This window comes from Cytobacillus sp. MT66, assembly GCF_058792595.1.
Genome location: NZ_JBXAFB010000009.1, coordinates 1 through 57,671, shown reverse-complemented (window position 1 = coordinate 57,671; position 57,671 = coordinate 1). Strand labels below are relative to the sequence as shown.

The 57,671-nt window shown below is 40.1% G+C and carries 54 protein-coding genes, 1 pseudogene, 1 riboswitch and 3 other annotated features (1 of these 59 running past the window's edge); of the genes and pseudogenes, 50 read left to right on the top strand and 5 right to left on the bottom strand.

From position 1 onward, the window contains the following. The 22 genes from mdh to AC1Q59_RS16360 form a co-directional block, all read left to right on the top strand. Positions 1-284, top strand: partial view of a malate dehydrogenase gene (gene mdh, locus AC1Q59_RS16465; RefSeq protein WP_492366938.1) — the end only. It extends 655 nt beyond the left edge of the window; 284 of the gene's 939 nt are visible here — the last part of the coding sequence; the start codon falls outside the window, past its left edge; its stop codon occupies positions 282-284. Between the two features lie 143 nt (positions 285-427). Continuing rightward, on the top strand, positions 428-904 hold the full coding sequence (locus AC1Q59_RS16460; RefSeq protein WP_492366937.1) for a MaoC/PaaZ C-terminal domain-containing protein: 477 nt from the start codon (positions 428-430) through the stop codon (positions 902-904). A gap of 144 nt (positions 905-1,048) precedes the next feature. Further along, positions 1,049-1,780, top strand: a complete 732-nt coding sequence (locus AC1Q59_RS16455; protein WP_492366936.1) for a winged helix-turn-helix domain-containing protein — start codon at positions 1,049-1,051, stop codon at positions 1,778-1,780. Beyond that, positions 1,777-3,534 carry a two-component system histidine kinase PnpS gene (gene pnpS, locus AC1Q59_RS16450; protein ID WP_492366935.1) on the top strand — a complete coding sequence of 586 codons (1,758 nt, stop codon included), beginning with the start codon at positions 1,777-1,779 and terminating at the stop codon, positions 3,532-3,534. The genes AC1Q59_RS16455 and pnpS overlap by 4 nt, the downstream gene beginning before the upstream one ends. A 70-nt stretch (positions 3,535-3,604) precedes the next feature. Then, positions 3,605-4,567: an FtsH protease activity modulator HflK gene (gene hflK, locus AC1Q59_RS16445; RefSeq protein ID WP_492366934.1), complete on the top strand. Its 963-nt coding sequence runs from the start codon at positions 3,605-3,607 to the stop codon at positions 4,565-4,567. Continuing rightward, positions 4,564-5,505, top strand: a complete 942-nt coding sequence (gene hflC / locus AC1Q59_RS16440) for a protease modulator HflC (protein WP_492366933.1) — start codon at positions 4,564-4,566, stop codon at positions 5,503-5,505. The genes hflK and hflC overlap by 4 nt, the downstream gene beginning before the upstream one ends. 98 nt (positions 5,506-5,603) lie before the next feature. Continuing rightward, complete coding sequence (gene polA, locus AC1Q59_RS16435) at positions 5,604-8,234, top strand: DNA polymerase I (protein WP_492366932.1); 2,631 nt, start codon at positions 5,604-5,606, stop codon at positions 8,232-8,234. An 11-nt stretch (positions 8,235-8,245) separates the two neighbouring features. Next, positions 8,246-9,073 carry a DNA-formamidopyrimidine glycosylase gene (mutM, locus tag AC1Q59_RS16430; protein WP_492366931.1) on the top strand — a complete coding sequence of 276 codons (828 nt, stop codon included), beginning with the start codon at positions 8,246-8,248 and terminating at the stop codon, positions 9,071-9,073. A gap of 127 nt (positions 9,074-9,200) precedes the next feature. After that, the gene (gene ytaF, locus AC1Q59_RS16425) at positions 9,201-9,836 is read left to right on the top strand and encodes a sporulation membrane protein YtaF (protein WP_492366930.1); all 636 of its coding nucleotides are present in this window, start codon (positions 9,201-9,203) and stop codon (positions 9,834-9,836) included. A 194-nt stretch (positions 9,837-10,030) separates the two neighbouring features. After that, positions 10,031-10,630, top strand: coding sequence for a dephospho-CoA kinase (gene coaE, locus AC1Q59_RS16420; RefSeq protein ID WP_492366929.1), 600 nt, complete (start codon positions 10,031-10,033; stop codon positions 10,628-10,630). Between the two features lie 182 nt (positions 10,631-10,812). Next, positions 10,813-11,847, top strand: a complete 1,035-nt coding sequence (locus AC1Q59_RS16415; RefSeq protein WP_492366928.1) for a glyceraldehyde-3-phosphate dehydrogenase — start codon at positions 10,813-10,815, stop codon at positions 11,845-11,847. Positions 11,848-12,165: 318 nt separating this feature from the next. Then, positions 12,166-12,546 carry an adenosylmethionine decarboxylase gene (speD, locus tag AC1Q59_RS16410; protein ID WP_492366927.1) on the top strand — a complete coding sequence of 127 codons (381 nt, stop codon included), beginning with the start codon at positions 12,166-12,168 and terminating at the stop codon, positions 12,544-12,546. A 124-nt stretch (positions 12,547-12,670) separates the two neighbouring features. Beyond that, the gene (nrdR, locus tag AC1Q59_RS16405; RefSeq protein ID WP_492366926.1) at positions 12,671-13,129 is read left to right on the top strand and encodes a transcriptional regulator NrdR; all 459 of its coding nucleotides are present in this window, start codon (positions 12,671-12,673) and stop codon (positions 13,127-13,129) included. Positions 13,130-13,263: 134 nt separating this feature from the next. Beyond that, the gene (locus AC1Q59_RS16400; protein WP_492367080.1) at positions 13,264-14,679 is read left to right on the top strand and encodes a replication initiation and membrane attachment family protein; all 1,416 of its coding nucleotides are present in this window, start codon (positions 13,264-13,266) and stop codon (positions 14,677-14,679) included. Continuing rightward, positions 14,679-15,608: a primosomal protein DnaI gene (gene dnaI, locus AC1Q59_RS16395; RefSeq protein ID WP_492366925.1), complete on the top strand. Its 930-nt coding sequence runs from the start codon at positions 14,679-14,681 to the stop codon at positions 15,606-15,608. The genes AC1Q59_RS16400 and dnaI overlap by 1 nt, the downstream gene beginning before the upstream one ends. A 110-nt stretch (positions 15,609-15,718) precedes the next feature. Beyond that, complete coding sequence (gene ytxC, locus AC1Q59_RS16390; protein ID WP_492366924.1) at positions 15,719-16,588, top strand: putative sporulation protein YtxC; 870 nt, start codon at positions 15,719-15,721, stop codon at positions 16,586-16,588. Between the two features lie 65 nt (positions 16,589-16,653). After that, positions 16,654-16,877, top strand: a binding site (T-box leader). A gap of 199 nt (positions 16,878-17,076) precedes the next feature. Beyond that, on the top strand, positions 17,077-19,008 hold the full coding sequence (gene thrS / locus AC1Q59_RS16385; RefSeq protein ID WP_492366923.1) for a threonine--tRNA ligase: 1,932 nt from the start codon (positions 17,077-17,079) through the stop codon (positions 19,006-19,008). Positions 19,009-19,181: 173 nt separating this feature from the next. After that, positions 19,182-19,306, top strand: a sequence feature (ribosomal protein L20 leader region). An 83-nt stretch (positions 19,307-19,389) separates the two neighbouring features. Then, the gene (gene infC / locus AC1Q59_RS16380; protein ID WP_492366922.1) at positions 19,390-19,893 is read left to right on the top strand and encodes a translation initiation factor IF-3; all 504 of its coding nucleotides are present in this window, start codon (positions 19,390-19,392) and stop codon (positions 19,891-19,893) included. 15 nt (positions 19,894-19,908) lie between these two features. Next, on the top strand, positions 19,909-20,109 hold the full coding sequence (gene rpmI, locus AC1Q59_RS16375) for a 50S ribosomal protein L35 (RefSeq protein WP_492366921.1): 201 nt from the start codon (positions 19,909-19,911) through the stop codon (positions 20,107-20,109). A gap of 26 nt (positions 20,110-20,135) precedes the next feature. After that, positions 20,136-20,495, top strand: coding sequence for a 50S ribosomal protein L20 (gene rplT / locus AC1Q59_RS16370; RefSeq protein ID WP_492366920.1), 360 nt, complete (start codon positions 20,136-20,138; stop codon positions 20,493-20,495). A gap of 65 nt (positions 20,496-20,560) precedes the next feature. Continuing rightward, entirely contained in the window at positions 20,561-20,830 is a 270-nt protein-coding gene (locus AC1Q59_RS16365; protein ID WP_492366919.1) for a DUF1294 domain-containing protein, read from the top strand. 66 nt (positions 20,831-20,896) lie between these two features. Then, positions 20,897-21,469, top strand: coding sequence for a TVP38/TMEM64 family protein (locus AC1Q59_RS16360; protein ID WP_492366918.1), 573 nt, complete (start codon positions 20,897-20,899; stop codon positions 21,467-21,469). 58 nt (positions 21,470-21,527) lie between these two features. Here AC1Q59_RS16360 and AC1Q59_RS16355 read toward each other — a convergent pair whose 3' ends face one another. Continuing rightward, on the bottom strand, positions 21,528-21,935 hold the full coding sequence (locus AC1Q59_RS16355; RefSeq protein ID WP_492366917.1) for a sigma-w pathway protein ysdB: 408 nt from the start codon (positions 21,933-21,935) through the stop codon (positions 21,528-21,530). Between the two features lie 126 nt (positions 21,936-22,061). Between AC1Q59_RS16355 and AC1Q59_RS16350 the strand changes: the two genes are divergently transcribed. The 3 genes from AC1Q59_RS16350 to AC1Q59_RS16340 all read left to right on the top strand — a co-directional run bounded on the left by AC1Q59_RS16350 (position 22,062) and on the right by AC1Q59_RS16340 (position 25,439). Beyond that, positions 22,062-22,553 (top strand): dUTP diphosphatase, encoded by a 492-nt coding sequence (locus AC1Q59_RS16350; protein WP_492366916.1) that lies wholly within the window; start codon positions 22,062-22,064, stop codon positions 22,551-22,553. Between the two features lie 125 nt (positions 22,554-22,678). Then, positions 22,679-24,289 carry an FMN-binding glutamate synthase family protein gene (locus AC1Q59_RS16345; protein WP_492366915.1) on the top strand — a complete coding sequence of 537 codons (1,611 nt, stop codon included), beginning with the start codon at positions 22,679-22,681 and terminating at the stop codon, positions 24,287-24,289. A gap of 64 nt (positions 24,290-24,353) precedes the next feature. Beyond that, the gene (locus tag AC1Q59_RS16340; protein WP_492366914.1) at positions 24,354-25,439 is read left to right on the top strand and encodes a M42 family metallopeptidase; all 1,086 of its coding nucleotides are present in this window, start codon (positions 24,354-24,356) and stop codon (positions 25,437-25,439) included. Between the two features lie 72 nt (positions 25,440-25,511). On the opposite strand, the pseudogene AC1Q59_RS16335 reads toward AC1Q59_RS16340, so the two are convergent. Together AC1Q59_RS16335 and sspI are read right to left on the bottom strand one after the other, a co-directional pair. Then, positions 25,512-26,867 (bottom strand): annotated as a pseudogene (locus AC1Q59_RS16335) (S8 family peptidase). A 135-nt stretch (positions 26,868-27,002) separates the two neighbouring features. After that, complete coding sequence (gene sspI, locus AC1Q59_RS16330; RefSeq protein WP_492366913.1) at positions 27,003-27,209, bottom strand: small acid-soluble spore protein SspI; 207 nt, start codon at positions 27,207-27,209, stop codon at positions 27,003-27,005. A 118-nt stretch (positions 27,210-27,327) separates the two neighbouring features. Between sspI and AC1Q59_RS16325 the strand changes: the two genes are divergently transcribed. The 3 genes from AC1Q59_RS16325 (at position 27,328) to pheT (ending at position 32,059) form a co-directional block, all read left to right on the top strand. Beyond that, positions 27,328-28,077 (top strand): TrmH family RNA methyltransferase, encoded by a 750-nt coding sequence (locus AC1Q59_RS16325; RefSeq protein WP_492366912.1) that lies wholly within the window; start codon positions 27,328-27,330, stop codon positions 28,075-28,077. Positions 28,078-28,151: 74 nt separating this feature from the next. Then, positions 28,152-28,527, top strand: a binding site (T-box leader). 56 nt (positions 28,528-28,583) lie between these two features. Then, a complete protein-coding gene (pheS, locus tag AC1Q59_RS16320; RefSeq protein ID WP_492366911.1) occupies positions 28,584-29,621 on the top strand; it encodes a phenylalanine--tRNA ligase subunit alpha in 1,038 nt (345 codons plus the stop codon). Between the two features lie 23 nt (positions 29,622-29,644). Then, complete coding sequence (gene pheT / locus AC1Q59_RS16315; RefSeq protein WP_492366910.1) at positions 29,645-32,059, top strand: phenylalanine--tRNA ligase subunit beta; 2,415 nt, start codon at positions 29,645-29,647, stop codon at positions 32,057-32,059. Between the two features lie 43 nt (positions 32,060-32,102). Here the strand turns inward: pheT and rnhC are convergent, their stop codons facing one another. Beyond that, complete coding sequence (gene rnhC / locus AC1Q59_RS16310; RefSeq protein ID WP_492366909.1) at positions 32,103-33,041, bottom strand: ribonuclease HIII; 939 nt, start codon at positions 33,039-33,041, stop codon at positions 32,103-32,105. Positions 33,042-33,174: 133 nt separating this feature from the next. Between rnhC and zapA the strand changes: the two genes are divergently transcribed. The 13 genes from zapA (at position 33,175) to AC1Q59_RS16245 (ending at position 48,383) form a co-directional block, all read left to right on the top strand. After that, a complete protein-coding gene (gene zapA, locus AC1Q59_RS16305) occupies positions 33,175-33,435 on the top strand; it encodes a cell division protein ZapA (protein WP_492366908.1) in 261 nt (86 codons plus the stop codon). 7 nt (positions 33,436-33,442) lie between these two features. Next, the gene (locus AC1Q59_RS16300; RefSeq protein ID WP_492366907.1) at positions 33,443-33,985 is read left to right on the top strand and encodes a CvpA family protein; all 543 of its coding nucleotides are present in this window, start codon (positions 33,443-33,445) and stop codon (positions 33,983-33,985) included. Positions 33,986-34,099: 114 nt separating this feature from the next. Further along, positions 34,100-35,812 (top strand): DNA polymerase/3'-5' exonuclease PolX, encoded by a 1,713-nt coding sequence (gene polX, locus AC1Q59_RS16295; protein WP_492366906.1) that lies wholly within the window; start codon positions 34,100-34,102, stop codon positions 35,810-35,812. A gap of 144 nt (positions 35,813-35,956) precedes the next feature. Beyond that, positions 35,957-38,311 carry an endonuclease MutS2 gene (locus tag AC1Q59_RS16290; protein ID WP_492367079.1) on the top strand — a complete coding sequence of 785 codons (2,355 nt, stop codon included), beginning with the start codon at positions 35,957-35,959 and terminating at the stop codon, positions 38,309-38,311. Between the two features lie 18 nt (positions 38,312-38,329). Next, positions 38,330-38,737, top strand: a complete 408-nt coding sequence (locus AC1Q59_RS16285; protein WP_492366905.1) for a DUF350 domain-containing protein — start codon at positions 38,330-38,332, stop codon at positions 38,735-38,737. 299 nt (positions 38,738-39,036) lie between these two features. After that, the gene (locus tag AC1Q59_RS16280) at positions 39,037-40,737 is read left to right on the top strand and encodes a long-chain-fatty-acid--CoA ligase (RefSeq protein ID WP_492366904.1); all 1,701 of its coding nucleotides are present in this window, start codon (positions 39,037-39,039) and stop codon (positions 40,735-40,737) included. 249 nt (positions 40,738-40,986) lie between these two features. Further along, the gene (gene fadR, locus AC1Q59_RS16275) at positions 40,987-41,568 is read left to right on the top strand and encodes a fatty acid metabolism transcriptional regulator FadR (protein WP_492366903.1); all 582 of its coding nucleotides are present in this window, start codon (positions 40,987-40,989) and stop codon (positions 41,566-41,568) included. 60 nt (positions 41,569-41,628) lie between these two features. Beyond that, on the top strand, positions 41,629-42,402 hold the full coding sequence (locus AC1Q59_RS16270; RefSeq protein WP_492366902.1) for an enoyl-CoA hydratase: 774 nt from the start codon (positions 41,629-41,631) through the stop codon (positions 42,400-42,402). 50 nt (positions 42,403-42,452) lie between these two features. Next, the gene (locus AC1Q59_RS16265; protein WP_492366901.1) at positions 42,453-43,226 is read left to right on the top strand and encodes an electron transfer flavoprotein subunit beta/FixA family protein; all 774 of its coding nucleotides are present in this window, start codon (positions 42,453-42,455) and stop codon (positions 43,224-43,226) included. Between the two features lie 85 nt (positions 43,227-43,311). Then, entirely contained in the window at positions 43,312-44,289 is a 978-nt protein-coding gene (locus AC1Q59_RS16260) for an electron transfer flavoprotein subunit alpha/FixB family protein (RefSeq protein ID WP_492366900.1), read from the top strand. Between the two features lie 179 nt (positions 44,290-44,468). After that, positions 44,469-44,783, top strand: coding sequence for a thioredoxin (trxA, locus tag AC1Q59_RS16255; protein WP_492366899.1), 315 nt, complete (start codon positions 44,469-44,471; stop codon positions 44,781-44,783). Positions 44,784-44,933: 150 nt separating this feature from the next. Beyond that, positions 44,934-46,706: an excinuclease ABC subunit UvrC gene (gene uvrC / locus AC1Q59_RS16250; RefSeq protein ID WP_492366898.1), complete on the top strand. Its 1,773-nt coding sequence runs from the start codon at positions 44,934-44,936 to the stop codon at positions 46,704-46,706. A gap of 56 nt (positions 46,707-46,762) precedes the next feature. Then, a riboswitch (Lysine riboswitch) is annotated at positions 46,763-46,942 on the top strand. Between the two features lie 211 nt (positions 46,943-47,153). Next, on the top strand, positions 47,154-48,383 hold the full coding sequence (locus AC1Q59_RS16245; RefSeq protein WP_492366897.1) for an aspartate kinase: 1,230 nt from the start codon (positions 47,154-47,156) through the stop codon (positions 48,381-48,383). 80 nt (positions 48,384-48,463) lie between these two features. Here the strand turns inward: AC1Q59_RS16245 and AC1Q59_RS16240 are convergent, their stop codons facing one another. Further along, entirely contained in the window at positions 48,464-48,916 is a 453-nt protein-coding gene (locus AC1Q59_RS16240) for a YslB family protein (protein ID WP_492366896.1), read from the bottom strand. A gap of 375 nt (positions 48,917-49,291) precedes the next feature. Between AC1Q59_RS16240 and AC1Q59_RS16235 the strand changes: the two genes are divergently transcribed. From AC1Q59_RS16235 to AC1Q59_RS16195, 9 genes are all read left to right on the top strand, one after another. Then, positions 49,292-49,900: a succinate dehydrogenase cytochrome b558 subunit gene (locus tag AC1Q59_RS16235; protein WP_492366895.1), complete on the top strand. Its 609-nt coding sequence runs from the start codon at positions 49,292-49,294 to the stop codon at positions 49,898-49,900. A gap of 79 nt (positions 49,901-49,979) precedes the next feature. After that, entirely contained in the window at positions 49,980-51,731 is a 1,752-nt protein-coding gene (gene sdhA / locus AC1Q59_RS16230) for a succinate dehydrogenase flavoprotein subunit (protein ID WP_492366894.1), read from the top strand. A gap of 21 nt (positions 51,732-51,752) precedes the next feature. Beyond that, on the top strand, positions 51,753-52,514 hold the full coding sequence (sdhB, locus tag AC1Q59_RS16225) for a succinate dehydrogenase iron-sulfur subunit (protein ID WP_492367078.1): 762 nt from the start codon (positions 51,753-51,755) through the stop codon (positions 52,512-52,514). 120 nt (positions 52,515-52,634) lie between these two features. Beyond that, entirely contained in the window at positions 52,635-53,099 is a 465-nt protein-coding gene (locus tag AC1Q59_RS16220) for an acyl-CoA thioesterase (protein WP_492366893.1), read from the top strand. A 142-nt stretch (positions 53,100-53,241) separates the two neighbouring features. Further along, complete coding sequence (locus tag AC1Q59_RS16215) at positions 53,242-53,466, top strand: helix-turn-helix domain-containing protein (RefSeq protein ID WP_492366892.1); 225 nt, start codon at positions 53,242-53,244, stop codon at positions 53,464-53,466. Positions 53,467-53,689: 223 nt separating this feature from the next. Then, positions 53,690-54,145 carry a MarR family winged helix-turn-helix transcriptional regulator gene (locus AC1Q59_RS16210; RefSeq protein WP_492366891.1) on the top strand — a complete coding sequence of 152 codons (456 nt, stop codon included), beginning with the start codon at positions 53,690-53,692 and terminating at the stop codon, positions 54,143-54,145. A 10-nt stretch (positions 54,146-54,155) separates the two neighbouring features. Further along, entirely contained in the window at positions 54,156-54,950 is a 795-nt protein-coding gene (racE, locus tag AC1Q59_RS16205; protein ID WP_492366890.1) for a glutamate racemase, read from the top strand. A 491-nt stretch (positions 54,951-55,441) separates the two neighbouring features. Next, positions 55,442-56,581, top strand: a complete 1,140-nt coding sequence (locus tag AC1Q59_RS16200; protein ID WP_492366889.1) for an IS110 family RNA-guided transposase — start codon at positions 55,442-55,444, stop codon at positions 56,579-56,581. Positions 56,582-56,803: 222 nt separating this feature from the next. Further along, positions 56,804-57,671: transposase (locus tag AC1Q59_RS16195; RefSeq protein WP_492366888.1), on the top strand; the 868-nt coding region annotated here is incomplete at its 3' end.

Genomic DNA, 57,671 nt, shown 5'->3' with positions numbered 1-57,671 from the left:
GTGAGATTGTAAACCTTTTAGGAAACGGAAGTGCCTATTATGCTCCAGCAGCTGCCTTAGTTGAAATGTGTGAAGCGATTCTGAAAGACCAGCGAAGAGTTCTTCCGGCTATTGCTTACCTTGAAGGTGAATATGGCTATGAAGGCATTTACTTGGGAGTTCCTGTTATTCTCGGAGGCAATGGAATTGAAAAGGTAATAGAACTTGAGTTAACAGCAGATGAAAAGGCGGCATTAGATAAATCAGCTGAATCTGTACGCAGTGTAATGGCATTATTATCATAATAAGTAATTCGGGAAACCCTTTCCCGAATTTTTTGTTAATATATCTTTTTTTGGGAAGTATAAAAGTGATATAATATAAAAAGACTGAATTGTCTATATTTACTTAGGGTTGAAATCGCTTACATACTTTGGAGGTGCCCGCAATGTTACTAGGAAAAAAGCGAAAACTAGGAAGACAAATTGAGGAAATAACGGTTGGAGAAAAGCTGACTTTAACAGAGAAAATTGAAGATAAAGATCTGCTTCTATACCTCGGTTTGACCAATGATGCGAATCCGCTTTATATTCAGCATGATTATGCATCCCAAACACCATATAAAAAGCCGATTGTGCCAAGCATTATGCTAAATGGAATCATTAATTCGGCTATTTCAAAGTACCTTCCAGGGCCAGGAAGTCATATTCTTAAGCAAGAAATAGAGTATATAAAGCCTGTTTGCCATTATTCGACTGTACAATTTTTATTTGAAGTAACGGAAGTGAACAGCAGCAGCCACACGATTCAAATTAAAGTTCAGGCTACAAATGAAGAGGATGAAACGGTGATCACCGGAACATTGCTTGTATGTCCTCCGCACCGCATGCAGCCAATGGATGGAGATGCATTGGAGAACTTTTAATCCTTTGCTATATATGCCATGTTAAGAAATATACTCGTTGTATTATAAAAAAGATATGCTTATGGGCATATCTTTTTTTATGTGCACTTTTTATCTCGGGTATATACTATAATGAAATCAAGTATATCAATAGGGGGAAGTGTAATGGATAGCACAGCAGAAAATAAAATTCTTGTCGTTGATGATGAACAGTCGATTGTTACTTTACTAAAATATAATCTTCAGCAGGCTGGCTATGAAGTTATTACCGCCTTAGACGGAGAGGCGGGCAAGGAGCTTGCATTGTCAGAGAATCCTGATTTAATCATCCTTGATCTCATGCTGCCAAAGTTAGATGGTATAGAAGTTTGTAAACAGCTTAGACAAGCAAAGGTTATGATTCCTATACTAATGCTTACAGCTAAGGATGACGAACTTGATAAAATTCTTGGTTTAGAGCTAGGTGCGGATGATTATATGACAAAGCCTTTCAGTCCGAGAGAAGTGGTTGCCAGAGTAAAGGCTATTTTACGCAGAACACTGCCTCAAAATGTACAGCCTATGGAAACAAATGATGATGCATCAGATGTCATTCAAATTGCGGCATTAAAAATCATTCCTGATTATTATGAAGCCTATTTTGAAGGTGAACAGCTGGAATTAACGCCAAAGGAATTTGAACTGCTTTTATACTTAGCTAAAAATAAAAGCCGTGCCTTATCGAGAGACCATCTATTAAGTGCTGTCTGGAACTATGATTTTGCCGGAGATACCAGAATTGTTGATGTCCATATCAGCCGTTTGAGAGAGAAAATAGAGACAAACACGAAGAAGCCTAGCTATATTAAGACAATACGCGGATTAGGATATAAGCTAGAGGAGCCAAAGGGTGAATGAAAGGCTTTAGAAAAAGAATCTTAATCACACTGGTATCACTCGTCCTCATCGCTCTTGTTTGCCTGGGGCTTCTGCTGGGAGAATTGTTTAAAGACTATTACATCCATTCTTTCGATGAGCGATTAAAAAAGGAAAGTGAGTTATTAGCTGGATCCATTGAAAATGGGGGCGGAGTAAAAAGTATAAACAAAGATCAGGTCAAATATTACAGCGAAATGCTTGATGTCAGGGTGACTGTTGTGGATTCATCCGGTATGCTGATTTATGACAGCATTCATGCTGCCAGTGCTAATGCAGCACATAAAAAAACCTTAGAAGAATTAATCGAAAGAAGTTCTGGAGGGACAAGCCTGGAAATCAGCGGAGATCAAAATCTTCATTATTATTGGCGGCCGATTTATCAGGATGGCATAAAGGAAGGGTATGTTTTCCTTAGTACTAAAATGGAAGAAATCAACGATGCATATAGGCAGATTTGGTGGCTATTAATATCTCTTTTGTCTATCTCTTTTATTTTTATCCTTTTATTAGGCTGGAGGATTACAGCTCATTATACAAAACCAATTGAATTAGCAACGAAAAAAGCCATCGAACTGGCAAAGGGGAATTACCGTCTTCAGACACTTGAGGAACCTGTTGAGGAAACGGGTATGTTAAACGCTGCTATAAATGTTCTGGCCAGAAATCTCCGGGATCTGCAAAAGGCTCAAGAAATGCAGCAGGACAGGATGTCTACGCTAATCGAAAATATGGGCAGCGGTTTAATCCTGATTGACAGCAAAGGATACATACAAGTACTCAACAAAGCATACAAAGAATTTTTTCAGCTGGATCCAGTTGAATATTTAAATAAGCTCTATTATAAAGTGATTGAGCATAAGGAAATTATTCGCTTAATTGAACATATCTTTATGACTGAGAAAAAGGTGAAAAAGGAAATTGTTCTTCCTTTCAATATCGGCCGAAGGCATTTCGAGGTGTATGGCGTACCGATTATTGGCACGAATGATGTGTGGAAAGGCGTTCTCCTTGTTGTTCATGACATTACCGATATTAAAAGGCTGGAACAGGTAAGAAAGGACTTCGTTGCAAATGTTTCCCATGAATTAAAAACTCCGATTACATCCATAAAGGGCTTTTCAGAAACCCTGCTGGACGGTGCAATGAATGACAAAGACGCATTAATAGCCTTTTTGAATATTATTTTAAAGGAAAGCGACCGTCTTCAGACATTGACACAGGATCTGCTGGACTTATCAAAAATAGAAAAACAGGGATTTAGTCTCGATATTCAAGAAGTGAATATCCCGGCCTCTATTAAGGAAGTTATGAAGATTGTCCAAAAGGATGCAGATGAAAAGGGAATCAATATGACCTTTGAAAGCAAATCTGATTCTGTAATGGTTGAGGGAGATCCAAACCGCTTAAAACAGGTATTTTTAAATCTTATTTCAAATGCCATTACTTATACTCAAAACGGCGGCAACATTTCTATTTCATTAAAAGAAACAGACGTAAATGTTACTATTAATTTCACAGATACTGGAATTGGCATAAATAAAGATGAAATTCACCGTATTTTTGAAAGATTTTATCGAATTGATAAAGCACGAAGCCGAAATTCAGGCGGGACAGGACTGGGACTGGCCATTGTAAAGCACCTTGTTGATGCACATAAGGGTAAAATTACGGTCAAGAGCGAAGAAGGACAGGGCACTACCTTCATTGTTGAACTGAACAAAAGATTCCCCTAAGAACTTGAAACTTTTCAAGTGAATCATCCGTATTAAAGGAAGATGAAAACAGCAAAAAGGGGGAGAAGTTTTGGTCAGCCTAAAGAGAATATATACCGTAACTGGACTTGTGCTGCTCATTATTGTGTTAGGTATAACAGCACTTACGACGTGGTATACAGTTGATGAATCCGATCAGGCAGTCATCGTGACGTTTGGCAAGGTGGAAGAGGGCATCACTGAACCAGGCTTGCATTTTAAACTGCCATGGCCGATTCAAAGTGTGGAAAAGGTTTCAAAGGAAACATTTAGCCTTCAATTTGGCTACGAGGAAAAGGAAGGGAAAATGAAGGAATTTCCGGAAGAGACAAAAATGATTACCGGGGATGAAAATATCGTTCTTGCAGATCTTGTTGTTCAATGGAAAATAACTAACCCTGAAAAATATCTCTATAATGCAGAAAATCCCGAGGAAATTCTCTATGATGCGACCTCAGCTTCATTAAGAAGTATAATTGGAAGCTCTAAAATTGATGATGCTTTAACTTCTGGAAAAGCTGATATCGAGGCTAATGTCCGAGAGCTGTTAAGCAATTTAGTCGACAAGTATGATATCGGAATTTCTATTTTAGCTGTGAAGCTTCAGGATGTCGAACTTCCAAATGAGGAAGTCCGCAAAGCTTTTACAAATGTAACCGATGCCCGTGAAACAGCCAGCACGAAAAGAAATGAAGCAAATAAATATGTGAATAAGAGAATGAACGAGGCACAGGGTGAAAAAGATGCCCTAATCTCAAAAGCACAAGGTGAAAAGGCAGCCCGTTTGGAGCGTGCCCGCGGGGATATTGCCGTGTTTAACCAGCTTTATGAGGAATACAAGAAAAGCCCTGATATTACGAGGGAACGCCTGGTTTTAGAAACGCTTGAACAAGTGCTGCCCGGTGCAGAAATTTACATTATGAATGACGAAGGTAATACACTGAAATACTTCCCGATTCGCCCGCTGGAAAAAGAACAGCCAGTAAAAGAGGAAGGGAGTGAAAATAAACAATGAGTGACGAAAACGTAATTAACATGAATGAACGGCCAAACGGTAATATGCAATGGCGTAAATATATCAAAACAGGAATATTCTTTGTAATCCTCATTGTTGTTCTCGGAATTTTACTTAGCAATCTCTTTGTTGTTAAAGAAGGGGAATATAAAGTCATTCGTCAATTCGGTGAAGTAGTAAGAATTGAGAGTGAGCCCGGCTTAAACTATAAAATTCCGTTTATCCAAAGTGTGTCTACACTGCCGAAATATCAGCTGACCTATGATGTGTCAGAAGCTGAGATCAATACAAAGGATAAAAAGCGCATCATTATCGATAACTATGCTGTTTGGCGTATAGAAAATCCTAAAGATATGATTTCCAATGCAAGAACCTTGCAGGGGGCAGAATCGAGAATGGAAGAATTCATTTATTCTGTCACACGTACAGAGCTTGGCCAGCTGAATTATGATGAGATCATTAATGATGAAAAGTCATCCCGCGGATCATTAAATGATCGAATCACGGAAAAGGTCAACGAACTATTAAGCAAGGATAAATATGGTGTTGTTGTCACAGATGTTCGTATGAAACGGAGTGACCTGCCTGGAGAAAACGAACAGTCTGTCTATACAAGAATGATTTCTGAACGTGAAACCAAAGCACAGGAGTACTTGTCAAAAGGGGACGCCGATAAGAACCGTATTATTGCTGAAACGGATAAAGAGGTAAGGGAGCTTCTCGCGAAGGCACAGGCCGATGCTGAAACCATCAGAGCGGAAGGAGAGGCTGGCGCAGCAAAGATCTATAATGAAGCTTTCTCCAAAGATCCTAGCTTCTACTCCTTGTTCAGAACCTTAGAATCCTATAAAAAGACAATCAATGGCGAAACAGTCATCGTATTGCCATCGGATTCACCATATGCCCGCCTGCTGATGGGATATACGAAAACTGAATAAAAAAGAACCGTTATTTTTCTTTCTTTGTTTGCCCATGGTAAAATAAAGAAAGAAAATAACGGTTTTTTTTATGGACACTTTGGCAGAGGAGGATTTTCTTGGATAAGAAACTCGTTTTAATTGACGGCAACAGTATTGCTTACAGGGCGTTTTTTGCCTTGCCGCTATTAAATAATGATAAGGGAATACATACAAATGCTGTTTACGGTTTTACGATGATGCTGACGAAAATTCTTGAAGAGGAGAAGCCCACCCACATACTTGTTGCTTTCGATGCAGGTAAAACAACCTTTCGTCACAAGACATTTACGGAATATAAGGGTGGAAGACAAAAAACACCTCCAGAACTATCAGAACAATTTCCTTTTATCCGTGAGCTGCTGAAGGCATACGGAATTGCGCAATACGAGCTGGAAAACTTTGAAGCAGACGATATTATCGGCACACTTTCCCTATTGGCTGAAGGTGAAGACTTTGAAGTAAAAGTCATTTCAGGTGATAAGGACTTAACACAATTAAGCTCGGAAAAAACGACAGTTTCCATCACAAAAAAAGGCATCACCGATACAGAAGAATATACACCTGCACATATTTTAGAAAAATACGGAATTACACCAGAAAGAATCATAGATATGAAAGGTTTAATGGGAGATAGTTCAGATAATATTCCAGGCGTTCCTGGTGTGGGGGAAAAAACAGCCTTAAAATTGCTGAAGGAATTCGGCAGCCTTGAGGATCTCCTTGAGTCAATTGATAAAGTAAGCGGGAAGAAGCTTAAGGAAAAGCTGGAGGAATTTAAGGATCAAGCGCTGATGAGTAAAGAATTGGCAACGATTATGCGCGAAGCACCAGTTGATATTTCCCTTGACCGCATTGAATATCCGGGGTATGAGAAAGAAAAGGTTATCAGTCTATATAAGGAGCTGGGCTTCAATTCATTGCTTGATAAAGTAGCGGGCGATGAGGCAAGCCTTGAGGAAGATTTAGACGAAATTGAATATATTATTGTTGAAGAGATCTCAGAGGATATTTTTGCTGATAAAAATGCCTTCTATGTTGAAATATTAGATTCCAACTACCACTACGCAGACATTGTTGGCTTTTCGGTGGCAAATGAAAAAGGGAATTTCTTTCTAGCTACGGAAAAAGCCCTTGCCTCTCCAGTATTCAAACAGTGGGCGGAAGACGAAACAAAGGAAAAGATTGTTTATGATGGGAAAAGATCCGAGGTCTCACTAAGGCATCATGGGATTCACTTAGCAGGAGCAGTATTCGATGTGCTTATTGCTTCCTATCTCATTAACCCGTCGGTAACAATTGAAGACGTTGCATCTGTAGGCAAAAGTCACGGGTTTACAAACGTCCAGTCGGATGAAGCTTTCTATGGGAAAGGGGTTAAGCGAAGGATTCCGGAAGATAAAATTCTGGCAGAACACCTTTCTAGAAAAGCAGCAACCCTTCTTTCATTACAGGAAAAACTTGATAAAGAGCTTAAGGATAATCAGCAATCTGAATTATTTTATGATTTGGAAATGCCACTATCACTTATTCTTGCGGATATGGAGTCAGCGGGAATAAAGGTTGACCTTGATCGTTTGCAGTCGATGGGAGAAGACCTATTGTCGAAGCTTTCAGCCATTGAAACCCGCATTCACACGCTTTCAGGAGAGAAATTTAATATTAATTCTCCGAAGCAGCTGGGTGTTATTTTATTTGAAAAATTGGGGCTTCCAGTGATTAAGAAAACAAAAACAGGCTATTCCACGTCTGCTGATGTACTTGAAAAGCTGGAAAAAGATCATGAAATCATCAGAGAAATTTTAAATTACCGCCAGCTTGGAAAACTTCAATCGACCTATATAGAGGGGTTATTAAAGGTTGTCAATAAGGAAAACGGCAAGGTACATACCATTTTCAATCAGGCTTTAACTCAGACAGGACGTTTAAGCTCTACAGAACCCAACTTGCAAAATATTCCGATTCGGCTTGAAGAAGGAAGAAAGATTAGACAGGCATTTATTCCTTCTGAAAAAGACTGGGTTATATTTGCTGCTGACTATTCCCAGATTGAATTAAGGGTTCTTGCGCATATTGCTGGAGATGAGAAACTGATTGACGCCTTTAGAGAAGGGATGGATATTCACACGAAAACCGCCATGGAGGTTTTTCATGCCAGCAGGGATGAGGTAACCGCCAATATGCGCCGCCATGCAAAGGCAGTTAACTTTGGCATCGTATATGGAATCAGCGATTTCGGCCTATCCCAAAGCTTAGGGATATCCCGGAAGGAAGCCGGAAGATTTATAGAGAAATATTTAGAAAGTTATCCGGGCGTAAAGCAGTATATGGAAGATATTGTTCTAGATGCAAAGGAAAAGGGCTATGTATCAACCCTTTTGCACCGCAGACGATATCTGCCTGAAATTACAAACCGGAATTTTAATCTGCGCAGCTTTGCTGAAAGAACGGCGATGAATACGCCCATTCAAGGAAGCGCTGCAGATATAATTAAAAAAGCCATGATTGATATGGCAGACAGGCTTAAGAAGGAAAAGCTGAAAACGCGCCTTTTACTTCAAGTACATGATGAATTAATTTTCGAAGCGCCGAAAGATGAAATTGAAAAGCTGAAAGAAATTGTTCCAGATGTAATGGAACATGCCATTGAACTGAAAGTGCCTTTAAAGGTCGATTATTCTTACGGCCCAACATGGTTTGATGCAAAATAGGAGATGATTTTATGCCAGAGCTTCCTGAAGTGGAAACGATACGCAGAACTTTAGATAATTTAATTATCGGCAAAACAATTGAACATGTGACGGTTTCCTGGCCTAAAATGATCAAAAAGCCAGAGGAACCAGAACAATTTATAGATGCACTTGCTGGCCAAACCTTTACACACACAAGCCGGAGAGGAAAGTTTCTTATTTTATATACAAAAGATTTCGCGCTCGTTTCCCATTTAAGAATGGAAGGGCGGTATGGACTTTTCCAGGAAAGCGACCCAATTGAAAAACATACTCATGTCATTTTTCATTTTACAGACGGGACTGAGCTGCGCTATAAAGATGTAAGGAAATTTGGCACCATGCATTTATTTCTAAAAGGAGACGAATTTGATTGCCTCCCCTTATTGCAATTGGGACCAGAGCCTTTGTCAGCGGATTTTACTAAGAGAGGACTGGCAGAAAGGCTGAAGAAAACAAAAAGATCAATAAAAGCGGCTTTGCTTGATCAAAGGGTGATTGTCGGCATTGGAAATATTTATGCGGACGAATCCTTATTCCGTGCACGAATTCATCCTGAACGGCCGGCTGATGAATTGTCCGAAAAGGAAGTAGGTGTGCTCCACCAGGCAATTAAGGATACTCTTTCTGAAGCGGTGTCCAAGGGTGGGAGCACCGTTCGTTCTTACGTAAATACGCAGGGGCAAATCGGGATGTTCCAGCTTGAGCTCTTTGTTTACGGCAGGAAGGGAGAGAGCTGCAGGGTCTGCGGAACCGCACTCGAAGGAATAACCGTTGGCGGAAGAAGCACCGTTTTCTGTCCGAGTTGTCAGCCAAAATGAATACAGGAATAGGAATCAGATGATTCTAGCGAAATCGACGGGTAAGTTAAAAAGTGCATAGAATTTAACACTGGATAAGTCTCCTCCATATACTATCTTAGCGATTGTCAGGGAGGAGAACGATTCAATGATGCACATTTTCTCACTTCTCATTCTAGCCTTTGCAGTAAGTCTTGACAGCTTTAGTGTCGGGTTGACCTATGGTTTAAGAAAAATGCACATACCGATGAAATCGATTGGCATAATCGCCTGCTGTTCTGCTGTTGCATTGATGACCGCGATGACAATCGGCCATCTTTTAATACAGTTTTTATCCCCATCATTAGCAGAGAGGCTAGGGGGAATCATTCTTATTGGTCTTGGAGGCTGGGTGTTATATCAATTTTTTCGGCCAGAAAAAACTAAGGACAGTCTTCCGCACGAAAAGATCATTGTCAATTTTGAAATTAAATCCTTGGGGCTTGTGATTAATATTTTACAAAAGCCTATGTCAGCGGATTTTGATAAATCGGGGACAATCACTGGCATTGAAGCCATAATTCTCGGGCTTGCCCTTTCGCTGGATGCCTTTGGAGCCGGCATAGGGGCATCCATGCTGGGGTACTCCCCTGTCTATTTGGCTGTGTCAGTCGCTCTCATGAGTTCCCTGTTTGTATTTTTAGGCATGAAAATCGGCTCCATCTTCTCACACAGCAGCTGGGTGCAAAGATTCTCCTTCGTACCCGGCATCCTGCTGATCGTGATAGGGATATGGAAAATTTAATTTTTATAGGGTAAGTTTACTAAAACTAGTTGATTGGAGCGGAGGGCACGAAGACTCCTGCGGGAGAAGCGCGTCCAGGGGAGACCCCGCAGGAGCGTAGCGACGAGGAGGCTCCCGGACCGCCCGCGGAAAGCGAAGTGCCCGGAGCGGAAATCAACGTGTACGTTAAACAAAACCCATGAAAGGAATTTGTTATGTCCATTGTTGTTGGTTTAACAGGAGGGATTGCCAGCGGTAAGAGCACGGTTGCTTCCATCCTGAAAGAAAAAGGAATTACAGTCATTGATGCAGATATTGAATCCCGTTTAGCAGTCGAAAAAGGTGAAGAAGCCTATAACAAAATCGTTGAACACTTTGGAAAGCAAGTTCTTCTTGAAAACGATGCGATTGATCGAGCAAAATTAGGAGCTATCATTTTTCATGACGAACAGCAGCGCAAAGTGCTTAACAGCATTGTCCATCCTGCTGTCCGCAAAAGAATGCTGGAGAAAAAGGAAAAAGCTATAGAAAACGGGCAACACTTAATCATAATGGACATTCCTCTTTTATTTGAGAGTAAGTTGACCTATATGGTCGAAAAGGTTTTACTTGTCTATGTTGATGAAGAAACTCAAATAAAAAGGCTGATGGATAGAAATCAGCTATCGAAAGAAGAGGCTTTGGCAAGAATTCATTCGCAAATGCCATTAAAGGATAAAATTCAGCTAGCAGATGGTGTCATTAATAATAATGGAGCCGTCGAAGAAACCAAAAAACAGTTATTTGATATTCTGCAAAAGTGGAATGCGCTATAATAGGAAAGGGATTGGACTACTGTTAGTCTAATCCCTTTCTTTTTATTTAATAATATATCCTTATAGTAAAAAAATATTAATTTCCGCAAATTATGCATCACAAATCATTGTTAATATGTTATACTAATAGCAATATTACAGATTAAAGAGTATAACACTTATGCGGAAGGGGCCGTAACTTGATGAAAGCGAAAATTGCGATTAATGGATTTGGAAGAATTGGACGAATGGTGTTTAGAAAAGCCATTCTTGATGATAAACTTGATGTGGTTGCCATAAATGCAAGCTATCCTGCAGAAACATTGGCACACTTAATTAAATATGACACCAATCATGGACGTTTTGATGCAAAAGTTACTGCTGAGGAAAATGCGATTGTCGTAAACGGCAAAAAGGTTCAGCTATTAAGCAACCGCAACCCGCAGGAGCTTCCATGGAAAGAATTAAATATTGATATTGTTATTGAAGCTACTGGAAAATTCAACTCAAGAGATAAGGCTGCTCTTCATTTAGAAGCTGGCGCAAAAAAGGTTATTTTGACTGCACCTGGCAAAAATGAAGATGTAACTATTGTTATGGGTGTAAATGAAAGCGCCTTAAAAATTAATGAACACGATGTTATTTCCAATGCGTCATGTACAACAAACTGCCTTGCTCCTGTAGCTAAGGTTCTAGATGAGCAATTTGGCATTGAAAATGGACTTATGACTACCGTTCATGCTTATACAAATGACCAGAAAAATATCGATAATCCTCATAAGGATTTACGCCGTGCCCGCGCCTGCGCACAATCCATCATTCCTACTTCAACTGGAGCGGCTAAAGCTTTGTCATTGGTGCTTCCGCATTTAAAGGGCAAGCTTCATGGCATGGCTTTGCGTGTACCGACACCGAATGTTTCGCTTGTGGACTTAGTAGTGGATCTTAAATGTGATGTAACGGCAGAACAAGTCAATGAGGCTTTTGCTAAGGAAGCAAACGGGGCTTTAAATGGGATTTTAGATATTACTGATGAACCATTAGTTTCAATTGACTTTAACACAAATTCCCATTCAGCTATTGTTGACGGACTATCAACAATGGTGATTGGAACAAATAAAGTGAAAGTATTAGCGTGGTATGACAACGAGTGGGGCTACTCATGCCGTGTAGTTGATCTGACCAAATATGTGGCACAGGAGCTTTTTCAATCTTCTAAAGTAAAAGTAGCTAACTAATTTCTATTCAGCTCTAATAGGCTTGCTGTTTTTACAGCAGGCCTATTTCCTTTTTAGTGAATAGTTCATACTGATTGATTAAGAATAAGACAAGGGCAGGGCCCCCTTCCTTCCCTGGAACGAATAAACTTAATTATTTTTTTAAAGTTATTGCAAAAAGAAAATAAACAAAGTATACTAGTCCTCGTGAACTTCTTGAATTTTGGTTAAATCAGCTACTTAAAGGGTTAGGACCTCTTTGGACTAACTTTCCCCCGTGGTAGTTATTGGCCTTTAGTAAGTCTGGAATTTCATTATTAAATAAAGGGGGAAATGAATATGGAAACAATGGGTCGTCACGTGATCTCCGAGCTTTGGGGATGCGATTTCGAAAAATTAAACGATATGGATTTTATTGAAAGAACGTTTGTAGAAGCAGCATTAAAGTCTGGTGCGGAAATTCGCGAGGTTGCTTTTCACAAATTTGCACCTCAGGGTGTGAGCGGTGTTGTGATTATTTCTGAATCACATTTAACGATTCACAGCTTTCCAGAGCATGGTTATGCAAGCATTGATGTTTATACGTGCGGTGACCTTGATCCAAACATTGCTGCGAATTATATTGCAGAAGCTTTGGGTGCGGATACAAGAGAGAATATTGAAATTCCTCGTGGATTAGGTCCTATTCAAGTAAAACAGCCGCAAGCAAACATACTTTAAATAATGAATGAATTTTTCAGAGGTGTATTTTTTAATACACCTCTTTTATATTTCTTGGGATTTTTTCTAAAAGATAGTACAATAAAGATAATAAAATGAACGAATGGAATGCGGAGCTGATTGAATGAAATGTCCTTCATGCCAAAATAATAATACAAGAGTTTTGGATTCCCGTCCTGTTGATGAATATAGGTCCATCCGCCGGAGAAGAGAATGCGAAACCTGCGGATATCGTTTTACCACTTTTGAAAAGGTAGAAGAAATCCCTCTGATTGTTGTAAAAAAAGAGGGGACAAGAGAAGAATTTAGCCGCGATAAAATATTGCGCGGGCTTATTAAAGCATGCGAAAAACGTCCGGTTGCATTAAAACAGCTCGAGGATGTCACCTCTAGTGTCGAAAAGGAATTGCGCAGCAATGGTATTTCCGAAATAAAAAGCGAAGACATTGGAGAAATGGTCATGGACAGGCTTGCTGAAATAGATGAAGTGGCGTACGTAAGGTTTGCTTCCGTTTACAGGCAATTTAAGGATATTAATGTATTTATCGACGAGCTAAAGGAACTCATAAAAAAAGAAAAGTAAATTGGCAAATTTCGGGCTGAGGATAAGTTTTCTTTAGCTCTTTTTTAAGTATAAATCTTACACTTAAAGACTTGTCCAGCTCAGCGCCTGACCAAGGCGCTCCGAGCTTTTCTAACATGAAAGGTTTGATGGCAATGGTCCAGCATTGGCAGGTTTTGCTTCCTGTAGATCAATATGAAGTAGCATCAGATGGCCTATTACATGACTATGACCGGAAAGTTTTGGTGTTTTTGTATCAGCCCTTAATCGGTACTACATGTTTAAGCTTGTATATGACTTTATGGTCTGAACTGGAGGAAAATAGGCTCTGGTCGTCATCACATTCTCATCACAGCTTAATGAATTTTATGGATTTAGGATTAAATGATATTTATCAGGCGCGGATTAAACTTGAAGCAATAGGTCTTCTAAAGGTTTATGAAAAAAAAGATGAACAATCCCGTTCCTTTATTTATGAGCTTATTCCACCTTTAACCCCTGAACAATTTTTTCTCGACGGCTTATTAAATATTTATTTATACCGAAAAATTGGAAAGAGCCAGTATTCTCGGCTCAAGCGCTTTTTTTCTGAGGAAAATATTGATTCAAGAAAGGATTTCAGTGAAATTACAAAGTCCTTTCACGATGTATTTATGTCAAGTGAGTTTGATTCCCTGCCGTATGATTCAGATGCGGAAAAAATCAGCCAGCCAGATGGTGAGGGTGTCTTTATCGGCAGGCATGAACAGGACGGAATTCAAATTAGCGGCGGCCTATTTAACTTCACCTTATTGGAGGCGGGATTGAATGAATCCCTTGTCCCTAAAAAGGCCCTTAACACAAGAGTAAAACAGGCGATCAGCAATCTTGCCTTTTTATATGGCATTGATGCCATTCAGATGAAAAATATTGTTATCAGTGCAATCAACTCAGAAAACGAAATAGATGTAGAAGAACTAAGAAAGTCAGCAAGAGATTGGTATCAATTTCAAAATCACGATCGCCTTCCAGCTCTTGTAGACCGTACACAGCCGTTGCCAATGCAAACGCAAAAAAAAGAGCCCGAGTCAAAAGAAGAAGAGTTTTTACGGTATTTAGAAGTGACATCTCCCCGTCAATTTTTAAAGGATATTTCAGGAGGGGCAGAACCTTCAAGGTCCGATCTGCAGATCATTGAAGACGTTATGTTCCAGCAAAAACTTTTGCCTGGAGTTATCAATGTACTTATTCACTATTGTCTATTAAAAACGGACATGAAACTGACAAAGGCCTATGTGGAAAAAATCGCGAGCCATTGGGCGAGAAAAAAGATAAATACAGCAAAAGACGCCATGCTGCTTGCGCAAAATGAGCACAGGCAATATATGGAATGGGCGAATAACAAGAAAACATCAGGCTCTGGGAAAAAGAAGAAGCCCATCCGTACAGAAATGCTTCCTGATTGGTTTGATGAGTCTGATACACAGGATAGTCCGAAGAATAAAAAAGATAGCAGCGAAGATCTAGAGCTGAAAAAGAGGGAATTCGAAGAAACATTGAAAAAATTGCGTTCTAAGGGAGTTTCAGATTAATGGAGAATATTAATGATACATTAAAGCGCTTAGCTGGCAGGGATGATTTTAGAAAAAGATATGAACAGCAGAGGAATCAAACACTCAATCACCCGGATGTTAAAGCTTTTTTGAAAAGCCATGAAGATGAATTGACTTCGGAGATGATTGACAAAAGCATTATGAAGCTATTTGAATATGCCAATCTGAGCAAGGAATGCAATAAGTGCCCAAGCCTTGACGGCTGCATCAATTTCATGAAGGGATATCATCCAAAGCTTGTCATCCAAAGAGGCAACATTGACTTGAATTATGATAAATGCCCAAGAAAAATGATTGATGACGAAAAGAGGAAAAATGAAAAATTGATCCAAAGTCTGTATGTTCCAAAGGATATTCTTAGAGCATCCTTTGATACTTTATATCAAGATGATACAAGAATAGATGCTATGCAAAAGGCTGCAGCTTTTGTGATGAACTATACTCCAGGCTCAAGCCAAAAAGGTATTTACTTTTATGGGAAATTTGGTGTTGGAAAATCCTATTTGCTTGGTGCTGTTGCTAATGAACTGGCAGAGAAAAAGGTTCCGTCCATGATTGTTTATGTACCGGAGCTTTACCGGGAGTTAAAAAGCTCGATTGGGGATTCAACGCTGAATGAGAAGATTGAAACAATCAAAAAGGTCCCGGTATTAATGTTTGATGATATAGGTGCCGAGACGATGTCCAGCTGGACAAGGGATGAGGTTTTGGGACCGATTCTCCAGTTCAGGATGCTTGAAAGTCTTCCAACCTTTTTTAGTTCAAATTTTGATTTTCATGAGCTTGAACACCATTTGGCGCACAGCCAGCGAGGTGAGGAAGAAAAAATGAAGGCAAGACGCATTATGGAAAGAATTCGCTATTTGGCTGAACCTGTTTTGGTAGAAGGTCCGAACAGAAGAAAATAAATAATATTTAAAGGAGCTGCTTAGCTCCTTTTTTCGTATTTGGCCAAGTCTATTTTGTCCTATTCCCCCATATACATTTATAACAAAGGCCGTAAAAAGGGGGGATATGGTTGATCGAAATCACTTTCCAAAATCATGAAGATGCAAAAGGTCTTTTCCAATATTTGCAGCCCTATTTTTCATCTTCAGGAATATCTGAAAATAATATTCTTCATTTTGAAGATCAACATATAGTTAAAATTAATTCTAATCAAAAAGAGCATGTAAAGCTTGTAAAAGAAGTTTTTTGTCAGTTTATTATTAAGGGTAAACGCGATGACTGGTTCCGAAGAATTTTGCAGGAGCAGTATTATTACGAGGACCGTGAAGAACAGCAGCAAATACTCGAAATTATTCATTCTATTCTCGAAGGCCACAGGGAGGATCTAAAATCCTTTTTGAAAGATGCTGATGTTGAAAATAATGTCAAGACAGCCGTTAAGGAAATGCTTCATGGCAATATTTCTTTTTCATTTGATTCTTTTGTGAAATTCCGTATGCGCCCTTTAATGGAGCAATTGGCTAAATACGTAGAAATATCGATAGATGAATATAAAATGGAACAAGAATACCAAATGTTTGTTCAGACATTAAGAGAATTTCTGCATAATCGTCAAGCGAAATGGAATGTAATCCATTTAATCATGGATGATGGTGTCTTTTTCTTTGATGAGTTGTTTAATGAGTTCAAGCGCGCAGAGCTTACACGATTGATCGATCGCAAGCTGATTTCAAATCATCCTGTTTATGTGGATTCGGTAACAATTGCTCCGCTGCTTTCGATTGCTCCTGAGACCATCTATCTATATTCTGACGAAATCGAACAGCCATTAATAAGAACCATACAAAATATTTTCGAAGAAAGGCTCGTTCTTTGCCCAATTGATGAGTTTTACAGGGCAAAACAAGCGTATTTCTCCCTTGCCAATAAAAAAATATAAAGAACCCTTGATTTTCCTGTAACAAAAATCTATAATACCTACATACTATGGTTAAAGCTATTCATAGAAATGTTATGATAAGGACAAGGGTATTCTTTTACGGTTCAAAGAGAGGGAAGGCAAGGCTGGAACCTTCCTAACACGAATGGAATGCTTACCGCCTTTGAACATCAGCCAGGAAATGGGCTGACGGTACAAGACCGTTATCTTGCTACAAAGACATTTATCCTATTAATAGATAAGTGTGAAGTAGGGTGGAACCACGTGTTAATAACAACTCGTCCCTTTTTTAGGGACGGGTTTTTTATTTTTAAATTGATATTTAAAACTAGTTGATCTTCGCTGAAGGCACGAAGACTCCTGGGGGATCAGCGTTGAAGTGAGACCCCGCAGGAGCGGTCGCTGTGAGGAGGCTCACAAAATGCCCCTAAGGTCCGCGAAGTGCCTGGAGCGGAAATCAACGGCATATTTTTAAAGGAGGAAAAACAATGTCAGAGGTTATCAAAGTTTCGTTTCCAGATGGTGCTGTAAAGGAGTTTCCTAAGGGAACAACAACAGAAGACATCGCAGCTTCAATTAGCCCTGGATTAAAGAAAAAAGCAATCGCCGGCAAACTAAACGGCCAAATGTATGATCTGCGCCGTCCCATCGAAGAAGACGGAGCAATAGAAATCATCACACCAGATCGAAAAGAAGCGTTAGAGGTGCTGCGCCACAGCTCAGCCCACCTGATGGCTCAAGCCATCAAGCGTTTATATAAAAACGTCAAACTTGGCGTAGGTCCTGTCATTGAAGGCGGATTTTACTATGATATCGATCTTGAGGAATCATTAACACCTGAAGATCTTCCGCTTATTGAAAAAGAAATGAAAAAAATCATCAATGAAAATATAGAGATTGTCCGCAAAGAAGTAAGCCGTGACGAGGCTGTTCAATTATATAAGGAAATTGGTGACGAGTATAAGCTAGAGCTTATTGAAGCCATTCCTGCAAATGAAACAGTCACTATTTATGAGCAGGGCGATTTCTTTGATCTATGCCGCGGCGTTCACGTACCTTCAACTGGAAAGCTGAAAGAATTTAAGCTTTTAAGCATTGCGGGTGCATACTGGCGCGGAAACAGCGACAATAAAATGCTTCAGCGGATCTACGGTACAGCTTTCTTCAAGAAAGAGGATCTAGACGAGCATCTTCGTCTGCTTGAAGAGGCAAAAGAACGCGACCACCGTAAAATTGGCAAAGAGCTAAGCTTATTTACAAGCAATCAATTGGTGGGACAAGGGCTTCCGCTATGGCTGCCAAAAGGTGCAACCATCCGCCGTATTATTGAACGCTATATCGTTGATAAGGAAGAACGCTTAGGCTATAGTCACGTATACACACCAATCATGGGGAGCGTTGATCTATATAAAACTTCCGGTCACTGGGATCACTATCATGAAGACATGTTCCCTGTAATGGAAATGGAAAACGAGCAGCTTGTCCTTCGTCCGATGAACTGTCCGCATCATATGATGGTGTATAAAAATGCCATTCATAGCTACCGTGAGCTGCCAATCCGCATTGCTGAGCTTGGTACTATGCACCGCTATGAAATGTCTGGGGCACTTTCAGGACTTCAGCGTGTCCGTGGAATGACACTTAATGATGCCCATATTTTTGTCCGCCCTGACCAAATTAAGGATGAATTTAAGCGTGTGGTTAATTTAATTTTAGCGGTATATAAGGACTTTGATTTGGATGAATATTCCTTCCGTCTTTCTTATCGCGACCCTGCAGATAAGGAAAAATATTTTGATGATGATGCTATGTGGGAAAAAGCTCAATCCATGCTGAAAGAAGCGATGGATGATTTAGGGCTTGATTATTATGAGGCTGAAGGCGAAGCAGCTTTCTACGGACCAAAATTGGATGTTCAGGTTAAAACAGCTCTTGGCAAGGACGAAACACTTTCAACTGTTCAGCTTGATTTCTTGTTGCCTGAACGTTTTGATTTAACATATGTTGGCGAAGATGGTAAGCCGCACCGTCCTGTTGTTATTCACCGCGGGGTGGTGTCAACAATGGAACGCTTTGTTGCCTTCTTAATCGAAGAATACAAAGGAGCATTCCCAACGTGGCTGGCGCCAGTTCAGGTTCAAGTGATTCCAGTTTCTCCTGAAATCCATAATGAGTATGCAAAACAAGTGCAAGAAAAGCTTCAGGAAGAAGGATTCCGTGTTGAGCTTGATAGCCGCAATGAAAAAATTGGCTATAAAATCCGTGAAGCCCAAATGCAAAAAATCCCATACATGCTTGTTGTCGGTGACAAAGAAGTGGCTGAAAATGCCGTTAATGTTCGTAAATACGGCGAACAAAGCTCAGAAACAGTTGCTTTTGATCAATTCATCGCTGGATTGAATGAAGAAGTGAAACTGTAAAGCGAAGCGCCCGAGCGAAAAATCAACGGCAAAGTTTAAAAGGGTAAACTTTTAAAATAATGCTTGCATATTTTTTGGTCCGTATGTTACAATTTTCTTCGTTGTTACAAAATAGACTTGTTTGACATACTTGCTAGTTTATGTTAGACTATCTAGGGTAAATGAATACTGTTGAGGAAAAGAAGGAGCACCCGCTTCTCACCTGATTGACGCATTAGCTGTTGGCAGGTTTTACGTGAGCATTTCTTACTTATGGTACGTAAAGTGCGGGTGAATTCATCCGCACTTTTTTATATTTAAAAAATGCTCTTTACGGGTCACTCTTGATCCTAAACATTGTGTTCGATAAAACCTTGGAGGTGGCTAACTATTAGCAAAGATATGTTGTTAAACGAGGGTATTCGCGCCCGCGAAGTTCGTCTTATTGACCAAAATGGCGATCAATTAGGGATCAAATCAAAAAATGAAGCGTTAGAAATTGCAACACGCGTCAATCTTGATCTTGTTCTTGTAGCACCTAATGCGAAGCCTCCTGTTGCTCGTATCATGGACTACGGGAAGTTCAAATTTGAGCAGCAGAAGAAAGACCGTGAAGCTCGCAAAAACCAAAAGGTCATTAATATTAAAGAGGTTCGCTTGAGTCCTACAATTGAGGAACATGATTTTAATACAAAACTTCGCAATGCTGTTAAATTCCTTGAAAAAGGCGATAAAGTAAAGGCATCTATCCGTTTCAAAGGACGTGCCATTACACATAAGGAAATCGGCCAGCGTGTATTGATACGCTTTGCCCAAGCTTGTAATGAAGTAGCCATTGTGGAATCACACCCAAAAATGGACGGCCGAAGCATGTTCATGGTCTTAGCACCTAAAATTGAAAAGTAAGAGGAGGAATTCCAAATGCCAAAAATGAAAACTCACCGTGGCGCTGCTAAGCGTTTCAAAAGAACAGGTTCTGGTAAACTAAAGCGTTCACATGCTTATAGAAGCCACTTATTTGCAAATAAATCTACAAAACAGAAACGTAAACTTCGTAAGGGATCTATCGTTTCTGCAGGTGATTTCAAGCGCATCCGCAACTTACTAGTTAACATGAAGTAATATCCGAAATTTAGGAGGGAAATTAAATGCCACGTGTAAAAGGCGGTACAGTTACTCGCAGACGTCGTAAAAAAGTTTTAAAATTAGCCAAAGGTTATTTCGGTTCAAAACATACATTATACAGAACAGCTAACCAACAAGTAATGAAATCATTATTATATGCTTATCGTGATCGTCGCCAGAAGAAGCGCGACTTCCGTAAGCTATGGGTTACTCGTATTAACGCAGCAGCTCGTATGAATGGTCTTTCTTACAGCCGTTTAATGCATGGTTTAAAGCTTGCTGGTGTAGAAGTAAACCGCAAGATGCTTGCAGAGCTTGCTATTGCTGACGAAAAAGCATTCGCAGAATTAGCTGCAGTTGCCAAGCAAAACCTTGGTAAATAATAATCGATAATAAAAAGCCATTCCTGATTGATGGAATGGCTTTTTGCTGTTAAAAGGAGTTTATTATGCTAATCCTCATACTTTGCTATATATTAATGAATTTGGCTGGCTTTATATTAATGAAAATAGATAAGGAAAGAGCAAGAAACCACCACTATAGAATCAGTGAAAAAACGCTTTGGCTGACAGCTATTTTTGGCGGGGCAGCCGGGATGACATTGGGCATGAACCAATTTCGTCATAAAACAAAGCATCTCCAATTTAAGGTTGGCCTGCCTGTATTAGGTTTGGCTGAACTAGGTCTTATTCTTTATATCGTTGCGATTTTGTCATAACGGTAAAAATCCTCCATAAGCTTTTAAGAGACAGCAGGAAGCAGCTAAAGAGGTGATGAGGTTCATATGCAAGATTTGTCGTTTCTGTTGATATTGTCCGAATCTGCCGGTATTTTAGCTCCTATTGCTTTTATTCTATTTCATATTTTTAGACAGGTTTTGTTTATTCCAGTTCCAGTTGTGTGTATGGCAGGAGGTATTTTGTTTGGCAGTCTCTTCGGCAGCATATTTTCAATCATTGGGTTAATGCTTAGCAGTCTGCTATTTTACTTTTTAATCAGCAAAATGCCGAAAACCCACAGTAAGCTGTCTAAACTAAAAAAGCGCTGGTTTGGTGAATACCGCAATCTAACCGTTGGCCAGGTTGCTGTATTAAGGCTAATCCCTTTTATCCATTACTATTTATTGAGTTTTTGTCTAATGGAAAGGGATAAAAACATTCATCAATATATTAAGAGTTCTTGGCTGACGAATTTGCCATTAGCAGTTTTCTATACCGTATTTGGTGAATACATCAGCAGATTTACCCCAGCAATGATACTATTAATCTTAGTTTCCTTAACCATTTTAGTTTTTATTCTGAGGGAAAAAGTGACGGTTATTAAATGGAGAGAGTTTTTTAGGGCATACAATAATTAAAGGGTCAGTCTCCCGGCAGAGGATTTACATGCCTGGGGACTGACCCTTTTAACTTTATTCAGCTAAATGGTGTTTCAGGTGATTTGCTTTTCTCCATGAATTCCTTTATTGGACTTTTCCAATCAATTTTTGCATTGGGATAATTCTCAAATATTTTTCTTTCAATAAACTGAAAATCCTCGCGAACCATGCCTTTTAAGGAAGCGACGTTTTTTGGCCAGATAAATATAGAGATGATCTCAAAGGCATTGTCAGTGGTGCCTAAATATTTTTCCCCTTCGAATAATGCCCCTTTATACGTAATTAGGAAGTTTTTCCTTACATTATTTGGGTCATCTAAATAATAATAGCGTTTTTGTTCATGGGCAAGTTCGAGTTTGCGCTTTGGGTTCAGCAAATATTTGATAACTGAGTAGATGAGAAATATGATGATTGCAAAAAGCACCAAGCGTATTAGCCACATCATTAGCAAGCCCCTCCAAGATTGATTTATCTTTCACTACGAATAACACTAGAAAAAGTTTCATCTTTTTTTCATTTTGTTATAATTTTTTTAGAAGAATTTTTTTAAAAAAAGACAGGATGGTGCCCAATGAATTTCCAAAAGCTATTTGCCATGCAAAAAGGGTTGGACGAGCATATTCAATCCAATCATCAATTGCAAAACGAGGATTTATTTGACCGAAAGGTGCTGGCGCTTCTTGTTGAGTTAGGTGAATTGGCTAATGAAACAAGATGCTTTAAGTTTTGGAGCTTAAAATCCCCATCACCGAGAAACGTAATTTTAGAAGAATTTGTTGATGGAATCCATTTTATTTTATCTCTTGGCCTGGAGCTTGGTTTCGATCAGGAGGCGGATTTTTCGGCAGATGTGCCTGTTCAAGAATCAATCAGCGGGCAGTTTTTAGCAGTGTTTGAACAAATTAGCAGGTTTAGAGCCAGCAGAGCACAAAAAGACTATCAGCTATTGTTTCAGACCTATTTAGACTTGGGGCAGCAATTAGGGTTTAGTGCTGAAGATATTGAAAAGGCGTATATGGAAAAAAACGATGTGAACTATAAACGCCAAGAACAAGGCTATTGAAACACCAGGGACGGTTCTAATGTTTTCTTTTAAGGAAACGCAAAGAACCGTCCCTTGTTTTCATCAAATGCAAAGCCCCGTCATAGTTATAGATAGTGATCAGGTAACTTTGAGGGGGCGGGGAAATGAACTGGACAGAAATATTGGCAGTAGGAACGTTTGCTTTAATCAGCGCTGTCTTTCTTGTGCCGCTGGGGCTGTTTTTTTGGATTAAGCATCGGGATGCACGGCAAAAGAAGCATGCTGTATTAAGAAATTATCCTGTCCTTGGAAGAATCCGCTACATTACGGAGAAAATTGGCCCTGAACTGAGGCAATATTTATTTTTAAGTAATAATGAAGGAAAACCATTTTCACGAAACCAATATGAGAGTGTTGTCATATCGGCGAAGTATAAACAAAGAATTATTTCTTTCGGCTCAGAAAGGGATTTTGCCGAGCCAGGCTTCTACATTAGAAATACCTTGTTTCCCAAACAGGCTGATGAGCTGAGGGTTGACCAGCTGCCAAAGATTCGTACGAGGCTTTATAAAATTGATGAAGAAGGGCTAATGAGCAGAAAGGAGCACTCCGTTGCCAGAGAAGTGGATCCTTTTTATCTGTCCAGGGCGGATCATGTGGTTATTGGAGCAGACACCTGTGCCAAGCCTTTCTTTGTTAAAGGGCTACTTGGACAGTCAGCGATGAGCTATGGCTCGCTTGGCAAAAATGCCATTACAGCTCTTGCCAAAGGCCTGTCATTAGCTGGCGGTACATGGATGAATACTGGGGAAGGCGGGCTCTCCTCTTACCATCAGCAGGGAGATGCAGATTTAATCGCACAAATCGGTCCAGGTCTTTTTGGGTTTCGGACACCAGAAGGAGAATTTTCTTGGGAGCAATTTAAGGCCAAAGCAGATCTTGAACAGGTGAAAGCCTTTGAGATAAAGCTTGGCCAGGGAGCGAAAATCCGCGGCGGACATGTGGAGGCAGAAAAGGTTACTCCAGAGATTGCAGAAATCAGAAACGTCAAACCGTGGACGACGATTGACAGCCCCAATCGATTCAGGCAATTTGATGATATACACGGTTTGCTTCAATTTATAAAGAAATTGCGGAAAATTGGCGGAAAACCTGTAGGAATAAAGATGGTTGTTGGAAGCAAAGCTGAAGTGGAGCAATTTATTCAAGTTATGTCAGAAGAAAATATTTTCCCTGATTTTATTACCGTTGACGGCGGAGAAGGCGGAACGGGAGCAACCTATCAGGAGCTTGCCGATGGGCCTGGATTGCCGCTTTATACAGCGCTCCCTATCGTGAATGAGACATTAAAGAACTATCAGGCGAGGGAACGGGTAAAGATTATCGCATCCGGAAAATTAATTACTCCGGATAAAATGGCTTATGCATTATGTCTCGGAGCTGATCTTATTAATACAGCCCGTGCATTTATGATTTCCGTAGGATGCATCATGGCCCAAACCTGTCATACAAATACTTGTCCAGTTGGAGTGGCAACGACAGACCCAAATCGGGAAAAAGCTTTAGTGGTAGAGGAGAAAATGTATCGTGTCTGCAACTATGTTATTTCATCAAGAGAGGGGCTGTTTAATCTTGCCGCAGCAGCAGGATTATCATCTCCAGCGGAATTTAGCGAGGAGCATCTAATGTATAAAGACGGTGATGGCAAGCTTTATACCGGAAAGGAATATATTTTGGGCGTTATGAGGCCATCAATTGATAGAATGTCAATGTAAAATTAGATAAAACAATCCTAATTTCATATAATAAAGTAGAATACATACTAAGGGAGCTAGTCATATGAAAAAATTAGATGAAACCTTAACCATGCTTAAAGAGTTAACAGATGCTAAAGGGATTCCAGGCAATGAACGGCAAGTGCGCGAGGTTATGACCAAATATATTGCCCCCTACGCTGATGAAGTGACAACTGATGGACTTGGCAGTTTAATTGCCAAAAAAACTGGTCTAGAAGGCGGTCCAAAAATTATGGTTGCCGGCCATCTTGATGAAGTTGGATTTATGATAACAAAAATTGATGACAAAGGATTCCTGCGTTTTCAAACAGTCGGCGGCTGGTGGTCGCAGGTGATGCTTGCCCAGCGTGTAACCATTGTAACAAGCAAAGGAGAAATCACTGGTGTTATTGGTTCTAAACCGCCGCATATTCTTTCTCCAGAGGCAAGAAAAAAACCGGTAGAAATTACTGATATGTTTATTGATATTGGTGCCACAAGCCGCGAGGAGGCACTTGAATGGGGAGTAAATCCTGGGGATATGGTTGTTCCCCATTTCGAGTTCACGGTGATGAATAATGAAAAGATGCTTCTGGCCAAAGCTTGGGATAACCGAATTGGCTGTGCCATTGCTATTGATGTGCTAAGGAATCTTAAAGAATCAGAACATCCGAATATCGTTTATGGTGTGGGAACCGTTCAGGAAGAAGTCGGACTTCGCGGTGCCCGTACGTCTGCGCAAAAAATAGAGCCGGATATCGCTTTTGGTGTTGACGTTGGCATTGCAGGAGATACTCCTGGAATCAGCGAAAAAGAGTCAATGAGCAAAATGGGTAAAGGTCCGCAAATTATTCTCTACGATGCCACAATGGTTTCCCACAAGGGATTGCGTGATCTTGTGACAAATACGGCCGATGAATTGAATATTCCTTATCAATTCGATGCCATCCCGCGCGGAGGTACAGATTCTGGTTCCATTCACCTGACTCATCAGGGAGTTCCTGCGCTTTCAATTACAATCGCTACCCGCTACATTCACTCACATGCAGCCATGCTGCACAGGGACGATTATGAAAATGCAGTTAAATTAATTACCGAAGTTATCAAACGCCTTGATAAAGAAACAGTTGATAAAATCACATACAATTAAAAAAGCGGCCTCGGCCGCTTTTTTGCTGTCTATCTATAGGGATTTTTTAAATTTGAAAGAAAGGTGCGGAAATTAATTGGGAGGAATAAGGGATATAGAGTTTCTCGCATGAACATAGCCAGCCCCATAGATATATGGACTGTATTTTGCGGGATCATTCCATAATACTGTACCAGATTTTAACCATTTTTTTATGTCATTCGGATTGACTTCTCGGCTTTGCGCTTTTACCTGTTCAACCAGTAAGGCACAAATGCCTGCACAAATTGGTGTAGCCATTGAAGTGCCTGAAAGGACAAAGTAATCATTATCTACCCTGCTGGCCTTCTGGAGCTTGTCCAAGTATGAATTTGGTGCTCTTAGAGAAACAATATTGACTCCCGGTGCTAATATATCAGGCTTTGAAAGGCCGTAAATTGTTGGTCCCCGGCTTGAGAAGCTGGCAACAACATCATCATTTGTTTCAACGCTATCCTTATCATCTAAGGCCCCTACGGTAATTACTTGATCACTGATTCCCGGGCTGGCAATTGTTCTGCCTTCTGGTCATTCATTGCCGGCAGCAACACAAACAACAATTCCTGCATTCCACGCAGCTTCGACAATTTCCACCATCGGATCTTTGTCTTCTTCGCCAAAGTCCTGAGCGGTACTGCCAAGAGACATGCTAATAATATCTATTTTATTGGCAGAGCTGTTTTCATTGTATTGGATACACCATTCGACTCCTTGCATAACGGTTTGCAGTGAACCTGATCCAAGCTTGTCTAAAACCTTTACGCCTGCAATTACAGCGTTTGGAGCAGGTCCTGCATATACCGTGGATCTTGAAGCGGCATCCCCTGCACAATGGGTTCCATGGCCGTTATCATCATATGGATCCGTTCTATTATTAACTAAATCAACAAAATCAGAGATAGCTAGATCTTTATGGGGATGCACCCCTGTATCAATAATGGCAATTTTGACTCCTTTACCTGTGAGCATTGCATTTTCCCTGCCAGCGCCTTTCATTTGAATATTATCTGCATTTGCTGAGGGAACAGCTACATCCAATAATGCCTTGATCTCTCTATTTAAATATACTTTTTTTACATGGCTGCAGCTGGACAGCATATCCTCTAAACCTCTTGGGGTAATGTTGGCGCTGCAGCAGGAAACTCTGTCAAAATAATGAACAACCTTATTTCCCAAATGGCGATCCATCACATTGTTAACTTCCTGACAGCCCGTATCGTAGCAGCCTTCTTCGAATTTAATAATAACGGATAACTTTTTCCTGAACTTTATTGATTCTTCAAGTGCCTTATGCAAAAAGCACGGGGTCCATTTAAATGGTCTATAAAGGTTTAAAATTTGCTCGCGAAGCGGACGCTCGAGTTTATCGGCATGGGCTCGTACCATTTGAACCATAGAAAAACCAAACAATAGAATCCCTTCCTTCATTTTATTTTTCTTGATATCTTTATGAAGGAAAAGGATTCTTGACACGGTGCTTGTCCTAATTAGGAAATAAAAAAAGGAAAAACCGCATGGTTAGCGATTTCTCCTGCAAAGTTTCAATTATTTTAATCCGCTTTCTAATGTCTGCAGCATTTCCTGTTTGTCCTGGTCATTGGAATTTTTCCAAATAACTTCGAATAATACGCCTAATCCAGGAAGCATTTTTTCTTCTCCGCTTTGTATGGCATCAACAATCGTTTCCTGAAGCTCATCCTGGGAATTGCCGGTAACATTGTGGATAATTGCATTTCGCAGATTTAAGTCCATTTTAGGCCCTCCTTAAAAAAGAATACATTCACTATTATGTTTTCTTCTTTTGGATTTATTATGTATTCATAATGGGCTATAATAAGAAAATTGATCATAATGAAAAAGGAGTGAGAGTGTGAAATATATTCACTCTGCCAGTAATCCAAAAGTAAAACAATGGAAAAAACTGCAAACGAAAAAGGAACGGGATAAAACAGGAAGGTATTTAGTCGAAGGTTTTCATTTAGTTCAAGAAGCAATCGCAGAAGGACATATATTGGAAATCATTGTGGATGAAACCATTGATCTGCCTGCTGTTTTTGACTATAAGGACACTCCTGTCACAGAAGTGACAAATGAGATTTTCACCAGTTTATCGGATACTGAAACACCTCAGGGAGTATTAGCCGTTTGCCAGAAATACACTCCACCTATTGAGAAAGTTGAAGGAACTAAATTTCTGTTCATTGATGCGGTTCAGGACCCAGGCAATTTAGGAACAATGATTAGAACCGCGGATTCTGCTGGGGTTGATGCTGTAGTAGTTGGAGAAGGAAGCGTTGATATTTATAACCAAAAGGTTCTTCGCTCAGCCCAAGGCAGCCATTTTCATCTGCCAATTCTTAAAGGCGAACTAACTCAATGGATTGAAAAAGTGCAGGGTGAAAACATCCCCGTTTACGGGACTGCTTTAGAAAATGCCAAGGTGTACACAGAAATACAGCCTTCCGGGAAATTTGCTCTTATTGTAGGAAATGAAGGCAGCGGAGTCAATAAAGCCCTCCTTGAAAAAACTACCGCTAATTTGTATATTCCAATCTATGGAAAAAGTGAATCGTTAAATGTAGCAGTGGCAACTGGGATTTTGCTCTATGCTCTTAGATAAAAATGGGCATTGACTTTCTAAAAAGAGTTTGAAACAATACAAATGATGTACTATAATAAAGCAAAAATTATATGCAAAAAACAATGATGGAGAAAAGTAGCTTGCAAAGAACTTATCAGGGAGAAAATGCCTTAGACTGAGAGCATTTTCAAGGGATTGCAAACGAAAATTCACCTCCAGAGTTGGCATCGGGACCATTTAAAAGCTAAAGGGTTAACATCCAGCTCCAACGGCTAGCCCCTCGAGTCACAAGCCAATCCTCACTGAAAGGTAAAGAACACCTTTCTGTGAGGCTTGTCTTGTGCTTGTCGGGTCTGAACGAGCCGTTTCCGCTTTTGAGTGTAAAGATGTACCGGCAGTGCCGTTATCCAATCAAGCGAATACATAAGCTATTTTATGCTTTTTTGTATTAATAAGGGTGGTACCGCGAATGTAAACCTCGTCCCTTTTTCGGGATAGAGGTTTTTTATTTTGTCTAAAACAATTTTTAAAAGGAGGATTTTATCATGGAACAACGTTTAAGAGAATTGCAAGCTGAAGCGCTGGAAAAAGTCAGCCATGCGTCTGACTTAAAAGAACTGAATGATATTCGTGTTTCATACTTAGGCAAAAAAGGACCTATCACAGAAGTTTTAAAAGGAATGGGCAAGTTATCAGCCGAAGAGAGGCCAAAAATGGGGGCTCTTGCCAATGAAGTAAGAGACGCTATATCAGCCCAAATTGAAGAAAAGCACCAGGAGCTTGAAAACGCAGCTGTTCAGGCAAAGCTTGCTTCTGAGAAGATTGATGTTACACTGCCAGGCCGTCCAGTAAGATCAGGCAGTCATCATCCGCTTACACGTGTCATCGAAGAAATTGAAGATTTATTTATCGGCATGGGCTATACAGTTGCTGAAGGTCCTGAGGTCGAACAGGATTATTATAATTTTGAGGCATTAAATTTGCCCAAAGGCCATCCAGCCCGAGATATGCAGGATTCATTCTATATTACTGAAGAAATTCTCCTTCGTACTCATACTTCTCCTGTTCAGGCTAGAACAATGGAAAAGCATGAAGGAAAAGGACCTGTTAAAATTATTTGCCCTGGTAAAGTATACCGCCGGGATAATGATGATGCGACACATTCACATCAATTCATGCAAATTGAAGGTTTAGTGGTCGATGAAAATATCCGCCTGACAGATCTAAAAGGAACACTTCAGGTATTTGCGAAGAAGATGTTTGGTGAAGACAGAGAAATCCGTCTGCGTCCTAGCTTCTTCCCATTCACTGAACCGTCTGTTGAGATGGACATTTCCTGTAAGATCTGTTCCGGCAAAGGCTGCAGCGTTTGCAAAGGCACTGGCTGGATAGAAATCCTTGGTGCAGGCATGGTCCATCCAAATGTCCTTGAAATGGCTGGATTTGATTCTAAGAAATATACTGGATTTGCCTTTGGAATGGGACCTGAACGGATCGCGATGCTAAAGTATGGAATTGATGATATCCGTCATTTTTACACAAATGATGTTCGTTTCTTAAAGCAATTTTCGGTTCATGAATAAACAAAGCAAAGGGAGGCTTAACTATGTTTGTTTCATATAAATGGCTTCAGGATTATGTTGATCTTTCTGGCATTACTCCTGAAGAACTGGCAGAAAAAATCACAAAAAGCGGTATTGAAGTTGAAGGTGTTGAGGTATTAAACGAAGGAATCCGCAATGTTGTCATTGGTCATGTGCTTGAAAAAGAAAAGCACCCAAATGCAGATAAATTGAATAAATGCCTTGTTGACATCGGAGAGGGCGATCCTGTGCAAATCATTTGCGGCGCCCCAAATGTCGATAAAGGACAGAAGGTTGCCGTAGCAAAAGCAGGAGCGGTTCTTCCTGGCAACTTCAAAATTAAACGTTCGAAGCTTCGTGGAGAAGAATCAAATGGAATGATCTGCTCCCTGCAGGAATTAGGCTATGAAGGCAAGCTTGTTCCTAAAGAATATTCTGAAGGCATCTATGTCTTCCCGAATGAAACGCAAGTGGGCCTTGACGCGCTGGAACAATTAAACCGCGATGATCAGGTACTGGAACTAGGTTTGACCCCAAATCGCGCCGATTGCTTAAGCATGCTTGGTGTTGCCTATGAAGTGGCAGCTATATTAGGAAGGGAAGTAAAGCTTCCACAGCCTAAAACAGATACCTCTTCAGAAAAGGCATCTGACTACATTCAAGTAAAGGTAGAAGCAAAGGAAGACAATCCATTATATGTGGCAAAAGTGATTAAAAATGTAAAAATTGGTCCTTCTCCGCTTTGGATGCAGGCAAGATTAATGGCTGCCGGAATTCGCCCGCACAATAATGTTGTTGATATTACTAACTATATTCTTCTTGAATATGGCCAGCCATTACATGCTTTTGACTATGATCGCTTAGGATCAAAAGAAATCCTTGTACGCAGAGCAAAGGACGGAGAAGTTATTGTTACTCTTGATGATGCGAAAAGAGAGCTAACGCAAGACCATCTCGTTATTACGAATGGCACAACCCCTGTTGCGCTTGCTGGGGTTATGGGCGGAGCAAATTCAGAGGTGCAAAACGATACAACAAACGTTCTGCTGGAATCAGCCTATTTTACAGGACCTGTCATCAGAAAGGCATCTAAGGATCATGGCTTACGAAGCGAAGCAAGCTCACGCTATGAAAAAGGCGTCGATCCAAACCGTGTAAGAGCAGCAGCCGAAAGAGCGGTGCAATTGCTTGCGGAACTTGCTGGAGGAGAAGTTTTAGAAGGCTCTGTTGAGGCAGATGCTTTAACAGTCGAACCTGCTGTTGTAACTGTTACTTTAGAAAAAATCAACCGTGTGCTTGGCACGGATTTAGATATGAAACAGGTCGAAGACATTTTTGCCCGCCTGCAATTTGAAACAAATGTTGATAATGGCACGATTATTGTCACCGTACCAACCCGTCGCGGAGATATTACAATCGAAGAGGATTTAATTGAAGAAGTCGGAAGATTATATGGATATGATCATCTTGACTCTACCCTTCCGATTGGATCTTCCACACCTGGCCGTCTGACAGCCTATCAAAGTAAGCGCAGAATGGTTAGAAGATTTTTAGAAGGTGCGGGACTGTACCAGGCTGTTACTTATTCTTTAACAAATGAAGAAAGGGCCCAACAATTTGCTCTTGAAAAGCGCGAGCCGGTCCAATTGGCTATGCCTATGAGTGAAGACCGCAGTATCCTGCGCTTAAGCATTGTTCCGCAGCTTTTAGAAGTACTAAAATACAATGCGGCACGTAAAAATGACAGCCTTGCTGTATATGAGACAGGTGCTGTTTTCTTAGCAAATGGAAAAGATGAGCTGCCTGAGGAAAAGGAGCATCTTGCTGGTGCTTTGACTGGCCTATGGGAAAGCCATCCATGGCAGGGCGAGAAAAAGCCGGTTGATTTCTTCGTAGCTAAGGGCATTCTTGAAGGTTTGTTTGCAAAGCTTGGTCTAGAGGAAAAAATCGAGTACCGTCAGGCCAAGAGAGAAGGATTGCATCCTGGAAGAACCGCAGATGCCTATTTGAACGGCGAATTTATCGGATTTATTGGCCAGACACATCCAAATGTTGAAAAAGAATACGATTTAAAAGAAACCTATGTTTTCGAACTATCCATGAAAGCCTTATTTGCGGCAGAGATTACACCGGTACATTATGAAGCCATTCCACGCTTCCCATCGATCACTCGTGATATTGCCCTTGTGGTGGACAAAAACACAGCTGCTGGCGAGCTTGAACAAATCATTAAATGTGCTGGCGGGGCATTACTGAAAGAAGTGCACGTATTCGACTTATACGAAGGAGAAAGAATGGAACAAGGCAAGAAATCCATCGCCTTCTCTTTAAAATACTTTGATCCGGAACGCACGCTAACTGATGAAGAAGTTGTAAAGGCCCATGATAAAGTACTATCAGCTGTAAAAGAACAAGCTGGTGCGGTATTAAGGGGATAAAAAATAACAGCGCCTCAAGGGGATATCTTGAGGCGCTGTCTTTTTATTTGTACTTTTTTTCAAAAAGCTTGATGGCCTTTTGAGTGTTGGCGAAGTGCAGTTTGACGAAAGCTGGCAGGGCTTCTTTTCCTTTTTCAGAAATCAGTCTAGCCGCTGCTTCATCCACTTTGGCTCCTGCCCCTTTTGTTAAGTGAAATCCTGCTGCTTTGCTTAATTTTTCAAAATGCTGGACAAACGCATATCTTGCCAGAATCGAGGCAGCAGCGACGGCCAAATGAATTCCTTCAGCCTTTGTGCTGAAATAAACATTTTTTCGATGAATCACTGGTTCTTTACTTAAATGCCTGAAGTAGATGTCTTCTTTTGCAAATTCATCAATTAAAATGGCTTCTGGCTGATCAGGAGAGATTTTCTTAAGCAGATGGCCAATGGCTTTATTGTGCAATAGGGCTTTCATTTTTCCCTGTGACATACCTGATTGCTGCAGGGTATTGTACTTTTCATTATGTAATGTTAATAGACTATAAGGAACAATATCTTTAATTTGTTTAGCAATCTGAATAATTTTTTCATCATTTAGATCCTTGGAGTCCCTGACACCTAATTCCTTTAATAAGGGGATTTGCTCTTTCTTGACATAGGCCGCGACAACCGTAATCGGACCAAAATAATCTCCTGTGCCTACCTCGTCAGACCCAATGACGGAGAGGGAACCAATGTTTTCGGGTAAGTGCGAAGCTCCAGTGTTTTTTTGTGTCTTGCTGGTGCTAGTGGGCTCGCTGCTTCCCCATTTTCCTGCCTCTGTTTGGCAGCCGCCGCCCTGAAATAATACTTTTCCAGATTGATAAGCGGTGATGGAGCAATTTGGTGTTTTTGCAGCAAAAATGCTTCCGGGCGGATTTTTTTCCAGCAGATATGCATTATAATACACTTTCATTTGATTGATTTCATCAAGTTTCTTTTTTAGAACCACATTGCTCATTTTGCACTCTCCTAAAAGATAATTTGGCGATTGGCGCTGGCCAAGGCGCGCCCTAAAGCTTTTCTAACTAGCCACACTTTTATGTTCATGTTATGATATTGATTAGGATTCTGTAAGAATGGAGGCTTAAAAGGTGTCCGAGTCTAAGAAAAACCGCATAAATGTTGATATTTATGGACAGCAGTATGTTATCATTGGCACTGAAAGCCAAAGCCATATCCGGCTTGTTGCCTCAATGGTTGATGAGAAAATGCGTGAGATCAGCTCGAAGAATCCCTATCTTGACAGCAGCAAGCTGGCTGTTCTGACAGCAGTTAACGCGATTAATGATTATATTAAAATGAAAGATCAATTGGAACTGCTTGAAAATGAATTAAAAAGAGTAAAGGACTGAATAAGTCATGCTTGACCTAGTCATTTTATTAATATTGGTGTTTGGTTTTTTTATTGGTTTAAAAAGAGGTTTTATTCTGCAAGTTATCCACTTAGTCGGCTTCATTATTGCCTTTATTGTTGCTAATATGTATTATCGTGAACTTGCCCCGAAACTAACCTTATGGGTTCCTTACCCAAGCTTTGGCTCTGATGCGTCTATGAAAATGCTATTTGATCAGCCAGATCTTGAAAATGCCTACTATCGCGCCATAGCCTTTGTCGTGATTTTTTTTGCTGTCAAAATCGTTCTGCAAATAATCGGCAGCATGCTTGATTTTGTAGCTAACCTTCCGATTATCAAACAGCTTAATGTTTGGGCTGGCGGAATTTTAGGATTGGTTGAAGTCTATCTTATCATTTTTATTCTATTATACATAGCTGCATTAGTACCAATAGATTTTATCCAGTCAGCTGTGAATGATTCGTTTTTGGCAAAAGGCATTATTAAAAACACGCCAATTTTCTCGCAGCAAATTAAAGAGATGTGGATTGAATATACCGCTTCCTAACTTCTCTAATAGCAGAGAAGTTTTCTTTTTAACTTTATTCAACAGAATTTGATAAAGGAATTAAAGGAAACAATACATATATGACAAGTTTTTTTCAAAAAAGAAGGTGCAAAGATGACTGTGCGTAAAAAAGATGTTGTGCGGATATTGGAAACGATTGCAATTTATATGGAGCTAAAGGGTGAAAATACATTTAAGGTTGCGGCATTTAAAAAGGCAGCAGCAGCGCTTGAAATGGCAGAACAGAGCCTTGAGGAGATATCAGATTTTACGGCAATCCCTGGTATTGGGAAAGGTACATCATCTGTAATTGAAGAGTACATCAAAGAAGGCAGCTCGACGGTCTTGCATGATTTAAAAGAAGAGGTGCCTAAAGGACTAATCCCGCTCTTGCAGATTTCTGGCCTTGGAGGCAAAAAAATTGCTAAGCTATACAAGGAACTGAAAATCGAAAATGCAGCAGACCTTGAAAAAGCCTGCCGGAATCATCAGGTCCAGGGCCTTGCTGGCTTTGGAAAAAAGTCGGAGGAAAAAATCCTTGCTGCACTCGAAGGAGCTGGCGGAAGGCCGGAACGTCTGCCAATCGCCTATATGCTTCCAATTGCGAATGAGATAGAATCTGCTTTAGAGCAAATGGAAGGCATTGTACGATTTTCCCGTGCAGGAAGCCTAAGAAGGGTAAGGGAGACAATCAAAGATTTAGACTTTATTATATCTGCTGAAAATCCTTCAGTGGTAAAGGAAAGTCTGCTAAAGCTGCCGAAAATCAAAGAAGTTATTGCAGCTGGAGACACAAAGGTATCTGTAACACTCGAATACAGCTATGATGTATCGGTTGATTTTCGCCTTGTAAAACCGCATGAATTTACAACAACTTTGCACCATTTCACGGGTTCGAAGGAACATAATGTAAGAATGAGACAGCTGGCCAAGGAACGCGGCGAAAAGATTAGCGAATATGGGGTCGAAAATACAGAAACCGGAGATATTAAGACGTTTACCTCTGAAGGGGAATTTTATTCTTATTTCGGATTGCCGCTCATTCCTCCCGAAATACGCGAAGATGGCAAAGAAGTGGAGGAATACTCCGCTGATTTAGGGCTGATTGAGCTTGCGGATATTAAAGGCGATCTCCATATGCATACAACATGGAGTGATGGAAGTTTTTCCATTGAGGAAATGGCCGAAGCCTGCAGACAGCGCGGATATAAATATATCGTGATTACAGATCACTCACAATATTTGAAGGTAGCCAATGGGTTAACACCTGAACGCCTTCTTCAGCAAAAAGAAGAAATAGCCCGCGTGAATGAGCTCTTTGATGATTTCACCATCTTCTCCGGCGTTGAGATGGATATTCTGCCTGATGGAACATTGGATTATGATGATGAATTGTTGGCAGAAATGGATTTTGTCATCGCGTCTATCCATTCCGCATTTTCGCAGCCAAAGAAAAAAATCATGGAGCGTCTTATAACCGCTTTAAAAAACCCTCATGTCGATATGATCGCCCACCCGACAGGAAGAAAGATTGGGATTAGGGACGGTTATGAGGTAGATATGGACATGTTAATTGAAATAGCAAAAGAAACAAATACCTGTTTAGAGCTGAATGCTAATCCAAACCGTCTTGACCTTCATTCACAAAACATCCGTAAGGCACAAGAGGCTGGAGTCACCATTGCAATAAATACCGATGCGCATCATATAGCTGAGCTGCAAAACATGGAAATCGGAGTTTCCACAGCCAAAAAAGGCTGGATCAAAAGAAGCTCGGTACTCAATGCCATGGGCCTGGAAGAATTCAAGGTATTTTTGCGCCGTTAACGCTTTAAAGCACCGGGGGCCTGACCCCCAACAAGATAACGCGTTAAAGTGTCGGGGGTCTGACCCCCGGTGCGTTAAATGGATAAAGTAAAACCCAGTGACAGCAGGTTATGAAACGTGAATAGATTTGGAGGGATTGTCCTCATGCAGGAACGTATACTGAAGGTGCTTGAGTTTCATAAGGTCAGGGAACAGCTTCTTGAGCATGTTTCCTCTTCTTTAGGAAAAAGAAAAGCAGAAGAACTGGTTCCATCTACAGACTTTGATGAGGTTGTGAGGTGGCAGGAAGAAACAGACGAAGCGGCAAAGGTTCTGCGCATAAAGGGGAATGTGCCCCTTGGCGGCATATTTGATATCCGTCCGCATGTGAAGCGTTCAGTTATCGGGGGAATGCTGAGCCCCCATGAATTGATCCAGACAGCAAGCACCATCCATGCCAGCAGACAAATAAAAAGATTTCTTGAGGATTTTGCTAATGATCATGATGAAATCCCCATTTTAATAAGCTATGCAGATCAGATGGCCGTTTTAGCAGATCTGGAAATGATGATTAAAAATGCTATCGATGATAATGGTGAAGTGCTCGACAGTGCAAGTGTGGCTCTTAGAGGGATCAGAAGCGGCCTGAGGACAAAGGAAGCACGTGTCAGAGAAAGACTAGAAAGCATGATCCGTTCATCGAATGCTCAAAAAATGCTCTCCGATGCGATTATAACTATCCGTAATGACCGTTTTGTTATCCCGGTTAAACAGGAGTATAAAGGACATTACGGGGGAATTATTCACGATCAGAGTGCCTCTGGCCAAACGTTATTTATTGAACCGCAGTCCATTGTTCTTCTGAATAATGAGCTCCAGGAGCTGCGGGTAAAAGAAAAGCAGGAAATCGAAAAGATTCTTATCGAGCTTTCTGCAAGAGTAGCAGAGAATGCAGAAGAATTATCAATTATAGTGGATAGCTTAGCCCAAATAGATTTCATGTTTGCCAAAGCGCGCTATAGCAAGCAGATCAAAGGATCAAAGCCTGAAGTAAATAATGAAGGCAGAATTGCTTTATTCAAAGCGCGGCACCCGCTTATTCCTATGGATGCAGTTGTTGCCAATGACATTGCCCTTGGCAAAGACTATACAACCATTGTCATAACTGGGCCAAACACAGGCGGAAAAACCGTTACACTAAAAACGGTTGGTTTAAGTGTTTTAATGGCCCAGGCCGGGATGCAGATCCCAGCTCTCGATGGATCGCAGACAGCCGTTTTCGATGCAGTCTATGCGGATATTGGCGACGAACAATCGATTGAGCAAAGCTTAAGTACTTTCTCTTCCCATATGGTCAATATTGTTGATATTCTTAAAAACCTGCAATACAACAGCCTGGTCCTGTTTGATGAGCTCGGTGCTGGAACGGATCCGCAGGAAGGTGCAGCGCTGGCCATATCCATTTTGGATGAAGTATATAAGCGTGGAGCAAGGGCAATTGCAACGACTCACTATCCAGAATTAAAAGCTTATGGCTATAATAGGGATGGAGTCATAAATGCCAGTGTAGAATTTGATGTCGACACACTTAGCCCGACCTACAAGCTCCTGATTGGCGTCCCAGGCCGAAGCAATGCATTTGAAATCTCCAGGAGATTGGGCTTAAATGAAGACGTGATCAATACAGCTAAATCCTACATTAGTGCAGACAGTAATCAAGTAGAGAATATGATTGCCTCTTTAGAAGAAAGCAAAAAACAGGCTGAAGCTGAGCATGAGGAAGCTAAAGACTTCTTAAAGAGTGCAGAAATGCTTCATAAGGATATGCAAAAGCAAATGATGGAGTTTTATGAATACAAAGATGAGCTCCAGCAAAAAGCGGCAGACCAAGCATCCGATATTATCGAGAGGGCAAAGGCAGAAGCAGAAAAAATTATTCGTGACCTTCGCAATATGCGGATTAAAAAAGCCGCTGAAGTCAAAGAACATGAACTCATCGAGGCTCGAAAGCGATTAGAAGAAGCTGCGCCGAAATTTAAAAAGCCGAAAAGCTCAAGCGTTAAAAAAGAAAAACGAACATTCCAGCCTGGTGATGAGGTTAAGGTGCTTAGCTTTGACCAAAAAGGCCATCTGATTGAAAAGACATCGAATAATGAGTGGCTTGTGCAAATCGGCATATTAAAAATGAAAGCAGCAGAAAAAGATCTTGAATTTATTAAGAGTCCAAAGCCTGTAGAAACAAAACCAATTGCTACGGTAAAAGGCAAGGACTTTCATGTCAGCCTTGAGCTTGATCTTCGCGGCGAAAGGTATGAGGATGCTTTGCTTCGCGTGGAAAAATATTTAGATGATGCCTTGCTCGCAGGCTACCCCCGTGTTTCAATTATTCATGGAAAGGGTACAGGAGCATTAAGACAGGGCGTTCAGGAATTTTTAAAGAATCATCGAAGGGTAAAAAAATACCGATTTGGCGAAGCGGGTGAAGGCGGATTAGGCGTGACTGTCGTTGAGTTCAAATAATGGGCGGGGAGAAACAAGATGAACAATTTTTGGGAAAATGAATTCGTTCAGACTGCGGGTTATTATAGTGTTGTCATCCTATGTATGGTGGTGTTTCTGGCCATTTTTGAGTTGGTCACTAAATATCGCAACTGGGAGGAAATCAAAAACGGGAATTTAGCAGTTGCTATGGCGACCGGGGGAAAGATATTTGGCATAGCCAACATCTTCAGACACTCTATTCTGCATAATGATTCCCTGCTGACCATGATCAGCTGGGGTGTTTTTGGCTTTTTCCTATTAATAATTGGTTATTTTATTTTTGAGTTTCTTACACCGAAATTTAATATAGATAAAGAAATTGAAAATAATAATAAAGCTGTTGGGTTGATTTCTATGATTATTTCCATTGGCCTGTCATATATAATTGGCGCTGGGCTGTCATAAGGGAGAGATTTCGAATGGAAAAGCTGGCCAAGGTATTACTCGTGCTTTGCGGTTTATTTATATTAATTGGAGCAATTTATTTAATTTTTATCGCATAAAAAGCTATATCGAAATAAATTCAGTGAAAAAGTCGCCTTTTATATGAAGGCGATTTTTTGCGTTTTACATGGACAAAGCCTAAATAAATAATATAAGTGCAAAGTCTTATTCTAATTGTCATGCATTCTTCATTATATTATAATAGGAATGAACAATTAGAATGTTCAAAATATTACACCTATAATAAAGGAGGGAATGTTTTGGCAAATAAACCATGGCTTCAGCATTATCCGGAAGAAATCCCCTCAACTTTGACATATACAAACCAGCCGGTTCAGGAGTACCTGAAAAAGACGTCAGAGAAACATCCTGATAAAATTGCAGTTCATTTTATGGGAAAGGAATTCACTTTCCAATACATTTATGAATCCTCTCTAAAACTAGCTTCCTACCTTCAGGAAATAGGCGTTGAAAAAAATGACAGGGTAGCCATCATGCTGCCGAACACCCCGCAAGCGGTTATTAGCTACTACGCCATTTTAATGGCTGGGGGAATTGTTGTCCAAACCAACCCGCTTTATATGGAGCGGGAGCTTGAGTATCAAATGAAGGATTCGGGCGCAAAGGTCATTATAACAATGGATATTCTTTTTCCAAGGGTATCGAAAGTAAAGCCGAAGACAAATCTGCAGCACATTATTGTAACCGCTATCAAGGATGCCCTTGCGTTTCCTAAAAATCTGATCTATCCATTTATTCAAAAGAAACAGTATGGATTGGTTGTGAATGTACAGCATGAGGGACAAAACCACCTTTTAAAGGAGATATTAAGGCTGCCTATCCGTGATTTAAAGGAATATGATTTTGATTTTGAAGAAGATTTGGCATTGCTGCAATATACTGGCGGAACGACAGGGTTTCCTAAAGGTGTCATGCTGACGCATAAAAATCTTATTGCCAATACGTTTATGTGCAAGTCCTGGCTTTATAAATGCAAACCGGGAGAAGAAATCGTTCTAGGTATCCTTCCTTTCTTCCATGTTTACGGAATGACGACCGTTCTCATATTATCTATTATGGAAGGATATAAGATGGTCCTTATGCCAAAATTCGATCCTGAATCTACACTTAAGACGATACAAAAACAAAGACCAACTCTTTTCCCAGGTGCGCCAACGATTTATATTGGATTGCTGAACCATCCGGATTTGAAAAAATATGATTTATCATCGATTGACTCCTGTATCAGCGGATCAGCCGCGCTGCCTTCTGAGGTGCAGCAGAAGTTTGAGGAAGTTACAGGAGGAAAGCTTGTGGAAGGCTATGGTTTAACAGAATCTTCCCCTGTCACACATGCTAATTTTCTTTGGGATCGCCCGCGGGTAAAGGGAAGTATTGGTGTTCCATGGCCGGATACAGAGGCAGCTATTTTTTCTATGGAATCCAGCGAGCCCCTTCCTCCAGGTGAAGTCGGGGAATTGGCTGTTAAAGGCCCGCAGGTCATGAAGGGATACTGGAACCGCCCTGAAGAGACGGCTGAAACATTAAGAGATGGGTGGCTGCTGACAGGCGATCTTGGCTATATGGATGATGACGGCTATTTTTATATCGTCGACAGGAAAAAGGATATGATTATTGCCGGGGGATATAATATTTATCCTCGTGAAATTGAAGAGGTGCTATATGAGCATCCTGCGGTTCAAGAAGCAGTTGCTGCAGGGATACCTGATCCATATCGCGGAGAGACGGTTAAGGCTTATATTGTCTTAAAGGAAGGGACTAATGTAACAGAGAAAGAATTGAATGAGTTTGCCAGAAAGCATTTAGCTGCCTACAAGGCCCCGCGGGAATACGAATTCCGTGCAGAACTTCCGAAAACAGCTGTCGGAAAAATCCTTCGCAGAGCTTTAGTAGAGGAAGAGAAAAAGAAAATGAATGAGGAAGATGAAAAGTGGGCTTAATATTTGAGACCGATTGCCTCGGCTCTTTCTTTTTGCAAAATGGGGCTTGTCTAAATTTTTTCACTAATGTCATAATATAATTACGGCAAAAATAAAAGGAAGCTTCTTGACAGAATTAATTTTCAAAACTATTATAAAAATATGAATGATTATTCATTCATCAAATGTCTGAAAAATTATTATTATATAAAAAATAAAAATTATATTCGATTTTCAGTTGCTTATGCTTTTCTGAAAGAGGAGGGAAATATGAAAAAAAACAAACCGAAATACCGGCAAATCATTGATGCAGCAGTTATTGCTATAGCCGAAAACGGATATCATCAGGCGCAGGTATCAAAGATTGCCAAACAGGCGGGAGTCGCCGATGGAACCATTTATTTGTATTTTAAAAATAAAGAAGATATTTTAATTTCTCTCTTTCAGGAAAAGATGGGTAATTTTGTTGAAAAAATTGAAGAAAAAATAGCAGGAAAAAACAAAGCGGCGGAGAAGTTATTATTGATGGTAGAAACTCATTTTCAAATGCTCTCGGAGGATCGGCACCTCGCAATTGTAACTCAGTTGGAATTAAGACAGTCAAATATTGATTTGCGCCATAAAATTAACGATGTACTAAAGGGATATCTCTCTTTAATAGAGCAGATTTTAAAAGATGGTAAAGAAAGTGGCGAGTTTTCTCCAACACTGGATGTTAGGCTGGCCCGTCAAATGATATTCGGGACAATTGATGAAACAGCCACCACATGGGTGATGAATGATCAAAAATATGATCTGACCGATTTAGCTGTCCCCATTCATCAGTTGCTTCTTAAGGGCTGCGGAAACTAAGAATTGCACAAGATGCCTCCGGGAAGACAGAGAAAAATTACTGGCAAAGGGGGATGGAGGGTGGAATACTTACAGTGGAATTCCCAAGACATGGTTGCTACTATCACTATTGACAGGCCACCAGCAAACGCACTTTCTTCCGGGCTTTTAAAAGAACTGTCAGCTGTACTGGATGAAATGGAATCTGATGATGGAATCAGGGTCATATTAATTCACGGAGAAGGCCGCTTTTTCTCAGCTGGTGCCGACATTAAGGAATTCACTGCAATGAATAGCGGAGAGGAATTTTCGAATCTATCAGAATTAGGCCAAAGTCTTTTTGAAAGAATAGAAACGTTCCCAAAGCCAATTATTGCGGCGATTCATGGAGCTGCCCTTGGCGGCGGTCTTGAGCTTGCCATGGGGTGCCATATTCGGCTAGTTGCAGAAAATGCAAAGCTTGGGCTTCCCGAGCTTCAGCTAGGCCTGATTCCTGGATTTGCCGGAACTCAGCGTCTCCCGCGTTATGTAGGTGCAGCAAAGGCTGCAGAAATGATGCTGACCAGTGATCCGATCACTGGATTAGAAGCAGTTCAATATGGACTGGCTAATCATGCATTTCCCGAAAGTGAGCTTTTAAGCAATGCCTATAGTATGGCTAAGAAAATGGCCAAGAAAAGTCCTGTTTCAGTGAAAGCGGCTATTCAGCTTTTAAATTATTCGAAAACTGACAAATTTCATACTGGTGTGAAAAAAGAGTCCGAGCTTTTTGGAGAAGTTTTTGTTTCGAAAGACGGGAAAGAGGGAATTGCTGCCTTTATTGAAAAAAGGGAGCCCCATTTTACCGGAGAATAATATATTTTTACAATCTTGTAAAATAGGAATCTACAAATGGAGGGGACATTATGAACATCTATGTATTAATGAAGAGAACTTTTGATACTGAGGAAAAAATCACGATTGCCGGCGGACAAATTAATGAAGAAGGCGCAGAATTTATCATTAACCCTTATGATGAATATGCAATTGAAGAAGCAATTCAGGTTCGTGACGAGCATGGCGGTGAAGTAACTGTCATTTCTGTAGGCAATGAAGAAGCAGAAAAGCAGCTTCGCACAGCTCTTGCAATGGGTGCAGACAAAGCTGTTCTAATTAATACTGAAGATGATGTTGAAAATGGTGACCAATTCACTACAGCAAAAATTTTGGCTGAATACTTAAAGGATAAAGATGCAGATCTAATCCTTGGAGGTAATGTAGCAATCGATGGCGGCTCTGGCCAGGTTGGACCTCGCGTAGCTGAGCTTCTTGGTATTTCCTATGTAACTACGATTACAAATCTTGAGATTTCTGGCGATACTGCTACTGTTGTTCGAGATGTTGAGGGTGACTCCGAAACAATTGAAACAAAGCTTCCTCTTCTTGTAACAGCACAGCAAGGATTAAACGAGCCTCGCTATCCATCTTTGCCAGGCATTATGAAGGCAAAGAAAAAGCCGCTTGAAGAGTTAGAGCTGGATGATCTTGATTTAGATGAGGACGATGTAGAAGCTAAGACAAAAACAATCGAAATCTATCTTCCACCTAAAAAAGAAGCAGGAAAAGTGCTTGAAGGCGAGTTAGCAGATCAAGTAAAAGAATTAGTAAATCTTCTTCATACTGAAGCGAAGGTTGTCTGATTAGGAATCTATCCATTCGTTTATCATATAAATTTTGCGATTTTTAAAACGGCTCAATTCAAAATTTACGCAGGGGGTAAGACATATGGCTAGAAAAGTATTAGTGTTAGGTGAAGTCCGTGACGGATCATTACGAAACGTATCCTTTGAAGCAGTTGCAGCAGCAAAGACATCTTCTGAGGGCGGAGAAGTTGTTGGTGTACTAGTTGGCGAGTCTGTAAGCGGACTTGGCGCAGAATTAATTCAATACGGTGCTGACCGTGTAGTTGCAGTTGAAGATGAAAAATTAAAGCAATATACATCAGATGGCTTTTCACAAGCACTTTTAGCTGTTATTGAAGCTGAAAAACCAGAGGGAATTATTTTTGGCCATACTGCACTAGGGAAGGATTTATCTCCTAAAATTGCAGCAAAACTTGGCTCTGGTTTAATTTCCGATGCAACAGGTCTTGAAGTCTCTGGCGGAAATTTAGTTTTCACTCGTCCTATTTATTCCGGTAAAGCATTTGAAAAGAAAATTGTTACAGATGGAATTGTATTTGCAACAATCCGTCCTAACAACATTGCTCCTTTAGAAAAGGATGAAGCTAGATCTGGCGATGTTTCCACACTTTCTGTTGAAATTAAAGATTTGCGTTCTATTGTTAAAGAAGTTGTACGCAAGGCAAGCGAAGGGGTAGACCTTTCTGAAGCGAAGGTAATCATTGCTGGAGGCCGCGGAGTAAAGAGTGCTGAAGGTTTTGAACCATTAAAAGAGCTAGCTAACGTATTGAATGGTGCGGTAGGAGCTTCCCGCGGTGCGTGTGATGCTGATTACTGCGATTATTCACTTCAAATTGGACAAACAGGTAAAGTAGTTACACCGGATCTTTACATTGCTTGCGGAATTTCCGGTGCTATTCAGCACCTTGCTGGAATGTCCAACTCAAAGGTTATTGTAGCTATTAATAAAGATCCAGAAGCAAATATCTTTAATGTAGCCGATTACGGAATTGTAGGAGATTTGTTCGAAGTCGTTCCAATGCTTACTGAAGAATTCAAAAAGCTTTTAGTTAATGCATAATTAATAAAAGATAGGGCGGCTTACCTTGCCGCCTTTTTTGCTAATTATTTAGACGTTTCTATTTGAATAGGAAGCCCTTAGAAGGGGAAATTACTTTTAGGGCAAATTATTAGCAACATTACATAAACGATGATATACTGTCGTTAGAATTGAATGATACTTTAGGAGGGCATATAATTATGGCTATTACACATGCTACAGATCAAAACTTTTCATCTGAAACAAGTTCAGGAGTCGTTTTAGCAGACTTTTGGGCACCATGGTGCGGACCTTGTAAGATGATTGCTCCAGTTTTAGAAGAATTAGATGCTGAAATGGGAGACAAAGTAAAAATCGTAAAACTCGATGTTGACGATAACCAAGAAACAGCAGGAAAATTCGGAATCATGAGCATTCCAACTTTATTAGTCTTCAAAGATGGCGAAGTAGTCGATAAAGTTGTCGGATTCCAGCCTAAAGAAGCACTTGCTGAACTTCTTTCCAAGCATGCATAATAAAAAGTAAACTTTTGTGTTTACAATGTTATAATTACCTTAAACCCCCGGTTATTTTAGACCGGGGGTTTTATAAGATTTATACCTATATATTTTATTAAGCGGAAATCCACTCCGGTTGCTGATTTTCCCTTTTGGAAGTGAAAAAATATGAACGAAATCATAAAGAATAAACTTATGCTTCTTCCGGGGCAGCCTGGCTGCTATTTAATGAAGGACCGTCAAGGGACCATTATTTATGTTGGGAAAGCCAAGGTTTTGAAAAATCGCGTCAGATCTTACTTTACTGGCTCGCATGATGGAAAGACACTAAGGCTTGTCAATGAAATTGAAGACTTTGAATATATTGTGACTTCCTCTAATGTGGAAGCGTTAATCCTTGAATTAAATTTAATTAAAAAGCATGATCCGAAGTATAATGTCATGCTAAAGGATGATAAAAGCTATCCGTTTATCAAGCTTACCAATGAAAGACATCCCCGGCTTATTACAACGCGAAAGGTAAAAAAGGATAAGGCAAAATACTTTGGGCCCTATCCAAATGTTCATGCAGCCAATGAAACGAAGAAGCTGCTTGACCGTTTGTACCCATTGAGGAAATGTACCACACTTCCAGATCGGGTCTGCCTTTATTATCATTTAGGGCAATGTCTTGCACCATGTGTAAATGAAGTCTCTGAGCAAGAATATAAGAAAATGACAGATGAAATTGCACGTTTTCTTAACGGCGGATACAAAGAGATTAAAAAAGATTTATCAGAGAAGATGCTTGCAGCCTCCGAAGAGCTTGATTTTGAAAAGGCAAAAGAACTAAGGGACAAAATTGCACATATTGATGCAACCATGGAAAAACAGAAGATTGTCACAACGGATTTTACCGATCGGGATGTCTTCGGTTATGCGGTTGATAAAGGCTGGATGTGTGTTCAGGTCTTTTTCATCAGACAAGGGAAGCTGATTGAACGTGATGTGTCGATGTTTCCGATCTATAATGAATCTGAGGATGAAATATTGACCTTTTTAGGACAGTTCTATACTAAAGCCAATCATTTTAAGCCACGGGAAATTCTAATTCCCCATTCGGTTAATGAAGAAATTGCTGAGAAAATCCTGGACACCAAGGTGTTAAAGCCACAACGGGGACAAAAAAAGGATCTTGTCGAGCTTGCCTGCAAAAATGCAAAAATTGCTCTGAAAGAAAAATTTTCATTAATCGAACGGGATGAGGAAAGAACGATTAAAGCGGTCGAAAATCTAGGATCAAAGCTTGGAATCTATACACCTCACCGTATTGAGGCATTTGATAATTCAAATATTCAAGGGACAGACCCTGTCTCAGCGATGGTTGTCTTTATTGATGGAAAAGCGGAAAAACGGGAATATCGGAAATATAAAATTAAATCTGTTCAGGGACCTGATGATTATGAATCAATGAGAGAGGTTGTCCGCAGAAGATATTCTCGAGTCCTCAAAGAAAATTTGCCGCTTCCAGATCTAATTATTATTGATGGAGGCAAAGGACATGTCGAATCGGTGAGAGATGTTCTTGAGAATGAACTTGGACTAGACATTCCAATCTCAGGGCTTGTTAAGGATGAAAAGCACAAAACCTCACAGCTTCTTTACGGTAATCCCTTGGAAATCATTCCTCTTGGGCGAAATAGCCAGGAATTCTATTTGCTGCAAAGAATACAGGATGAAGTCCACCGTTTTGCGATAACGTTTCATCGTCAGCAGCGCGGAAAAAATGCTTTTCAATCGCTGCTTGATGACATTCCTGGTATTGGGGAAAAGAGAAGGAAGCTGCTTTTAAAAACATTTGGATCGGTAAAAAAAATGAAAGAGGCTGATGCAGAGGAATTTAAGAAATTAGGGCTTCCGGCAAATGTGGCTGAGGAGCTAAAGAAAAGGCTGCTGGAATAGCTTGTTAAAATAATAATATCGTGGTATAATTATGAAAATTCAATATCACTGTAAAAAGTGAAGGTAGAGGTGCGAACTTCAAAAGTAAAAGCTTGGAGAAGAATGAGCTTCAATGAAAAGCTTTGAAAGGGAAGGTTGCCGAAGTGGAGAAAGTCTCATCACTTTCTTAGCTGGTTTTGCATTGAATAAGTGCAAGATTGTCAAAACGAAAATCGTTTTGGAGAGCTATCTCACTGTGTAAGCGGGTGTTCTTTTTTTGCACATAACCTACACAGCAATGGGATAGCTATCTCATTGCTTTTTTTATTGCTCTAAAAAGGTTTTCTTTATTTTGGATGTGCAAACAAGCGCACTAATCCAAGCAAATCTTAATAATTTGCATAAATAAATGTTGAAAGCTGTTTTAGACTAGTACATTCACGCTTTTATATGAAAAGAGGGGAAATTGTGGGATTAATTGTACAAAAATACGGTGGAACATCAGTTGGAAGTACAGAAAAAATTCAGCGTGTTGCAAGCCGTGTCATTGAAGAAAAGGTAAAAGGAAATGATGTAATCGTTGTTGTTTCGGCCATGGGTAAATCAACCGACCAGCTTGTAGAGCTAGCAAAGGATTTAAGCACACATCCCAATCGCCGCGAGCTGGACATGCTACTGACAACGGGAGAACAAGTAACAATTTCTTTGCTTGCGATTGCATTGACTGAAAAAGGATATCCTGCTATTTCGATGACAGGCTGGCAGGCAGGAATAAAAACTGAGCCTGTGCATGGCAACGCGCGCATCATTGATATTGATGCAACAAAGGTACAGAAGGAATTAAACCAGGGGAAAATTGTTGTTGTTGCTGGGTTTCAGGGAATTACCGAAGATGGGGCGATTTCTACACTTGGCCGCGGAGGGTCCGATACAACGGCAGTTGCACTAGCTGCAGCCCATAATGCTGAAAAATGCGAGATTTATACAGATGTTACGGGTGTTTTTACAACAGATCCCCGTTATGTAAAAAATGCGAGAAAGCTATTATCTATTTCTTATGATGAAATGCTTGAACTGGCACATCTTGGGGCTGGCGTACTCCATCCAAGAGCAGTTGAGTTTGCTAAAAACTATCAAATTCCATTAGAAGTTCGTTCCAGCAGTGAAAAGGAAGCAGGAACAATGATTGAGGAGGAAGCATCAATGGAAGAAAACCTTGTCGTTCGCGGGATCGCTTTCGAAGACAATATAACACGAGTTACAGTATTAGGCTTGCCTAATTCAATAACAGCATTGCCGATTATTTTCTCTGCTCTGGCTAAAAATCATATTAATGTTGATATTATTATCCAAAATGTGTTGGAAGATCAATCTGGTAATCTATCATTTTCAATTAAAAAAGAGGATATGGAAGATACCATCAAGGTACTCGAAAGCTGCAAGGAACAATTGAAATATGAACGCATTGAATCAGAAACAGGGCTGGCAAAGGTTTCCATCGTTGGCTCGGGTATGATCTCAAATCCAGGGGTAGCTGCAGAAATGTTTGAGGTTCTGGCGGCAAATGGAATTGGAATTAAAATGGTTAGTACATCTGAAATTAAGGTGTCAACAGTTATTGAACAGGCGAAAATGATCAAAGCAGTAGAAGTGCTGCACGATGCGTTCCAGCTCTCAGGAATTTCTGTACAATCCTAAAATCCGTAAGAACATAAATTCCATGTAAAAGGCATTACACAAAAATGCTTTTTACATGGAATTGGTTTGCTATGATGTGGTCATAGCCAAGCGGTATCTTTGGGATCCCACTTAACAGTAAAGGTTGCTGTTAAGCTTCTTTTGCGGGGATGCTCGAACGCCTCGCAGACAAAGCCTTTTTGGCTTTCTATTTGCTGTGCAATAAAACCTGCTTCAAGTTTGCAGTGGAAATGTGCATGATCTTTCATGCGTTTTTCAATGATTGAGCCGGAAAGCTCGAAGGTCAATTCGTCTTTTGTTTCTTTTACAATGGATAGTCTTCCCCATGAGGCTTTTTGAAAGAAGGAAATGATGTCAGAAACAGATTCTAAGGGATACTTCCGGGCCAGTCTTTTTCCAGCCCAATATAAAATCTCCGGGCCATCTGGTCCAAGAAGGTCATGAAGGAGAACTTCACGAATTAAATCGTATCCAAAAATAGAAACGCCTTCAGTCAGCTCTGGCTCTATTTGCTTTGCTGTTAGTTCGCTCATTTGTCCTCTCCTCTTTTTCGGTCTTTTTATATTATAAACAAAATGCCGAAAAAGGAGGTAGATAAACTTGCAAAAAAAAGGTGTTTATTAGTAAAGGGAAGTTTCTATATTAGGATAATTTTAGAAAAGGCAAACTCTAGAAAAATTAAACATATTTTCTTTTTTTTCATGATATCAATATATTTTAAAGATTTTCTCTTTTATGTAGGTTTTTATCGAAACGTTGCCTTGACGCTCTAAAGGGTTGGGAGTAAAATGGACATGTCACATAATTGTAAGAATATGAACAGAAAGTTCATGAAGATGTCAAGGTTGAACATTCTATTACATAAAAAGGGAAGCCTTTTCATCTTGAAAAATTTAGGGGGGTAAATTATGGCGGGTAATCGTGAATTTTTGAGTCGCAGACTGCATTCATTGCTGGGTGTTATCCCTATTGGAATCTTTTTGATCCAACACCTTGTCGTGAATCACTTTGCAACAGGAGGAGAGGAGTCGTTTAACAAGGCATCAGAATTTATGGGCAATCTTCCATTCAAAATAGTTTTGGAAACCTTTATTATCTTCTTGCCTATACTATTCCATGCTATTTACGGTCTTTATATTGCTTTTACCGCAAAGAACAATGTTAGCAAGTTTGGTCTATTCCGTAACTGGATGTTTGTACTGCAGCGTGTATCTGGTGTAATTACGTTTATTTTCATCGTATGGCATGTTTGGCAGACACGTGTACAGGCAGCGTTTGGTACTGAAGTTAATTTCCAAATGATGGAGAATATTTTATCCAATCCAGCAATGCTTGTTTTCTATCTTGTTGGTATTATTTCAACAATTTTCCACTTCTCAAACGGTTTATGGTCATTCTGTGTGTCTTGGGGTATTACAGTTTCACCTCGCTCACAGGTCATTGCAACATATGTTACAGCATTAGTATTTGTCGCTTTATCAATCGTAGGTGTTCGTGCGATTTTTGCATTTATTTAATATAAAAATTTCAAACTACTTTTTTGTTCGGCAATTGTTGAACTTATAGATGTACAAATGATTACGGGAGTGAGTCACAATGAGTAAAGGGAAGGTCATAATTGTCGGCGGCGGTTTAGCCGGATTAATGGCAACGATTAAAGTCAGTGAATCAGGAACCCCGGTTGAATTATTTTCATTAGTGCCGGTTAAGCGTTCTCACTCTGTTTGTGCCCAAGGCGGGATTAACGGAGCAGTTAATACAAAGGGTGAAGGAGATTCTCCTTGGATCCATTTTGATGATACTATCTACGGCGGAGACTTCCTGGCTAACCAGCCGCCTGTAAAAGCAATGTGTGAAGCTGCACCAGGAATTATCCATTTATTCGACCGTATGGGTGTTATGTTTAACCGTACGCCTGAAGGTCTATTAGACTTCCGACGCTTTGGTGGAACACAGCATCACCGTACTGCTTTTGCCGGTGCAACTACTGGACAGCAGCTGTTATATGCACTTGATGAGCAAGTACGCCGGCAAGAGGTTGCGGGTCTTGTAACGAAATACGAAGGCTGGGAATTCCTAGGAATTATTAAGGATGATGATGGTGTTTGCCGCGGTATTGTTGCGCAAAACCTAACATCAATGGAAATTAAATCCTTCTCTGCTGATGCAGTAATCATGGCATCAGGCGGCCCTGGTATTATCTTTGGTAAGTCAACAAACTCCATTATTAACACTGGTTCTGCTGCATCTATCGTTTATCAGCAAGGTGCTACTTATGCAAACGGTGAGTTCATTCAAATTCACCCAACAGCAATCCCTGGGGACGACAAACTGCGCCTGATGAGTGAGTCTGCCCGCGGTGAAGGCGGACGTATTTGGACTTATAAAGATGGTAAGCCTTGGTACTTCTTGGAAGAAAAATATCCAGCATACGGAAACTTAGTACCACGTGATATTGCAACACGTGAAATTTTCCATGTCTGTGTAGATGAGAAATTAGGAGTTAACGGTGAAAACGTTGTCTACCTTGACCTTTCTCATAAAGATCCGCATGAACTAGACGTTAAGCTAGGCGGAATCATTGAGATTTATGAGAAGTTCACTGGTGATGATCCACATAAAGTGCCAATGAAAATCTTCCCTGCTGTTCACTATTCAATGGGCGGTCTGTGGGTTGACTATGAACAGCAGACAAGCATTCCAGGTTTATTTGCTGCTGGTGAATGTGATTATTCACAGCACGGTGCAAACCGTTTAGGTGCGAATTCCCTGCTCTCAGCTATTTATGGCGGAATGGTTGCTGGTCCAAATGCGGTTAAATATGTTGAAGGACTTGAGAAAACAACTGATGCATTATCTTCATCATTATTTGACCAGCATACAAAAGATCAAGAAGCTAAATGGAATGATATCATGTCAATGGATGGAAATGAAAATGCATACGTTCTTCACAGAGAGCTTGGAGAATGGATGACAAACAATGTGACCGTTGTTCGTGAAAACAAAAAGCTTCTTCAAACGGATGAAAAAATTCAAGAGCTTATCGAGCGTTATCAAAATATTAATATCAACGACACTGCAAAATGGAGCAACCAAGGTGCTGCATTCACTCGTCAGTTGAAAAACATGCTTCAATTAGCGCGTGTAATTACAATCGGAGCGTATAATCGTAACGAAAGCCGCGGTGCTCACTACAAGCCAGAATTTCCTCAGCGTAATGACAAGGAATGGCTAAAAACAACAATGGCTTCGTTTACAGGGGAAACAACAGCTCCTTCATTTAATTATGCGGAGGTCGATATTTCTTTAATTAAACCGCGTGAGCGTGACTATACAAAAAAACATTAAATATGAAAGGGAGAGTAAATGATGAGTGACAAAAAAACAATTCGCTTCATAATAACTCGTCAAGACAATCCAGAATCTGCGCCCTATGATGAGGAGTTCGAAGTACCATATCGTCCGAACTTAAATGTCATTTCGGCTCTTATGGAAATTCGCCGTAATCCAGTTAATGTAAAGGGCGAAAAAACAACTCCTGTTTCGTGGGATATGAACTGTCTGGAAGAAGTGTGCGGTGCATGTTCAATGGTCGTCAATGGCAAGCCTCGCCAATCTTGTACTGCCTTAGTTGACCAATTAGAGCAGCCAATTCGCTTAGCACCAATGCGTACGTTCCCAGTGGTGCGTGACCTGCAGGTTGACAGAAGCAAAATGTTTGATTCCTTGAAAAAGGTTAAGGCTTGGATTCCAATTGACGGAACTTACGACCTAGGCCCTGGACCACGTATGCCTGAGCCGAAACGCCAATGGGCATATGAACTATCAAAATGTATGACTTGCGGTGTTTGTTTGGAAGCATGTCCAAACGTAAACAGCAAATCTAACTTCATGGGACCATTCGTATTTAACCAAGTGCGCCTATTTAATGCACATCCGACTGGTTCAATGAATAAAGCTGAACGTCTAAATGCCTTTATGGATGATGGCGGTATGCAGGGATGCGGTAACTCCCAAAACTGTGTGCAATCCTGTCCAAAAGGGATTCCTATTACGACATCTATTGCTGCAGTTAACCGTGATGCAACCATTCAAGCGTTTAAAAACTTCTTCGGAAGCGATAATGTCTAATAGAAAAAAAGCCCTCTCCTTTGCGAAAGGGCTTTTTTTCTATTCAAACAGCTGAAAGTGACATATAATAAAACAGAATATGAATGGTTGTTCATTATTGAACTTAGGAGGAAGAGAGAATTGCCGAAAATAAATTATATTTCAGACATTGCCCAGTGGGAAAAGGAATTTCAATTTTCTTCCCCTGTAAAAGTGCGCTTTTCAGAGACAGATATGTTCGGACATTTAAATAATACGGTCCCTTTTACTTATTTTGAGCTGGCAAGGATTGAATTTTTTAAACATATAGGATTCATGCAAGACTGGCTAAAAACAGATAATGAAACGATACCGGTTGTTGCCGATTTGCAATGCGACTTTTTGCAGCAGGTCTTTTTTGATGAAACCATCCATGTTTATGTAAAGGCAAATTCTGTTGGTACATCTTCCGTCGATTTGCATTATATGGGGAAGAGGCAAAATGGGAATATTTGCTTTACGGGAAGAGGGACCATGGTGCAAATTTCTAAAAAAACCGGAAAAGGCGTTCCGTGGTCAGATGATATGAAGAAATTAATGGAAAGCAGTGTAGAGGTACGGCTTTAAAAGTAAAATTTTTTAAATATTTTCCTGCCTCCTTTAAGGATATGCAGTCACTTAAGGACATTGGTATACATATGATATGGTGACTAAATATATACCCATCCCAAAGTTCATAGCTGGCGAAAGGCAAGGAGGGTTACAATACTTGAAGGAGAACGAATTTACTCACAAGCCATTACTCACCAAACGAGAAAGAGAAGTATTCGAACTGTTAGTCCAAGACAAGACAACAAGAGAAATCGCTGGTGAATTATTTATAAGCGAAAAAACGGTTCGAAATCATATTTCAAATGCCATGCAAAAATTAGGGGTCAAAGGTCGCTCCCAAGCTGTTGTTGAATTACTGCGCATGGGTGAACTAAAGCTGTAAAAACAAAACCGGCTTCCAAATTGGAGAGCCGGTTTTGTTTTTGTTTAAATGTTAATTTTAACACCTTTGTTGATTGGAGCGGAATCAACATTCTGTAAATCCATATCGCAATTGGATCTTGAAATTAAGTCGAAAAAAGGCGAAAATAAATGGAACAGGAATTTTCGAATGTCTTTTCATAATATGAATAGGGATCGAATATGTAAAAGTGGGAGTTGTTTTGATGGGGCTTGCAGATGAAAATACAAACAAAGAAAATTTTGTTCCAATTATTGAAAAAGAACTTAGATATATATCTGGAATCATTAAGCAAAAGGGCCGTGAAATATTAAGTGATTACAAGATTACTCCGCCCCAATTTGTGGCACTGCAATGGCTTCATGAAGAAGGAGATATGACTATTGGGGAGCTTTCAACGAAAATGTATCTTGCATTCAGCACAACTACAGATTTGGTTGATCGCATGGAAAAGACAGCGCTTGTTAAGCGGATTAAGGACCCCAAAGATCGCAGAGTGGTCCGTATTCACCTGTTAGAAGAAGGTGAGAGAATTATAGCAGAATGCATTATCAAACGCCAATTATACTTAAAGGAAGTTCTTGAGAATTTTTCTGAGGGTGAAGTGGAACTTCTAAATAAAAGTTTAATTAAATTACATCAAGAAATGCGCGGAGAATGAGGCGGTTTATTTGAACAAACCAATTGGGATTATTGACTCTGGAGTTGGCGGATTGACTGTAGTTAAAGAAGTCATTCGCCAGCTGCCTAATGAAAATATTGTTTACCTTGGAGACACAGCCCGCTGTCCCTACGGACCAAGGCCAGGCGAAGAAGTAAAAGCCTTTACCTGGGAATTGACGAAATTTCTGCTGACAAAAGAAATTAAAATGCTGATTATTGCATGCAACACAGCCACAGCTGTTGTATTAGATGAGATTCGCCAGCAGCTTCCTATACCTGTTCTTGGAGTTATCAGTCCGGGAGCCCGAGCAGCAATAAAAAGAACAGAAAATAATATTATTGGTGTGATCGGGACAGAGGGGACAGTAAGAAGCGCAGCATATGAGAGGGCATTAAAGCAAATTAATAAGCGATCTGTTGTCTACAGCCTTGCGTGTCCAAAATTTGTGCCGCTTGTTGAATCAGGAGAATATAGTGGACTTCTGGCGGAGAAAATGGTGGAAGAATCGTTGCTGCCGTTAAAAGATAAGGATTTAGACACACTTATTCTAGGGTGTACGCATTATCCTCTATTAGAGCCTCTTATTCAGAAGTCTATTGGCCCTGGAGTTAAGGTAATCAGTTCTGGTGACGAAACAGCAAGGGAAGCCAGCACAATCCTCTATCATCATCGAATGCTTAATCTAAGTGATCAGGAGCCTTCATATGACTTTTACACAACCGGTTCAACACAAATCTTTAAAAAGATAGCATCTAACTGGCTTAACATACCAATTAATCATGTTGAGAAAATAACTATTTAAAAGAGCTGCTTATAGAAGCGGCTCTTTTTTTATTATTTGCTCTGTTAAATTTGGCCGTTGATTTCCTCTCCAGGCGCTTCACTTTCCGGGGGGCGTTTTGCGAGCCTCCTCGGAGCGACCGCTCCTGCGGGGTCTCACTTCAATGCTGATCCCCCAGGAGTCTACGCGCCTTCCGCTCCAATCAACTAAGCGGTTAAAATCAACATTGCGCTTTAAAACAGTCTTATTTTTTATAAAAAACATTCATGATCTTTCGCTCACAACCCAGGAATGAAAATAGACCTCTCCCCCCATAATGTAGATAACACAAACAGTGAGTATATAACGTGGGCTTTAATGGTGGTTTTACCCTGAATAAAAAACTGTTGGAATGAATTTGGTGTACAACTCATTGTTAGCTCTCTCTTTCGAGAGATGACTACGAACAGAAAAATGTTTAATTTCAAATTCATTCCACTGTTTGTGGAATAATCTTAATGAAGGTGGATGAAGTGGAGACATTACACAAACGTTGTGCTGGTTTAGATGTACATTCAGAAACAATCGTAGCTTGTGTATTACTGGGTGATTCCGAAGCAGAAATAGAAAAGGAGATTGAAACTTTCCCAACTTTAACAAAAGATTTGTTTAGACTTCTTAAATGGCTCGAGGATAAGGGAGTTACTCACATTGCAATGGAAAGTACCGGAGTTTATTGGAAACCAGTTTATAACATATTGGAAGACTTTTTTGATATTACCTTGGCAAATGCCCAAAGAATTAAGAACGTTCCAGGTAGAAAGACAGACGTTTCAGATGCGGAGTGGATCGCCAAATTATTAAGGCATGGGTTAATTGAGAAAAGCTTTGTCCCACCAGAGGATTTCCGAAATTTGCGTGATTTGACTCGCTTAAGAAGGAAATGGATTGGGCATATGACGTCTGAAAAGAATAGAATTCAAAAAGTGTTAGAGACTTCAAACATCAAACTAGGCACCGTGATCTCAGATGTATTTGGTGTTTCTGGGAGAAAACTTTTGGAACAATTGATGTCCAATGGATTTATTGACCGAGAAGAAGTCGAGCAAAAAATTCACGGCAAAATGGCCCATAAAAAACAATTGATTACGGATTCCTTGTTCGGAACGTTAAATGACCATCAGCTTTTTCTTATCAAACAATCATGGATGCATATTGTCTATCTTGAAGAATTAATATTGGATATTGAGAAAAGAATAGACGAGATTTTGAAAAACTATCAGGAAGAATTACAACTTCTGATAACAATGCCAGGAATCAAGAAAGATACAGCAGCCGTTATCATTGCAGAAATAGGAGTAGATATGGGACAATTTCCAACCTCTAAACATCTCGCATCATGGGCAGGACTGTCACCTGGAAATCATGAAAGTGCGGGGAAAAGAAAAAGCACCAAAACGGTTAAAGGGAATCCCCATATTAAATCTGCATTATGCGAGGCTGCATGGGCTGTTTCAAGGAGTCGTAACAAGCGGTTGGGAATCAAATATTGGTCATTAGCTGCAAGAAGAGGAAAGAAAAAAGCACTCGTTGCCATCGGACATCGAATGCTTACAATTGTCTATCATATGCTTCAAAACAAAGAACCCTACCACGAGCCTACTGTAAATTAGCATTATAGACAGAATATAGAAAAGTTATTCGAGAAACCGTAAATTACGGTAGCTCTGCTTTCCTATTGTTAAAATTCAATTGTTAATTAGTTTTAACAATCGTTATTGATTTTAAACTAGAAATTATTTTCACAGAAAAAGTAAAAAAAGCAAACAAAAAAATCGCCCTTTTTAGTAAAATGTAAGTGACCAAACCAACATTTCAAAAAGGAGCGATTTTTTATGAGTAATCAAATGATCACTACTGAAAATTATACCACACAAACCAGCCTGCCTCTAGAAGTAAAAAAAGAGAACATTGTTTCTAAGAGACAGTCGGCCCCTACATTCAAACCCTACAATAACCGTCAGGTTCAAGCTATCTTCGATATCGAGGAACTGATACCCGAACACCATGTTGCCCGTGTCGTGGATGAAATGGTTGAGGCTGTACCTGATGAACAATTATTTTCTCATTATAAAGGTGGCGGACGAAGTTCCTTCCATCCTAAAATGATGCTTAAAATCATTCTTTTTGCTTATTCCCAAAAGGTTTATTCCTGCCGGGGAATTGAAAAACTTATCAAGGAAAACATCCCAGCTATTTGGTTGGCTGCGATGCAACAGCCCGATTTCCGTACAATCAATGAGTTTCGCGGAGAACGAATGAAAGCCTTAATGGACGAACTATTTGAAGCAATGATTCGTAAGTTGATAGATGAAAAGTACATAACCATGGAAAACTACTTTTTGGATGGCACTAAAATCGAAGCTGATGCCAATAAGTATTCTTTCGTATGGAAAAAAGCAACCTCAAAATTTGAAGCTCAATTAAAAGAAAAAATCCAAGAAACATTACAACACATACATGAATTAACACAATTGGAAGCCGGAACAAAAGAAGAAGAAACTGAACTAATGGAAGAAATCACAGTACAAGATCTAGAAGTGATCGCCAAAGAACTAGAAGAAAAAGTAGAAAGGTTAACGGAGAAAATAGAAAAGGAAACCGATACCAAACGCCGTAGGGATATCCGGCAAGAACGCAGTAAGTGGAAGAAGCCTTTAAAGATGATTCGGGAAAACTTCTTACCTCGGTTATCAAAATACA

Bases quoted from the DNA above. Each gene is read 5' to 3' on its own strand.
- AC1Q59_RS16235 (WP_492366895.1), top strand. From the start codon at position 49,292: ATGGCGGGTAATCGTGAATTTTTGAGTCGCAGACTGCATTCATTGCTG.
- rpmI (WP_492366921.1), top strand. From the start codon at position 19,909: ATGCCAAAAATGAAAACTCACCGTGGCGCTGCTAAGCGTTTCAAAAGA.
- AC1Q59_RS16290 (WP_492367079.1), top strand. From the start codon at position 35,957: ATGCAGGAACGTATACTGAAGGTGCTTGAGTTTCATAAGGTCAGGGAA.
- trxA (WP_492366899.1), top strand. From the start codon at position 44,469: ATGGCTATTACACATGCTACAGATCAAAACTTTTCATCTGAAACAAGT.
- sspI (WP_492366913.1), bottom strand. From the start codon at position 27,209: ATGGACTTAAATCTGCGAAATGCAATTATCCACAATGTTACCGGCAAT.
- AC1Q59_RS16350 (WP_492366916.1), top strand. From the start codon at position 22,062: ATGAATTTCCAAAAGCTATTTGCCATGCAAAAAGGGTTGGACGAGCAT.
- pheT (WP_492366910.1), top strand. From the start codon at position 29,645: ATGTTTGTTTCATATAAATGGCTTCAGGATTATGTTGATCTTTCTGGC.
- mutM (WP_492366931.1), top strand. From the start codon at position 8,246: ATGCCAGAGCTTCCTGAAGTGGAAACGATACGCAGAACTTTAGATAAT.
- AC1Q59_RS16285 (WP_492366905.1), top strand. From the start codon at position 38,330: ATGAACAATTTTTGGGAAAATGAATTCGTTCAGACTGCGGGTTATTAT.
- AC1Q59_RS16415 (WP_492366928.1), top strand. From the start codon at position 10,813: ATGAAAGCGAAAATTGCGATTAATGGATTTGGAAGAATTGGACGAATG.
- rnhC (WP_492366909.1), bottom strand. From the start codon at position 33,041: ATGAGCAATGTGGTTCTAAAAAAGAAACTTGATGAAATCAATCAAATG.
- AC1Q59_RS16400 (WP_492367080.1), top strand. From the start codon at position 13,264: ATGGTCCAGCATTGGCAGGTTTTGCTTCCTGTAGATCAATATGAAGTA.
- nrdR (WP_492366926.1), top strand. From the start codon at position 12,671: ATGAAATGTCCTTCATGCCAAAATAATAATACAAGAGTTTTGGATTCC.
- AC1Q59_RS16345 (WP_492366915.1), top strand. From the start codon at position 22,679: ATGAACTGGACAGAAATATTGGCAGTAGGAACGTTTGCTTTAATCAGC.
- polX (WP_492366906.1), top strand. From the start codon at position 34,100: ATGACTGTGCGTAAAAAAGATGTTGTGCGGATATTGGAAACGATTGCA.
- AC1Q59_RS16360 (WP_492366918.1), top strand. From the start codon at position 20,897: ATGCAAGATTTGTCGTTTCTGTTGATATTGTCCGAATCTGCCGGTATT.
- speD (WP_492366927.1), top strand. From the start codon at position 12,166: ATGGAAACAATGGGTCGTCACGTGATCTCCGAGCTTTGGGGATGCGAT.
- AC1Q59_RS16210 (WP_492366891.1), top strand. From the start codon at position 53,690: ATGGGGCTTGCAGATGAAAATACAAACAAAGAAAATTTTGTTCCAATT.
- hflC (WP_492366933.1), top strand. From the start codon at position 4,564: ATGAGTGACGAAAACGTAATTAACATGAATGAACGGCCAAACGGTAAT.
- AC1Q59_RS16460 (WP_492366937.1), top strand. From the start codon at position 428: ATGTTACTAGGAAAAAAGCGAAAACTAGGAAGACAAATTGAGGAAATA.
- sdhB (WP_492367078.1), top strand. From the start codon at position 51,753: ATGAGTGACAAAAAAACAATTCGCTTCATAATAACTCGTCAAGACAAT.
- AC1Q59_RS16340 (WP_492366914.1), top strand. From the start codon at position 24,354: ATGAAAAAATTAGATGAAACCTTAACCATGCTTAAAGAGTTAACAGAT.
- AC1Q59_RS16365 (WP_492366919.1), top strand. From the start codon at position 20,561: ATGCTAATCCTCATACTTTGCTATATATTAATGAATTTGGCTGGCTTT.
- ytaF (WP_492366930.1), top strand. From the start codon at position 9,201: ATGATGCACATTTTCTCACTTCTCATTCTAGCCTTTGCAGTAAGTCTT.
- rplT (WP_492366920.1), top strand. From the start codon at position 20,136: ATGCCACGTGTAAAAGGCGGTACAGTTACTCGCAGACGTCGTAAAAAA.
- AC1Q59_RS16265 (WP_492366901.1), top strand. From the start codon at position 42,453: ATGAACATCTATGTATTAATGAAGAGAACTTTTGATACTGAGGAAAAA.
- pnpS (WP_492366935.1), top strand. From the start codon at position 1,777: ATGAAAGGCTTTAGAAAAAGAATCTTAATCACACTGGTATCACTCGTC.
- AC1Q59_RS16355 (WP_492366917.1), bottom strand. From the start codon at position 21,935: ATGATGTGGCTAATACGCTTGGTGCTTTTTGCAATCATCATATTTCTC.
- fadR (WP_492366903.1), top strand. From the start codon at position 40,987: ATGAAAAAAAACAAACCGAAATACCGGCAAATCATTGATGCAGCAGTT.
- AC1Q59_RS16300 (WP_492366907.1), top strand. From the start codon at position 33,443: ATGCTTGACCTAGTCATTTTATTAATATTGGTGTTTGGTTTTTTTATT.
- pheS (WP_492366911.1), top strand. From the start codon at position 28,584: ATGGAACAACGTTTAAGAGAATTGCAAGCTGAAGCGCTGGAAAAAGTC.
- AC1Q59_RS16455 (WP_492366936.1), top strand. From the start codon at position 1,049: ATGGATAGCACAGCAGAAAATAAAATTCTTGTCGTTGATGATGAACAG.
- AC1Q59_RS16240 (WP_492366896.1), bottom strand. From the start codon at position 48,916: ATGAGCGAACTAACAGCAAAGCAAATAGAGCCAGAGCTGACTGAAGGC.
- uvrC (WP_492366898.1), top strand. From the start codon at position 44,934: ATGAACGAAATCATAAAGAATAAACTTATGCTTCTTCCGGGGCAGCCT.
- coaE (WP_492366929.1), top strand. From the start codon at position 10,031: ATGTCCATTGTTGTTGGTTTAACAGGAGGGATTGCCAGCGGTAAGAGC.
- sdhA (WP_492366894.1), top strand. From the start codon at position 49,980: ATGAGTAAAGGGAAGGTCATAATTGTCGGCGGCGGTTTAGCCGGATTA.
- thrS (WP_492366923.1), top strand. From the start codon at position 17,077: ATGTCAGAGGTTATCAAAGTTTCGTTTCCAGATGGTGCTGTAAAGGAG.
- dnaI (WP_492366925.1), top strand. From the start codon at position 14,679: ATGGAGAATATTAATGATACATTAAAGCGCTTAGCTGGCAGGGATGAT.
- infC (WP_492366922.1), top strand. From the start codon at position 19,390: ATGTTGTTAAACGAGGGTATTCGCGCCCGCGAAGTTCGTCTTATTGAC.
- AC1Q59_RS16260 (WP_492366900.1), top strand. From the start codon at position 43,312: ATGGCTAGAAAAGTATTAGTGTTAGGTGAAGTCCGTGACGGATCATTA.